We start from the raw sequence: 57,671 nt of genomic DNA, 5'->3' as shown, positions 1-57,671 counted from the left end.
AAAAGCAATTTTTTTTACAACTTCAGGATAGTCTTTCAATACATGCATTGTAACGATTGAACCAGAACTTGAACCTAAGATATAAACAGGTTCGTCGCTTAAATATTTGGCTAATTCAACAATATCTTTTGCATCACGTTTCACACGATAATCATCATCGCCATTTTGAGCGCGCGCAGGAAGTGACTCAGTTAGTTCACTGTGGCCATAGTCACGTCGATCTACAGCAATTACTGTAAATCTATCTTTTAATTGTTCTGCTAATGGTAAAAAAATGTCACCAGTACCGTTTGCACCAGGAACGAGAATGAGAATAGGACCTTGGCCGATTTTATAGTAATTTAATTGGGCACCTTTTAACTCTAATGTATTCATAATTGAATCCTCCTAATTTTAATAAAATAAATAAACAATGTAATCACTAAGTTGTTTATTAGACAAATCTCTTTCATTTATCTGGTATTTATATTCTAAGATTGTAAGTACATTTAAAACTATAACTGTTTCAAACATGTTGAAAAAATTTTTCATTTTTTTACATAATCATCCATGTCTGCATTAATTAAACCACATAAAGATATAACGGCTTATTATCAATAAATTATCATACTAAATGAAAGATTTTCAGAATCTTATAAAGTTATTACCCATCCATTAAAATTTTTGATATTTTCAGAATGTATAAATAGTTTAACTCTAATTTTATTGAACAGATTTAACTCGGTTGTTCATTGCACGTGTAATAACTCAGTTTATACTTTGTAATGTATTATAAGCCTATATGTAAATTTATGAACCCCATTTTTAATAAACAACGTTCAAGAGCGGAAAATAATACGGATGAAGTTACTATTGTTGGAGCTGGGCTTGGTGGACTTGCGCTTGCACGTGTTCTCCAAGTGAATGGGATTTCTGTGACGATTTATGAAAAGGATATGTCTATGCATGCTCGTACCCAAGGTGGACAACTAGATATTCATGAACGTGATGGGCAAATTGCACTTGCAAGAGCTGGACTTACTCATGAATTCGAAGAAATCATGAGTAAAAGGAGCGCTGCTTCAAGAGTAATCGACAACAATGGAAATGTAATTCTTATGGAGTTACAGTTCAAATAGATAATATTAGAAAGTAATGTCTAAATGTAAGTATTATTGTTTCAAAATAATATAGTAAAGAATTTCCATTAACACTTCAAGCTCTATATTACTTCAAAATTAAATTCTGTCTTAATAGGCGTCGTTTAAAATTAATCTTAAAGTTTTGAAAATTGAAGAGAGTGGTAAAGTATAAAGTATTTCTTTTGAAAATTAAAAGGGAGTGTTTATATGACTGTACTGTCAAGTGAAGAACGTATAAAAATATTGTCTGATATTATTGAAATTCAATCAGTAAATGAAAAAGAACTGGATGTCGCACATTACTTAAAAAATTTATTTAGTCAATATGGTATAAAATCAGAAGTTGTTAAGTTAGAAGGAGAGTCTACTCGAGCAAATTTAGTGGCTGAAATTGGTAATGGTAATCCGGTGGTTGGTGTATCAGGGCACATGGATGTCGTAACAACAGGTGACATTAATCTTTGGAATTATAATCCATTCAAGCTAACAGAAGATGACAAAGGACGATTACATGGGCGTGGTTCAGCTGACATGAAGTCCGGACTTGCAGCATTAGCGATTAGTTTAATTGAAATTAAAGAAGCTAATACTTTAAACCAAGGGACAATTCGATTTATGGCCACGGCCGGAGAAGAAGTGACAAGTAATGGCGCAGCTTTATTACATGACAAAGGTTACATGGATGATGTAGAAGCATTACTTATTGCAGAGCCTTCTCAAGATGGCATCGTTTATACACACAAAGGGACAATGGATATACAAGTCATTTCAAGAGGCAAATCGGCACACAGTTCAATGCCAGATTTAGGTTTTAACGCTATTAACCCATTAGTCGACTTTATACATTATTTAAATGCTGAATACGATAAAGTAGATGAAAATAGCAAATTATTAGGAACACCTACGATGAATTCAACTATTATTAGTGGTGGTGATCAAGTAAATTCTATTCCCGCATATGCGGAATCATTATTCAACATGCGTACGATTCCATCTTTTGATAATAAAAAATTTGAAGAACTCTTTAATAATGTAAAAGATAAAGTAGAAAAAGAAAGTAAGGGAGATATTGCCGTAAATCCTTACGTAAATCGTGATCCAGTATATACTACAGGTGACAATAGATTTTTAAAACTATCGAAAGATTTTGGTGATAAATATTTCGATAGAGATTTGGAATTAACATCATCAACTGCAACTACAGACGCTTCCTATTTGATGAAAGATAAAAATGAAAACTTTTCTTTTGTTATGTATGGCCCGGGTGAAACTGGACAAGCACATCAAGTCGATGAATACGTCTATAAAGATACTTATCTAACATTTGTTGATTTATACAGTCAATTACTACTTCAATATTTAAATGAAAAATAAATAACCAATATTTCTCTATCATAAATGATATAATTCATTACATTTATCTGTTTGAACTATATCATTAACTATCGAAAGAGGAAATAAGACACAGTTAAAAGACTTCTTTTAAATAAGGAGTCTTCTAATTGTTCCAAAATCAATCTCTATACTAATAACGAACGTTTTAAAATTTGGTATGAATTACTATATTTTAGTCACTAACTTAGGTTTTTTTAAAAAAAGACGTCTCATTCATCTGTAAAATCATCAAAATTAGTATCCCTTTGAAATCCTAATTTATGAGCTGAATTTATAGAAGCTAAGTTACTTTTATCAGTTCTTATTACAAAAGACAAAGTATTGTCTATTTCATAGTGTAACCAATTTAAAATCTTTACCATAGCCTCGATTGCATATCCATTACCTGTTGCCTTAGGATCCAGTCGATAATATAAATTAAAGTATTCTTTTTTCGCAAATTCCATTTTTTCTGCGCCACCACTACCTATTACATTCTCACTTTCTTTTTCAATAAATATGAAGTATCCATAATTATTACTATTCTAATATTCTCTCCATTCCTTCAACATTTTTTAGTATCATCTACTGTTGTGTGCCTTCTCTTAGGAGTATATTGAGTTGCTAATTTATTAGAATGAATCCTATATAATTCTTCAGAAAACGATAATTGCGGCTTACTCATAATTAACCTTTTACTTTCAAGTATCTTTGCACACACCCTTATTAATTACATTAATAGATATAATTATAGCAAAAAAACACATACATAATATGTATGTGTTTTAATCGTTTCAAAATCAAACAGATAATCACTTTTTCTATAGTACATTAAATATTTGATTGACTATATTTAGCTTTTTTATTATTTAAAATAATATATAGAAAAATTGAAAATATAACTACTAATGAAAGAACTTTATACATGTCAGAATATCCTAAAACCGGAATAATAAATCCGAGCGCATAGGGACCAATTCCATTACCTAAATCCATAAATATCATGAATGTAGATGTTGCTAAACCTACACTCCGAGGGTTGGCATTACTTATAGCAATCGTTTGTGTAATTGAAGAAATATTACCAAAACCAAGACCAATCAGTATTGCAGATAACATCATTATCCAACTATGGTGACTCATACTTAACATTACTAACCCTATAAAAAAGAGGATGAATGCTGGGTACATGATAATATTAGGACCATGTATATCGACAATTTTACCTGTAAATGGTCTGGAAAATAACACTGCCATTGTGTATAGAATAAAGAAAAAACTAGCTGTTTTTACAAGGTCAATCTCAATTGCGTACAAATTAATATATGAAACTATACCTGAAAACGAAAAAGCACTTAAGAATATTATAAATCCGATTGGAAGTGTACGTTTATCTAATAAGTTTCTGAATGATAAGTTCTTACGATTATCATTGTCAGGAACATTTATTAAAAACGAAAATATTAAACTAACAATGCCAAAAAGAAAACTAATATAAAAAATATTCACGAAATTTGAGTTTTGCGTGAGGGAAATACCGATGAATGGTCCTAAGCCTGTAGCTAAAGCAGTACTAACGGCAAAGTAACTAATACCTTCACCTTTACGATGCTCGGGGATCACTAACGCAACGATTGTCCCAACAATCGTTGTGGTTACGCCTATAGAAATACCGTTTAGCAAACGTACAATAATCAAGAAAGTTTCGTCCAATTTTATAAAATACAGTATTGTTGTTAATGCAAAAAACAATATATTTATAACAAACATTTTCTTTGTTATTTTAAAAAAACCAATAAACAGCCTGCCTATGAGCGCGCCTACTATAAAAATTCCGGCGATCAATCCCATCATTTTACTAGATGCATTGTATTCAATCTGTGCGTAGGTTGTTATAGTGGAATTTAATAGAAAGTATACTAAAATTAATAAAAAGTTTATAATTGAATAAATTATAAAATCTTTTGTCCATATTTTATTTTCCATGCTTCCTCCTTTCTGTGAATAAGCAACATAAAACTAAGTTAGTAGACTTGTTCTATTCTGTTCTTTTCATGTTTTAAACGTTAATGAAACTTATGATAGTTTATCAAAAGTATAATAATCACCATCATCTGGTATTAATACTTGCGACTCCATATTTAGTTCAGTTGTAAGTTCCTTTAAACTATCTCTAGATAAATTCCAATGATTTACTGCTTCCATATGAACAACTATAATTTTTGAATTTGGTGCTTCTTTAGAAACTTGATAAATATCATACCCATTCATAATAAGTGAGCTGCCATTATAAAATTGATTATCTCCCCCGTTAACAATTATTATTTCTGGTTTGTAATTATTAATCACTTTTTGTATTTTGCTATACCACACCGTATCTCCAGAAACATATAATTTCTGTTCACTTTCATGTTCAAAAACGACACCACATACGGGGCCCATCGTCTCTATAATTTCTCCCCTACCATGCTCACCAGGCGTTTTAATTAACTTAATACCATTAAAAGTTATATGCTCAGTTAAAACTTCTACATTTTCAAATCCTACATTACGAACTTGATTAGCTTCGTTTTCATTTTGTACGAAAACTTGTATGTCTTTATCTAGAACTTGTTGTGCAACTTCATCAAAATGATCAAGATGTAAATGTGTTAAAATAATTGCATCAATGTTATAAATAATTTCATCAATTGACATTGGAAGGTCAACGATTGTATTTCCCTGTTCTTGTCTAGGTGAATTAGGAAAAGCTTCAAAAGACCCCTTCTCTCCTAGCATTGGATCAATTAAAAATCTATTGTTCGCATATTCTATAACGCTCGTTGCATTTCTGATATGATTTATTTTCATAAAATTACCTCCGATTAAATTTATATACTAATTCTAATCGATGAATAATTTTGATTAAATATAAATTTGAAAAACATTTTGGGCAATTACTAGAAATTTGAAAGTGAGGAAGTAAATTGGATGATTTAGATAAGGTTATAATATCCGAATTAAAAATAAATAGTAAAATATCAATGAAAGATTTAGGAAAAAAACTAAACTTAACTGGCCAGGCTGTAAACAACAGAGTTAAAAAGTTAGAAAATGATAATATTATTACAGGTTATACTATCTCTTTAAATCAAGAGGCTTTAAATTGTAATATTCATGTATTCATAAGCATATATACACATAAAATTTCACATAAACCTTATATTGATTTCATAAATCAAGAAAATATTTTCGTTTTAAATAATTATAAAGTGATAGGTGGTGCTTGTTATTTAATTGAATGTAGATTTCCTGACCAAAGTGATTTGAATCATTTTCTTGAAAGATTAAATAAGCATGCAAATTATGAGGTATTAATGACTATATAAGTATTTTTAAGAATTTATTGTGAAAAAGGTAGATAATAGAAAAAGCATGTCCGCTATTTTTAACTTTAATAGTGAACATGCTTTTCAAAATTCAATTTATTTCTACTTCTAAATATAAGAATAATGAGTAATCTGCGAAATTTTTCATTAAATCTTTAAATGTGTCTTTATTTACATTTCCCTCGCCATTCACCATAACTTCATATACTCCGAAACGATTTTTATATATTAGTTTCGCACTGTTATAACCGTTGCGATTGTAAAAGTTCTTTCTTTTTAATCTTTGAGGGAAATTTGGAGCTGATTCATCTAAAGTTTCTATATTTAATACCAGTTGATTTTGACAATACTCATCTTTGATAAGAGAAAGTATACGACCCCCATAACCTTTTGATTGATGACTTTCATCTACTGCTAAATATAGTATATATGTTAAATTTTCATAAGTGACTAAATACGTAAATCCAACAAATGAATTATTATCATAAACTGCTAATAATTTTCCAAAACCTAAATCAGCTTTATATAAAAGCAAATCAATTGAAAGTCGCTCATCTTTTGGAAATGATTGATAGAATAAGTCTTCTACTTTTTTTAAATCTACTGATCTTTTAGTTATATGATTAAATTGTAAATTCATAAAAATCCCCACTCTATCATGTTAAATGATACATCTACTAGAAAAACTACTACCTCAGCTATGCGGTACTTTCAACGCCCGTTAAGAGAGTATAACAAATGTTTGTTTCTTATTTTTGATCCATAAAATCTGCTACTGTATATACTTCAGCATAGGCAAATTTCAATGCACTTATAAAGGAATAATGAACATCTTTAGCGCTAACTGTATGTTCCTTATAAATTAGTTCGCTTGAGGCACATGCGTCTTCAATTAATGTTACTTTATAACCTAAATCTGCTGCAGCTCTTACTGTAGCATCTACACACATTTGCGTCATCATGCCTACAACTACGACATTATCTATATTTTTCTCTTGAAGTTTTTCTTGTAAGTCAGTGTTTATGAAACTATTTGGTAATTGCTTATTAATAACTGTTTCATTATTTTTAGGTTTCACAGCTTCATAAATCTCTATACCTTCAGTATTAGGTTCAAAGAAACCAAAAGAGTCATCCGGTGCAATGTGCTGAATATGGAAAATATTTTCACTATGATTTGATCTGAAATACTCTAGTACTTTTTGAGCGTTATTTGCCGCATTCTCAGGATTACTTAACGGGAATTTTCCATTCGGAAAGTAATCTTCTTGAATATCTATAACAATTAGTGCTGTATTCATATCTATCACCCTACCTTTTAATTTATAATACAATTATAATAATAACGTATAATAGATTTATTATTGATAAGCTCGTGAAACAACTTAGGTAGCTCACATCGACATTCAAATATTAAAACTTTTATCTGATAATGCACGTATGCAATGGAAAGACATTGGCGAAACGATTCATATGTCTGGGAAAGCTGTTGGCAATCGTATTCGAAGAATGAAAGATGAGAGAATCATTAAAGCTTATACATTACACATAGATGAAAACAAATTGTGTACTGGAATGCTAGTCTTTTTAATTATATATGACATCATTAGAACATGGACGCTTTATAGATTATATAAATTCATCCACTCCTATTCTAGAAGCACATAGAATATCGGGGGACGGTTGCTACCACTTGAAATTCAAAGTAAAAAATAATGAGCAACTCAATGATTTATTACAAAATCTATTAAGTTATGGTAATTATTCATTATATCTTTCTGTTAATAAAATCGAGCATATACAAAGAAAAGATCACAAATATTTATAAAATTAACCGTCAACAAAATACAGGATGGTCTTCAAAAGGAATAGGATGTTGCTTAGATTTCATTTTAATATCATTGATTTAGTAGATATTAAAATGAAATTTTCGTTCGTCAATTGTCATCCATTTATGATTCTTAACCATCTCATCGTTCCTGTTTATTTATAATCCAGCATATAAAGGTTTTTTTTCTAAATCATCTTTCTAGATCCTGCACCTTTCATACTAGGCATATGCCCTGCTGTAATAGTAACTTCATCATCTTTTTTAAATTCACTATCGTCTGTGATCTTCACATCATCTGGATTCTTACTCTCATTTTTATGTTCCATAGGTTCTTCTTGTTTTTGGTTTTTAGGCTCTTTATTTTAATATAAAAGCATTAACTGCTACGATAATCGTACTTAAAGACATTAGTACTGCGCCTACGACAGGTGATAATAGAAAGTGTGGAGATTTCAAGTGGTCTTAAGATATCTGAGGCTATCCCTGAAAAATTAATTATGCAATTACTGTCTATTGTATTAATTGTTATGGGTGATACGCGTGTTTTATATAATTGACGTTTTGTGCATGTTTTAATTTACATAATCCATGGTTATTAGAAGAGATATTAAAAGAGACTTCCTTTTGAAAGGAAGTCTCTTAATCGTTTCAAAATCAAATTTTATCTTAATAAAGATCGTTTGTGGATGTTATTTAAATAATTCGGTTTCTAATTAACTCGACGTTCACGTGCAGAAGTACTATACAAAATTAATTTCATCTAAATTTTGATTATAATTTTCCACTAATTCATTAAGCATCTTCAATATATTTCCATGCAATTCATTAACTTCTTCAAAACTAAATACTTCATCTTGATAATCATAATGCAATAAATAGCCTCCTTCATTATTCTTACTGAAAATTTGAATTATTAAAGGGATGGCAATAGTATCAATTTCAAGTTTTTTTTCTAAAAATTCATTTTCTATAAATGTGGGACTATAACTTGCAGTTTGGAAAGAGATAAGACAATCTAGTATATTACCATTAATATTGAGTTCTGTTACTAAATTGTCAATTGGATACCTTCTATGTTTCAATACATTAAATGATTCTCTCTTTACTTTTTTTATATATTCACTTAATAATAAATCGACATTTGAATCTATGATGAGTGGCAAAGGTTTTGTATAATTGCCGGTTGTAAATTTATCATTTTTATTTATCCTATTATGAATTAATAAACCAAGCTTATTAATTTTATTCACTACTTTTTTATCAATAAGAGCAAACATAATGCCAGCGAATAAATTACTAATACTAACTTTATTATTTAAACAAAAATAATTTATTCTTTCCGTTAATATAGCGTCTAACTGAATAGTACGTCTTTTACAAGACAGATGTTCTAAATGAAGCTTCTCAAATTTTGTTTGGAATTTATCATGTTTCAACTTACCTCTCCAATATAATTCGTCTTTTTCAAATTTTTTAGATTCTAAATATTTTTCTTCATCTTTAATGTTATTAATAAATGATAAGTTAGAAATAGCTTCTATGTCACCATTAGTCAAATACGTTATAAAATAATTTATCGACAATGTCATACTCCAACCATCAGCTATTATGTGGTTTTGTATTGTAAACAATCCCAAATGACCATTAGGCATTTTTAATATATAAAATTTATATAAAATTTCGTCATAAGCAAAGATATTTATATTTGCTTGTTCATTTAACCAAGTATCAAAATTCACTTGATCCTGATAAAAGTCTAAAAAGGGATATGCTGTTTCTTCATATTCTTTAATATATTGTGAATATTCTTCGTTTTTAATTGTTATTTGTATTCTATGGCTATCGTGGTTAAATACTAATTGGTTTATAGCTTGATTTATTTGATCGTAATTAAACTTTGTACCTAATTTCAGTAAACCTGCAATATTATTAATGCTAGAGTTCTTATTAATTATTTCATTTTTCAGAAATTTCGTTTGTGCAATAGATAGTGGATATGTATTCAAGTTGACTTTCTCCTTATTTATATCTTGATATAAGTATAGTGTGTTTTTCTAAAAATATTCTACATCATTAAAAGAAAATTGTTCAACTTTTTCTTCTTTGAGTTTCAAATTATCAAGGTCATTTTTATAATCTCTTATTCCCTAAGAACCATCTTTATTTAAAACTTCTGGGGTAATATCTGCATTTAATTTTTGTACGAAACATCCATTTTATTCCTCCTAAAAAACGCACGAACATCCTTTGATTAAAAGGTCGCTCGTGCGCGGTACCACCTGTATTAATAATATTAACTGTTCTCTCATTGTTTATTAATTTATTAAGAAATACATAAGCGCCCAATTCATAAATAGCTGTGCTAATTTTCATTTGCCATTAGCTTTCTGAAACTATCTTAACTATTTACTAATATCACTTATTATAATAACATAAACTATTTTGATATTAATTGTCAAAAAATTAATAAAATATTTTTTCGACAATTAATATAAAACTAATTTATACTCAGTGAATATATTTTATCTAAGGAACGTTTAAAAGTTTTTAAATAAAATGATTGTTCAATAAACTATTAGTGTAATTACATTTTTACAAAAGCCATTTAATACAAAAAGACACTTCTTTTTAAAAGAAGTGTCTTAAAACAGATTAACACTTTTAGGTTCAGTTGTATTACCCTTTATTTTAGGATTTTCTGCCAATTTAATTTATTAATAAGTACCCATGATAGAATCTTCTACTTTTTCTTTATAAAAGTTTTTAATTTTTAACTTTTCGTCCTCTGCGAAAGATTTAGTATTTAATGCATCTAAATTTTGTTTCACTTGTTTCACATTTCTAAATCCTGGATTAATACAAGATATTTCTTCAGAATCTAAAATCCATCTTAATGCTGCACTTGCCATAGAAGGGCGGCCATCTTTAATCCATGTTAACTGATCAGATAATTCTACACCTTTTTGTAAACCTAGTCCTGAAAATGTTTCACCTACATTAAAAGCTTCGCCATTTTCATTGAATTTACGATGGTCGTCTTCAGCAAATTGAGTTTTGGCTGTAAATTTCCCTGTCAACAATCCACTTGCAAGTGGCACTCTCGTAATAATTCCTACACCTTGTTGGTAAGCTTTAGGAATTAATTCTTCTAACGGTTTTTGGCGGAACATATTAAAAATAATCTGCAAGCTTGCTACATTAGGATATTCTAAACATATTAAACCTTCTTCAACTGACTCAACACTCACGCCATAATTTCTTATGAGACCTTCTTCTTTTAATTGGTCTAATACTTTAAAGACACTGCCATCTTTTAAAATTTCAGTGGCAGGGCAATGGATTTGAAACAAATCTATTGTATCTCTGTTTAAACGACGAAGACTGTCTTCACAGTATGATTTCACTGTTTCATAACTATAATTTTGTGGATCAGCAATATCTCCTTGTCGACAGAATTTTGTTGCAATATAGATTTCATCTTCTTTTTCTGCAGTCGCCTTGGCTAATAATTCTTCACTATGACCATCCCCATAGACATCAGCTGTATCAAAGAAATTCACACCTTGATCAATTGCATATTCTAAAGCACTTAATGCATCTTCATCATTTGTTTCACCCCATGCCCCACCTATTGCCCATGTACCAAAACTAACTTCACTAACCATCATACCTGTATTACCTAACTCACGATATTTCATAAAATATTCCTCCCCTTATAATTAAAAATAGCTCACCATTTCTATTTGTATGCTAAATTTCATTTTTATACACTTCTATGTTTTACACATGTTCTTTACCCTTTATTCGAAAAAATAATAAACATTCACTGTTATTTTATATCCTTGCATAAATTAAGTTATATTGTATTTTTCAAATTATTATACATTTCTTCTGCATAATCATCTAACGCTTCTTTTGACATTTGAAGGCGTTTTTTGGATGAGCCATATCCGATTTCAGTTTTTCCTTGAACTAAACCATCAAAAATTTCATTAATAAAATCAACAGGATCCGCACCAAAAGTATGAATATTTTCCCCGCCTAAATCAGTGTTTACTGCAGGAGGAATAACCTCATAAACACTTGTATTCGTATTCGACAACTGATGTCTTAAACTAATTGTAAATGAATGTACTGCAGCTTTGGTTGCTGAATATATTGGCGCAATTGCCATGGGTGAGAAAGCGAGTCCCGAAGAAACATTAATTATATTTGAATTTGTTGTTTTATCAGAAAAGTATTGACTGAATAATGTTGAAAGTTGGACCGTTGCTTCAAAATTGGATTTTATTTCTGTATTTAAGTTCTCCCAATTCGTTGTAGCATTGGTTTTTAAAATATCAAAGCGATTTTGGATACCAGCATTATTTACGAGTACATTAACATCTGAATAATTTTGAATTACCCAATTATATAAATCCAAGCGTTCTTCAGCACTAGATATATCACATTTTTTCGTAGTTACTTCTGGAAATTGGGCTTTAATACGTTCTAACTTTTCCGTATTACGCCCACAAATAATTATTTTATTATTATTTTCATAGAACTTTTTAGTGAACTGAAGTCCTATACCAGAAGCACCACCAGTAATTAATATTGTGTTATTGTTTATATCCATTGTATACACCCCTCTATATTAGTCTAATAAGTGTAGTCGTTATTTTAGCATCCGTCTATCAATAAAGTTTGTTTAGAAAAACGTGAGAAAATCAACATATTCATTTAGAACGCCTCTTTGAATCTTAGACTAACGTTGATAAAACTACTTTTTTGAAATGCTTTTCATTAAAATAGTCAATGAAAATTTTGAGTTACAATATCTTAATGATGATTTTTTAAAATTTCTTAAATAATAAAATACATATCAAGATTGTTTAATATTCTTGATTATTCTGAATCATACTTTCAAATTCTTCTCTTACTTGTGGTACTGACAAACCTACAATCACTTGTATACTTTTACCACTTTTAACTAATCCATGTGCCATTCTATCTTGTGTGAAGTAGTCATTATCTGAGACTTTATTTTCATCATTAACCGTCAAACGTAAACGTGTAGCACAATTTGTAACATCTTTAATATTTTCCTTGCCACCCAAACCTTGTAAATAATATTGTGCTTTATCTTCAAATTCGTTTCCTTTTTGTATATTTTTATTTCTTTTACTATTTGAGTCTTTTTTACTCTCTTTATAATCATTTTTACTATAAAGTTTAATATTTCCTTCTTTCTTTTCTCTACCAGGAAGTGGTATATCAAACTTTAATATTAAATATCTAAATAATACAAAATAAATACCCGTAAAAATTAGACCAATAATTACTTGAAGAACATAGAGTTGCCAATAATTAGAACCCAATGGGATCCAATTTGTAGCTACAAAATCAATTAATCCCCCGCCAAAGTGTCCAACGATGCCCAGACTATACATTATTGTAGCCATAGTTGCTGTTAAAAATGCATGTAATACAAATAAATATGGTGCAATAAATAAGAATGTAAACTCTAAAGGTTCAGTGATGCCCGCAACCACAGCAGTTAGTGTAGCCGGTATTAGTAATGCAGCTACTTTTTTTCTGTTTTCTTCAGGCGTTGTAAAGTACATCGCTAAAGCGATACCCATAGAACTAAATATTTTTGCATTTCCTTGAAGCATAAATCCATACGGAAATTGTTCTTTTAATGGTTTTGAGCTATTCGCAAATTCACTTACATGTTCAAACCAATATGCTTTTAAGCCTTGGTTCATTACTACTGGTCCCATATCTATTGGCGTCCAAATAAAATGGTGTAATCCTGTAGGTATTAGGACACGTTCTAAGAAATGATATAACCAAACGCCAATGTAACCAGAACCAATAATATAACCTTGTAATGAAGAAATACCATCTTGAATTGTAGGCCAAATAATACAGGTTATAATTGCAGCTACTAACGTCACAAAAAAAGAAATTGCTACAACATAAGTTAAACCTTGAAACACTTCTAACATCTCAGGTAATTTTTTTCCATAATATCTATTATGTATCCATGTAATAATACTAGAAATAATAATAGCACCTAAAATATTTGTGTCTAACGTTTCAATACCTCCAATTTCCTTCAAACCTGTTACATTTTCAACGCCTTTTTCTAAATTCGCGCCGAAGGTATGTGGCCATTCCGTTAATATAATATTAATAAATGTATTAAACATAAAATATCCTATTAAAGCTGCTAATGTCGCATTTGCAGCAGCTTTTTTAGCTAATGAAATAGGTAAACCTACAGCAAAAATTAATTCCATGTGGTCAAATACCGTCCATCCTCCTGCTTCAATTACTGACCATATTTTAAACCAAATTGTTCCTTCTTCAGCAAGACTCCCCATGATAGTGGTATTTAAAAATACAGTGGAAATACCTAATACTATACCAAAAAAGGCAAATGTAAGTACTGGTACAATCATTGCACTTCCAAAACGTTTAATTACATTCATAACAATTCCTCCTTAGATAACTTCATTAATTTAGCTATAGCATTTGCAAAGGATAAATCTCTTCTATTAAAAGTAAGCGCTTACATAATTTGGTGAAAGTCTCTCACTTTTCTTATCTCTAGAGATAATTTAAGTCTTAATTTAAGGCAACTGAATCTCTTTTAATTTCTTTAAATTCTAATTAATAAGTGTGAAGTATATGTACGAAGAAACTAGTATGAAGTTCAATCACACTTTTCATGTGCTACATTTATTATTTAACTACATAAAACACCAATTACTTTTCTTACATAGCTGTCCATCCTCCATCAACTTTTAAAGTTTCACCTGTTACGAAATTTGATAATTGAGAACTTAAATACAGTACAGCACCTGAAATATCACTAGGTGTAGGTAATTCATGAAACAATATACGTTCTAACACATCTTCTTTAAAGTCATGATCTTCAAACATTTTTTTAGTTAAATTTGTTTCTACGAAAGTAGGCGCTACAGCGTTGACATTAATATTATATTTTGCCCATTCTATAGCAAGAGACTTCGTTAATTGGATTACCCCACCCTTACTAGCAGAATAAGGCGCCCTATTAAAATAACCAACAAATCCTACTTGGGAGGCAATATTAACAATTTTCCCCGCTCTTTCTTTAGACATATATTTTCCTACAAATTGTGAAATAAAGAATAGAGATTTAAGGTTAATATCTAACACTTTATCCCAATCATTTTCTTGAATTTCTAAAGCTGGTTTAGTAATATTTACGCCTGCATTATTAACTAAAACATCAATAGTACCATACGCTTGGATTACTTTTTCAATTGTCTTTTCTACTTCATTAATTTTTGTTATATCCAAAGCGTATATACTATGTTTGCCTTCGCTTCTATTTAATATTTCTAATGTTTCGTTCAAAGATATAGAATCCCTTCCTATAACTATCACATTAGCTCCAAGCTGTGATAAATCTTTAGATATTTGTTGACCAATACCTTTATTTCCGCCTGTCACTATGATATTTTTCCCTTTTATATCATCAAAACTTTTTTTCATTAAAAATCTCCTATCTTTACTAAGTATAAATAGTTTTATTTGTAATTTTTAACTCTTAATAGTGCTTGTTTTGCGTGTCCCGCAAAGTTTTCATAACCGCATAATCTCGCTGCATACTCACCCATAGCTGCACTTTGTTCTTTAGATGTAATACGTTGATACGTCACTGTTTTAATAAACTTACCTACCCATAAGCCACCTGTATACCGTGCTGCTTTTTTTGTAGGCAATGTGTGATTCGTACCAATGACTTTATCACCATAAGCTACGTTTGTTTCTGGACCAAGGAATAGCGCGCCATAATTTGTTAAATGATTTAAAAAGTAGTCTGGTTCTTTAGTTAATACTTCAACATGTTCAAAAGCGAGTTTATTCGCTTCTATTCCAGCTTCTATTTCATCTTTTACAATAATCACTTGCCCATAATTTTCCCAAGACTCACTTGCAATATCAGCTGTTGATAACGTTTGTAATTGCTTTTCTATCTCTTTTAAAGCTGCTTCCGCAATTTCTTCAGAAGTAGAAATAATCGCGCCTGGAGATGTTGGTCCATGTTCCCCTTGACCAAGTATATCTGTAGCAATCATTTCAGGTTCTGATGTTTCATCTGCAATCACTAAAGTTTCTGTAGGACCCGCGAGTAGATCGATACCGACTCTCCCAAATAGTTGGCGTTTCGTTTCTGCCACAAAAGCATTCCCTGGCCCGACAATCATGTCTACAGAATCTATCGTTTCTGTACCTATCGCCATACCACCCATTGCTTGAATGCCACCTAGAATATAAATTTCATCGGCACCTGCTTTATACATTGCATATACTGTTGTTTCTGGAATTTTACCGTCTATCGGCGGTGTACAAGCAATAACACGTTTCACCCCTGCAACTTTGGCAGTTAAAATACTCATATGTGCTGATGCAATCATTGGGTATCTACCACCTGGAATATAACATCCAACGTTATCAATCGGTATATTTTTCTGACCTAATATAACACCAGGTGAATTTTCAGTTTCGAAGTCTTGTAAGGAAGCTTTTTGAGCTTCTGCGAAATTTTGAATGTTATTTTGCGCGAATGCGATATCATCTTTTACTTGTTGTGGAACATCATTAACAATTCTTTCAATTTCTTCATCACTTAATTTAAAACTTTCTGGACTCCAATTATCAAATTTCACAGACAAATCACGTAAAGCTCTATCTCCTTCAGATTCAATCTTCTTAATCGTATCACTTACAATTTGACTAACTTTTTCATCATCATCTTTTACTTCATCATCATCTTTTCCTGGTTTTAAAATATAGACCATATAAAAACTCCTTTTATCTAATTTTGTTAGTGGTTGTATTTCTAAATTTAAAATCGCCTTTAATCTTAATACGTTTGTTTTTTATTAGGTTACCTTCTAATAAAATTTGTATCGTTTCGTTAACCATCAAATCTAAAGGTTGTGACCACGTTGTTAATTTATTATTAGGCCAAGATGCCATCTTAATATCATCAAAACCAATTATTTCAATATCATCAGGAACATTGATTTTCATTTCTTTTGTTGCTTCAAGTATCCCAAGTGCAGTTATATCATTTGCCCCAAATATACCATTAGGTGTGTTACCTTCTTTTAAATAATCTAATGTCAGTTGATATGCTGTTTCAAAAGTAAAGTCACCTTCAATAACATCAATCTTTTGTTTCTTTTTTTCAAAAAAGCTATTAAAACCATAAAATCTGTCTCTATTCGTAGATGTGTTATTTTTTCCTGAAACATATAAAATTTTTTCGAAATTTTTATTATAAAAATATTGAGCTATAGCTTGAGAAGCATAGATATTATCACTAGATACTGAATTACACTGTAAATCATCGTCTTCTCTATTGAAAAGTACCACTGGTATGTTTGCATTTTTTAATTTTTTAACCATATCAGAGGATAATAAAGCATCTGTTACTATAATAGCTTCTACATTATACTCCCAAAATTTTGCAATCTCTTCTTGTTGTATTTCTTCGTTTTCAGTATACATAAATAATACGGAGAAACCGTAACCTCTTAATTTTTGGGTAAATAAAGATAGTGCTTCATAATAAAAAGGGTTTTGTTTTTCTTTCATTGCTATCCCAACCAATTTGGATTTATTAGTAATTAACCCTCGAGCCAACGCATTTGGTTTATAGTTGAATTCGTCAGCAATGTCTAAAACTTTCTTTCTTGTTTCAGTAGAAACACCAGATTTAGGATCAAAAGCTCTAGAAACTGTTGATTGCGAAACATGTGCTAATTCAGCAATTTTTTTAGAGGATATTTTTTCACTCATGGCTAGTCCCCTTTCTATAATATATTTTATATCATCATTTTCACTTTATTCTATCCCCAGTTTCAGGATTGAAAAAGTGTATCTTATTTATGTCAAATATAAATTTTATTGTATCTCCAGAATTACTTTGGTTTCTCGAATTAACCTTAGCAACTAACTCATAGTCACCCAAGTTAGTGTGAATAATAGATTCTGATCCAAGTAACTCATTGACTTTTACCTTAGCTTCAAACGTATTGGTAATACCTGATTCTGTATATATCGGTTCGTCTTTAATATGCTCAGGCCTAATACCCATTTTTATATTTTTGTTTTCATAACCTTTTTCTTTAAGTAAACGTATTTGGGAGGGTGTTATGGGAAACTTTTGCTCTTCAATAATAATATGGTCTTCGTTAAAATATGCATCTAAAATGTTCATCGATGGTGATCCAATGAAACCTGCTACAAATATATTTTCCGGTTTATCATATACTTCTTTAGGTGTACCAACTTGCATAATTTTCCCGCGGTTTAAAATAACGATTCTATTAGCCATAGTTAGTGCTTCCGTTTGATCATGTGTTACATATATAGTAGTGGTATTTAAATGTTTATGTAGTCTTATTATTTCAGACCTCATTTGAACTCTTAACTTAGCATCTAAATTCGATAAAGGTTCATCCATTAAAAAAATACTTGCATCTCTCACAATTGCTCTACCTAATGCTACCCTCTGTCTCTGACCACCGGAAAGTCCTTTAGGTTTAATATCTAAATAATTTTCTAAATTTAAAATCTCCGAAGTTTCTAGCACTTTTTCTTTAATATTCTTTTTAGGCGTTTTTCGTAACTTCAAACCGAATGCCATATTATCAAATACTGACATATGTGGGTATAGAGCATAATTTTGGAAGACCATTGCCATATCCCTGTTTTTTGAATCCACATCATTCATTTTTTTATTATCTATATAAAGTTCACCATCACTTATATCTTCTAAACCGGCAATCATCCTCAATATAGTAGATTTTCCACATCCTGATGGGCCAACAAACACTATAAATTCGCTATCCTTAATTTCGAGATTAAAATTGTCGACAATTATATCACCCTTTTTACTATATTGTTTTTTTATATTCGATAAACTTATATGGGGCATATAATTCCTCCTTGAACTAAAAATTTGTATTGATGAAGTCTTCATAAGTTTTAGCAACGTTTAATAAGATATTTTCACTATGATATGGTGCTATTAATTGTATACCTTGAGATATGTTATCTGATACATATCCAGAAGGGATAGTTATAGCTGGATGTCCAGTCAGATTAAAAACAGTTGTATACTTTATCATGACATCTTCAATATCATTATTTAATCCTTTATAATATATGTTATTAGCCTCTATAAGTGGTACTTTAATTGGCATTGTCGGAGTTAGTATTATATCTACTTCTTGAAATATATTATTAAATTCATTTTTTAATTTTAAACTATTCTCTTTAGCAATAAGATAATCAATTGATGAAATACTTTGGCTTTTAGTAAATGTTTCTTTTAAATATTCAGGATATTGTTTTTTATATATGTTTTTTTTATGTTGGACTGTCATTTCAGGAGTACCAATATTTCTTGAAGTTATAATCACGTCATTTTTGTTAAGGAAATTAGTGTCTATAGGGACTAAAGAATAACTCAAATTTTTAAAGTTTGTGTAAACGTCTTCCATCATATCGTTAACTTCAAAATCAATATTTTCAGTAAAATAATCTGCAGGTATACCAATCGTTATTTTTTTTTGTAACTTTGTGGGTACATCATTTAATATATTAAAAATTATTTCTAAATCCTCAACATTTCTACTTAATAAACCTATATGATCCAGTGTTTTAGAAATTGGAGTCATACCAAATAACTTATTTTTATCATAAGTCGGTTTAAGTCCTACAATTCCACAGCACGAGGCTGGTATTCTAGTTGATCCCGATGTATCACTACTTAATGAACAAGGAATCATGTTAGATGCTACTGCTGCTGCTGAACCACTCGAAGATCCTCCAGCAGTAAAACTCTCATTTCTAGGGTTTATCACATCTCCATATATGCTATTTTGTGAAGTAACAGTAGAGGAATATGGGGTTAAATTATTTTTTCCTACTATTAGAAAGCCTTTTTCTTCGAGTGTTTTTACCATTATTGAAGACTTACTAGGAGTAACATTTTTATCGTATAGGTATCCATTAGTTTTAGGATAACCTTCTATATCATAAATATCTTTAATCGAAATAGGGATACCATGGATTTTAGTAGTTGTTTTATGATATTTTTCTATATCTTCCATTGCTTTGTCTTTTGTAATAGTAATGAATGTATTAAATTCGTCATTATGAATAATATTGTTAACATAGTCACATATGATATCTTCAGGCGCTAATGCATTATTATCATAAAGCTTAACTATTTCTTTAACACTGTGCATATTCAACACTTCTCTTCATTTTTTTGTTCAACCACGTTTTTAAGTGAGTCATTAATCAATGTATTAATAACAACTACTACATAATCAATTTCCTGTAATAAATACTTTTTTGCTGAGTTAGCATTATTAGCAACAATGCCTATTTTTTTTCCGCTTTTCTTTATTTCTTCTATTAAATTATCTACATTTCTTTTAAATTTGATATCATCACTACTTAATTGTAAATTATTCGCTAAATCTGTAAGACCTATAAACACAACATCAATTCTTTCAACTTCTAATATTTCTTGTATGTTATTAATTGATTCTAAAGTTTCTATTTGTATATTGATTAATAGCTTTTCATTTGTATAATTCAAGTAATCTTTACCTTTATATAAGCCATATTTCGCTGCTGGAATTGAGTAAGAGACACCTCTATTCCCTTCTGGATTAAAGAGACAGTTTTTCACTACTGATTCTGCTTGCTCTTTATTATTAACCATAGGCACTTGTATGCCTTGCGCACCACTGTCTAACACTTTTTGTATAAAATCTTTATCATTCACTGTTCTTACTATCGGGGTTAAATTTGAAACTTTACAAGCTCTAATTAATTCCACTATATCTGAATTGCTAAAAGCCCCGTGCTCATTGTCTATAACAATAAAATCAAATCCAGAGTAACCAATCATTTCAACTAATGAGGGACAGTTAAGGCTCAAAAAACCTCCTAATACTTTTTCATCACTCAAAAGTTTATTTTTGGTATGATATATTTCCATTTTTTATCCCTCATTTCTTAATGAAGTCATTTAATTTTTTATTAGTGATGTCAGGTTTTTCCAAGGGGGGAAGATGTCCTGATTTCCTTATTAAGCTTAAAGAAGAATCGACTAAATGATCAGCCAAATATTCACTGATATATAAAGGACATATCTCATCTTCTTCTCCTACTAAAATCAAGGTCTCTACCGATATTTCATTTAGAAATTTGCTGTAATCTTTTCTATTCTCTAACGCATTCAATTGATTCAAGTAAGATTCCATACCAATTTCTTCAGACATTTGAACCACTACAGTTTTTAATTCTTCGGTGTAATTTTCATTCGCTAACATCTGAGACAACAAGTGATTTTTAGTTATATCATCAAATTGTTTGTTTTCACACATTTCCCTAAACACGCTCCAACTATCCATTTGCTTGATAGTTGGAAGATACGGTGTAGTATCCATAAGGATTAATTTGATAACTCTTTGAGGTGCTATTCTCGCTATTTCTAAGGAAACGATTCCTCCAAGTGATAAACCTACTAAAAAAAATTTTGATGGCGCTTTAGATAGAATTTCTTGAGCCATTTTTTCAATAGAATTATTGTTTTTTAAATCACCTACAATTGTGTTATATTCCGATTTAAAAAATTCTATTTGTTTTCCCCACAATTTTTCATTACATAGAGTACCAGGCAAGAAAATAATGGTATCTTTATTCAGCCTGCTTTTTTGTATCATAAGTCCCCCATTTTTAATTGTTCAGCCATTTTTTTCTCTAACTCCTCAAAGTTTTCTGGAGGAACCATTTTCCCTTTTTCATTTACAGAGAAGTTGTGCTGCTCTCCCTTTTTAACAACTTTAGGGTCCCATATAGGATCTGGTCTATCAAAAACATCATGTTGTTCTAGTATAGAAAATACCCAGGCATCTTCATCCTCAATATTTTCAAAACCACGGTACATATATGGAGGTAAAGATATCATATCCCATGGCTCTAAAATAACTTCACCTTCTACTTCATCAGCACTATTCCCCCAGTAAAATCGCCATTTACCAGTTAAAACAAAGAATGTTTCTATATATTCATGTGTATGATAAGCAGGACCATTTCCTTTTGGAGCCTTTACCATGCCTATTTGAAATCCATGTGGTTGAGTAATAGCAGGATTATAATTTTCATTTTCACTAGCAGTATCGCCTATTAAAGCATAATTTAATCTATTATGTCCGGGAATAATACTATCAATAAACATTAATGGAATTGCTTTTCCTTTAATCTCATCGAATCGTACCACCCATTCATTTTCAATTTCGCCTTGTGTATAATTAGTTCTTTTCTCATTCATAATAATCTCTCCTTTTTTTAATTTTCAAGTCTTTTATAAGCTGACATTTTATGCCCATGTAAGCCCTCAATATCAGATTGTTTTGTTGAGTGAGCAGCTAATGTAGTTAATCCTGGTTCATTTATCTCTTGAAAAGTCTGAGTTTTCAGATAACTTCCCACCCACAAGCCACCAGTAAACTTACCAGCTTTATTAGTCGGTAATGTATGGTTCGTCCCAGAAACTTTATCAGAAAATACCACTGAACTATTTGCTCCTAAAAATAGAGATCCGTAATTTTTTAGTTCGTTTTCATATTTCCTTAAATTTTTACAATGAACTTGAACATGTTCACCCGCAATTTCGTTTGATAAATGTATAGATGCCTCGTCACTTTCAGTTATTATAATTTCCCCCATGTCTTCCCATGAATGATGAACAGGAGAATCACTTGGAAATCTTTGTATTTGTTTTTCAACCTCTAAAACCACTTCTTCCGCAATACCTTTTGCAGAACTGATTAAAATTGCTCTAGAATTCGGATCATGCTCAGACTGAGCTAAAAGATCAGCAGCACATAATTCTGGATTTGATGTATCATCAGAAATAATAACAACTTCACTAGGTCCTGCTATCATATCTATACCAACATCTCCAAAAACTTGCTTTTTCGCTTCTGCAACGAATCTATTTCCAGGTCCTGCTATCATATTAATTTTGGTTATACTTTCTGTACCATATGCCATTGCAGCAATGGCTTGAGCGCCTCCTACACCATATATTTCTGTAGCACCAGATAACTGTAGGCCATAAACTACTGCTGGGTGTATAGAACCTTTATAATTTGCAGGACTACAAGCGATTATATTAGATACCCCCGCCACTTTAGCTGGTACTACTACCATAGGTCCAGATGATAATAAAGGATATCTTCCGCCGGGAATATAGGCTCCAATACTATCTATAGGAATTATTTTATGTCCCATTCGTATACCTTCACCAAAATTTCCATCCAAAGGATTAATAGTTTCCAATTGAGCTTTCGCAAAATTTTCAATTCGTTTTACGTTTAACTCAATAATTTTTTTAGTTTCAAAATCTAAACTACTTATTAATTTTTCTATTTCTTCATCAGAAAGTTTGAATTGCTCTCTTGATTCACCACTAAATTTGTTTTCATAAAATTTTAAACTTTTGTCTCCTTTATTTTTTATATCGTAAATAATTTTATGCACAGTCTCTACTGTTTTTAAATATAAATCTTCACTGTTTGTTTTCCTATTTTTTAAAATATACATATTTAACGCTCCTTTATTTTATGGCTCCAGCACTCATGCCTTTCACAAACTGTTTTCTTACAATTAACATGAAAATGATAGTTGGTATTGCATATAGCAATCCAGCAGCTGACATTTCATTCCATATAACACCATTTTCGCCAACAAAATATGATAAAGCTACGGGAAGCGTTACGGCTTTTTGGTTAGTTAGTATTAAGGCGAACATAAATTCATTCCACACTATTACAAAACAAAATACCGTAGCTGTAATAATTCCTGGTTTCGCAATAGGTATAATTACATGCCATATAACACCAAATTTGCTAGCTCCATCCATTTCCGCAGCTTCCTCAATACCTTTTGGAACGCCATCAATAAATTCTTTAATTAGCCAAATAGCATAAGGAATCGTCTGTCCTAAATTCACTATAATCAAAGCTATCGGTGTATCTAATATTCCCCAATTTTTAAATATAGTAAAAAAAGGAATGGCATTTATAATCAATGGTATAAATTGTGTGGATAATATCATGAATAAAAGTAAATTTTTTCCAATGATGTCAAATCTAGATAAACTATATGCAGCCAATAAACTAAGTGGCATAGTTATAATTAATGTAAAAAATACAACAATAACACTATTTAGATAATACGCTCCAAATTCATACGATTGTCCTAATATAGTTTTAAAATTTTCTATTGTCGGAGTAAAAATAACCTTTAGAGAAAAGACGTCATTCCCCGATTTAAATGCCGTTAGGATGATCCAAGCTATAGGAAAAAACAAGAAAAACACAATTAATATTATTCCTAATAGTTCGAAAATATTAAAAAGTAATTTTTTACTAGTTATATTCACTTTTTAACCATCTCCTTTTGTTAGAACTTTTGTATAAAGCATTACAAAAGCTATTGTGATGATTGCTAAAATATAACCCAATGCAGATCCATATCCCATTTCAAAGTATTTAAAAGAAGTTTGATAAACTAAAAAGTTTAAAACTGTAGAAGCATCGCCGGGACCTCCCCCAGTCATTGTTACAATAGGATCAAATTGTTTTAATGCAAACATAGTCATCAAAATTGTAGATAATAAAGTAATTGGTTTTAATAATGGTAACGTTATTTTAAAAAAACACTGTATGTTATTAGCACCATCCATTTTTGCTGCCTCATAAGCTTCATTTGGCAAACTAAGAATACCGCTGATAAACATTAAGGTCATAAAAGGTAGCCATATCCAAACTGCAACGGAAATTAGAGATAATAGAGCTGTAAAAGGATTACCTAGCCATATAAAACCATCTAATGGAGGTATGATTGTTCCAATGATTTTACTAAAGACACCATAATCTGGATTTAGCATAAATTTCCAAGAATACCCAACAAGTGCAGGACTTAAAGCAAAAGGTATGATTAAAATTGCTCTAACAAACGTTATATAGGGTTTATCTTTGCTTAAAAGTAACGCTGATAAAATAGCGCCTATAATAGTTATCACTACTGTTAATACTGTAAAAATCAACGTCACAGTTAAACTATTCCAAAAGGTTGGATCTTTAAAAGCCCTCAAATAGTTATCAAAACCAACAAACCCCCCCATAGTTTTATTAAGCGTTAAGTTCCATTCATGTAAACTTATCCATAAAGAATTGAGTAATGGATAAAAAGTAATCAATCCCAAAATTATCAGCGCTGGAATTAATGTTATATATTTAAAGCTTTTTGTTTTCATACAATCACGCCTTATCTATTGTCATAATATCCTTCCGAGTCTAATAATTTTTCAATTTCTTTAGCAGCTCTATCTAAACATTCTTTGACGTTATCTCCGGTAGCCATATTTGAAATTTCTCTACTTAAAATATCTGAAATTTTAGGCCATACTCTTGATATTGGAAGCGTTTTAGAACTTTCAAAACTGTCTCCTGCTATATTAAATAAACCATCACCCTTTTTGTTCAATGCTTTATCTCTAAAATTCTTTTTCTGAGAAATATCGGTAGAAAACTCTTCTTTAGGTACTTTTTCATCAAGGGAATCAGATACAATTTCCTTCTCATTTTCTTCCTTACTAAGCCATTTCATAAATTTCCATGATGCTTCTTTATTTTTAGAATCTTTCATCATACTTATAGGAAAAGTAGACACATTGGAAACTTTTTTTCCATTATTCCAAGAAGGCATCGGAACTACACCGACATTATTTTTAACATCTTTAGCAGAGTCACTAGCATTAAAATCTGAATACACCCACCACCATCCAATCCACATGGCTGACCTTCCTTGCTTAAAATTGGTTCTAGCATCTTGTTCAGCAAATTGTACTGAACCTTTGGGTGCATAACCTTTTTTTAATAAATTAATATATTCATTCGTAGCTTCTACTCCTTGTTTATTGTTAAATATTGGTTTCATATTTCCGTCAAAAATATCTCCATTATTTCCCCAAAGGTAAGTAGCCCACATATAAATATTTTGGCCATTATTTCCTGACTGATAGTAAGGAGCTATTGCTTTCAAATCCGTATTGCCAACAATTTTTTTGCTATTCTTATTAAATTCATCCCATGTTTTTGGTGGAGAGATTCCTAACTTTTTAAAAACATCTTTTCTATAAAAAAGTAATTGAACATTAGATCTTAAAGGGATCCCATATACTTTATCACCATAGGTTGAGAGTTTTACGGCAGATTCTGGAAACCTTTCAAAAAAACTTTTATTAGTATATCCATTAAGTGGTTCCAAAAATGTTTTGATTGAGGGACCCATAATATCTGGATATGTAACAATATCGAACGTAGAGTCCCCGGATATCCCTTCTGTTGTAATCCGATTCAGTAAATTTTCATATGGAACTTTCACAAATTCAACTTTAATCCCTGTTTCTTTTGTGAAAATTTTGCTTCGTTTTTGCCACGCATTAAATTGTCCTATATTCCCTTCTGTAACAGCTATGGTTATTTGATCTTTATTCTTACTATTTTTTTCTTCTACATCACCATTAGCACAAGAAGTGGTAAATAACAGAATAAGAATACAAAGTAAGGAAAAATACTTTTTCATATTATTACCCCTTTTACGAGACACCAGTAAAGTTGCCATCTTCAAAATCTTCTGAATTTTGTCCGGTGTTTTGCTCCTCTTCATTAGAATCTGTGAATACTTGTCTCAATACATCTAAACCATCAAATAACATCCATTCTTCTTCTACTTTTTCAGATCTTACTTTATAGTGGTTTACTCCATTTATTTCAATATTCTTTCCACTAGGTTTACCAAAATAACCAATACCACCATGTATCCCTTGGATTCTCCATCTTACTGCTACATCCCAATTACCTTCTCCATCTCTTTCATTACATGTAACACGATCAATCAACACTTTTCCATTAGGTATTGATGAAAACAAATTAAGAAATGTACCTTGTATTTCACTATGACCAACAACATCAATATTACGAATATAATGTAATACAGAATTTTGTTGATAAAAATCCTTGACCTTGTTCAATGATTTTCTTGACCATATCTGGGCAAATAAATCGAGTATAAAATCACCGATTTCAAATTGGTTGTATTTTTTTCGGTACTTTTCTGGTGGTAATCCTTCTTCAGCGGACTGAGAAATATTAAATTGTAAATTCGGGGACAAGGCTTTTGTTTGTTTAGCGACTCTCTTAGCAATTTCTATTGGATTAAATCCTAATTGTTCAACTAAATGATACGTATCCATAACTAGCCATTCTTCATAAATTTTATTGTTATGTATCAAACAATCTGCTGTAGTTCTAAACATAACTTTCTTACCAGTTGCAGGTCCGTACAAAGTATCCCCTAGATTAGTTCCTACTGATTTACCTCTATGTGAGGTAAAAAAACCTTCTTTATCATTTCCAGACCATATGACACTATATCCTAAACCAGATCTATCTGGGAAAGATTGCAAGGTTTGTAATGTTCCAGAAACAACTTCATTAACACCATGGCTATTTACTAATCCTCTATGAATCTGGACGCCATAACTATATGTGTCATAAATTAAACCTATATCTTTCTCCTTCCAAATTTTTCTAGTTATTTGAACAATATAATCAACTATATTTTTATATTCACCAAATCCATTCATAGATTGCTCTTTCATGTCTTTAGCATCTATATCTAAATAGCTTTCATCATCCATTGAATCAATCATATTCACTGATTTAGCATCTGCATAAAAAACTAGAGAAGACTGTACGTCATTCGGACTACTTTTAGCATTTTTGTAATTATTTTCATTTTTCAAATCTTTATTTTCTGTCATAAATTATACCTCCTAAATTTACCTTTTTTATTCTTTTGCATACGTATTCAAAAGGTTAAACAGAATAATAAAGTAAACGCTTACAATTGTCAAATTAAAATTTAAGAGAATATTTACCCTTAAAGTAAACGTATTTCACTATGGCCTCTTCAAAGTAAATATTAAAGTTAATGAGCATTAAACATTCCTTTGATCTATGAAATAAAAAAAGCTTCACTGCAATATCTGCAGTGAAGCTTTTTAGTTATCTATTAATATCTTGGTACTACGACTCTCCAACCTTGTGGGTCTTCAAGTTTACCACTTTGGATACCAGTGTAATTGTTGTATAAGTCTTGCGTGATTTTACCAGTTTCATTGTTATTAATCACAATTTCAGTTTCGCCATATTTCAATTGACCTACTGGAGAAATAACTGCTGCAGTACCTGTACCAAATACTTCAGTTAACTCACCCTTATTATGTGATTCAATCAATTCATCAATCGATACACGACGCTCTTCTACTTCATAACCTAAATTTCCAGCTAATTCAATGACTGTTTTACGTGTAATACCAGGTAAAATGCTACCGTTTAATTCTGGTGTTATAAGCTTGCCATTTTCTACGAAGAAGATATTCATACTACCTACTTCTTCTACATATTTTTGCTCTACACCATCTAACCAAAGTACTTGGTCGTAACCTTGTGCAGACGCATTTGTCTGTGCTAATAAACTTGCAGCATAGTTACCTGCAACTTTAGCGTGACCTACACCACCACGAACAGCGCGTACATATTCATCTTCTACATATATCTTAGTTGGACTTAATGATTCGCCCCCATAATAAGAACCTGAAGGTGATAAGATGATAAGTAATTGATAAGAATATGAAGGACGTACACCTAATATACCTTCAGTCGCGAAAACATATGGACGTATGTATAATGATTGACCTTCACCCTCTGGTACCCAATCACGTTCGATATCTACTAATTGTTTTAGACCTTCTAATACAACTTCTTCATCAACTTTTGGCATATCTAAACGTGATAATGAATCATTAATACGTTTGAAGTTCTCAGATGGACGGAATAAATCAACTTCGCCATCATGTTTGTATGCTTTCAAGCCTTCAAATACAGCTTGCCCATAATGAAGTACTTGAGCTGCTGGAGAAAGTTCAATTGGACCATAAGGCACAATCTTTAAATCATGCCATCCTTGATCAATATCGTAGTCGAAACTTAACATATAATCTGTGAAGTATTTTCCAAAGCCTAAACCGCTTGGATCCGGTTTTTCTTTAAGTGTTTCTCGTTGTACAAACTCAATTTTTTCTGACATGATTTTTCCTCCTAATGCTATTTCCTTAAGTATTACTTTAAATTATACCAATCCACAGGCCGCTGTTCAATAATTTTCAAACAATTTCAAATATACTAAAATGATCAACTATCAATCTTTAAAAATGTTTTATTATTAAAGTTATCCGTATATCAACAATAATTAGATAATTCTTGATAAATAATGATGAATGCTTTGTTATATTTTTTTGTTTTAAAAAATGGCAGTGATTTGCGCTGACTCCTGCCAAAAAAGTGCTACCCGAAGACTACGGGTAGTTTATTCTCTACACGCTTAAAGGGAGTGGGACAGAAATCTAATGTTTTTAACAAAATTTCATCGTCCCGCCCCAGCAAAGCTGACTTAAAATTGGAATACAAGAGCTGAAGCTCTTCGATAAGAACTACTTGTCCTCATAAATGAAGTAGTAGTTCTTTAAAAGCTTGAGATAAGCACATTTTCATTTCAATCAGCCACCGCCAATATAAAAATTGAGACTGAGACATGTAATTATGTCCCAGCCTGTTTAAGTTGTATTATCTTACTTTTTCTTTATCTTCGATAGCCTTTAACATCGTTTGAGTCATTTTAGTTAAATCATATTGCGGATTAAATCCCCATTCTGCGCGTGCACAGCTAATATCTATACTGTTTGGCCAACTATTAGCGATTGACTGTCTTACTGGATCCACATCATAGTCCAATTGGAATTTTGGATAAATTTCTTGAATCGCTTCTTTCACCATTTCTGGTTCAATACTCATTGCACTTAAATTATATGCATTACGATTAATTAATTTAACGCCGTCCGCTTCCATAAGTTGAATAATGGCATCTATTGCATCTTCCATATACATCATATCCATATATGTGGCTTTATCGATAAAGCTGGTATAACGGCCTTCTATCACAGCTTTAAAATAAATATCTACAGCATAGTCTGTCGTACCACCACCTGGTTCTTTCATATGAGAAATTAAACCAGGGAATCTAACACTGCGTGTATCTACACCAAATTTGTCGAAGTAATACTGACATAATAACTCTCCAGCCACCTTATTTACGCCATACATTGATGTTGGTCGTTGAATAGTAACTTGTGGTGTATTGACTTTAGGTGTTGATGGCCCAAATGCGCCAATCGAACTTGGTGTAAAGAATTGTAATTTGTGTTCACGTGCTGCTTCTAATGCATTCATTAATCCACCCATATTTAAATCCCAAGCAAATAATGGATTCTTTTCAGCAGTCCCTGACAATAATGCTGCCATATGCATCATTGTATCTGGCTTAAACATCTCAACTAACTCAAACACACGCGCTTTATCAGTAACATCTAGTATTTCAAACGGCCCATCTGCAATCGCTGAATCTGTTTCTGGTTGTTTAATATCTGTGGCTAAAACATTATCATTTCCATATAACATTCTACATTTCACTACGAGTTCGGTTCCAATTTGTCCTAAAGCACCTGTAATCATAATTTTTTTCATATTTCTATCTCCCCTTGTACATTACAGAAACTGTAATGTTTTTCTCGTGTGTACACAAACCGTATTTTCAACTAAATTATACAATAAAAGCGCTTAATTGTATACATTGAGTGTACATTTTTTATATATTTTAGTATTTTAGATTTAAAACCGGGCTTATTTTAGTGTCACAAAAGCTCATATCCATTAGAAAAAATGATCTCAAACGTAAAAATCCCCTTACTACCATTAATAGCAAGGGGGCATCACTGCACAAAACTTTTTTCAATATTATTTTAACATCTTAGGCAGTGAAAATATAAGCGTTCTATAGCCTAAATCATCATATTGAGCGTACTGCATAATTGAGTTCTGTACATTAGCTATGCAAACATAGTGTTTAGTATCCTGTTAAAATAGATACCTTAGTCACCTATACATCTTCACAAAATCCAAGTCAATAACAAGTATTTTAATGTATCTCTTTGACAATAACTGATATTATTAACAAATAAATATTCAGTGAAAGGGATGACATAATGACTTATTTAATCATTATTTTATTCGCTGTTTTAATCATGTCATTAGTTTTAAGTTATTTTTGTTTTAGAGAAAGTAAAGCTGAAATTGATCAAGGTAAACAAGCGAAACGTAGTGAAAACGAAAGAATCGGTGTAAAACAGCAGTCACATAAAGTATTAACCTTAGGCATCGTATTAGTTGTTTTCAGTGTACTTGTTTTAGTAGGTGTCATTTGGATTCTAATAGCAATGTAGGTTCATTTATATAAGCTAAATTTTCAAAATATCCAAATATATTTAAAAGACGACCTTTTATTAATAAGATCGTCTTTATTGCATGCAATACATAGCTCTTTTTACTTTTTATTTTCTAGTTTTAATTGCGCTTCAAGATCCTCGTTTTTACTATCAAAATCATATTTTTTAGAATCTAGCGGTTCACCCGTTTCTACAATACTTTTTATGCTTTCCATATGAAATTGCCAACCTGCAAAATCTAAGACAATATGTGGAAATTCAGGTGGTAAATATTCAACAAATGTAAGTTCTGTTTGCTGAACTTTGCTATTTAATTCAAACTTCACAGTACCAATATCCCACGTAAAGCCAATCATTTTATTCTTGATTTTCATTTCTAAATCGTCTTGTTCCTCTAAATGGAAGTACACTTTGCCATTCACTTCTCGCATTTCAAATGACAATTGTGGAAACCATTGCTTTATCCCTTTAGTCGTACTCAGATAATTAAATATTGTTTCCTTATCCGCGTCTATATTTATTTTCAATGTTTGATAAACACCTTGGTCACCCTTTGAATATTGTGTTTCCATATTTATAGTTCCCCTCTCAATTCAAAGATTATCTAGAAAAAAATTAAGTTTGCAATCCTTCATGCTAATTTACCTAGATTTAGTTAACATGTTTTACCCTTTTTCGTTATAAACTATTTCTAATATAAACTGAAATAGCGGTATCGGTGACCATTTAATCATCTAAAACAACGAAATTGATATATCAAACTTCATCTTTAGTCCCTTATTAGACGCATCTTTAACATTTTCAAATTTCTTATTATTTTTAATTTTTCAATTTTTTAGTATAAATATTTGTAAATCTCTCTCTATTTATATACACTTAATAAAATACTGGTGAGAGTATGTATTCTATTTTTAACTTATCCAGTAAAAGAAAGTTAGGTGTATATGGAAAAAGATAAGAAAAAGATGTTGAACAAAATGGTAAAACCTTTCGCAAAAACTAACTACACAAAAAGTACAATACAAATTATAGATACATTACTTCCCCTTATTGCAATTTTAGTTATAAGTGGTCTTTTATATAATGTGCATTGGTCATTAGCAATTATTAGTAGTATATTTGCATCTATATTTTTAATTAGAACATTCATCATTTTTCACGATGCTTGTCACGGATCATATTTAAAAAAACAAAAGCACAATGATTTGCTCGGAAATGTTACTGGTTTTCTTACAATGTTCCCTTACAGAAAATGGCGTAGAGAACATTTAATTCACCATGCTGGTAGTGGTAATTTAGAAAAACGCGGTATCGGTGATATATGGGTTATGACGGTAGAAGAGTATACAGAAGCATCTAAATCCCAACGTTTAACATATAGAATTTATCGTAATCCACTTGTAATGTTTGTATTAGGACCGTTCTTCTTAGTCTTTGTTTCTAATAGATTTAATTCTAAAGATGCTAAAAAGAAAGAACGAATCAATACTTGGTTGAACAACATTTTATTAATAGTTATATATGGCGGTCTAATTTATCTATTGGGCGCAGGTCATTTCTTTGCAGTATTTGCACCAATGATGTTCATTGCTGGCATGCTCGGTATTTGGTTATTTTACATTCAACACACATTTGAAGATTCATACTTTGAAGAATCTTCTGAGTGGGATTATGTAAAAGCAGCAATCGATGGTAGTTCATACTATAAATTACCAAAAGTACTACATTGGGTTACAGGAAACATAGGATATCACCATGTACATCATTTAAATCCTAGAATTCCTAATTACGCTTTAGAGGAAACACATGAAACTGTTACACCTCTACATCATGCAACATCTATTACGCTAATAGAAAGTCTAACATCATTAAAATTCAAATTATATGATGAAAGTCATAAACGTTTTATTACTTTCAAGGAATTTTCACTTAGAAATAAGCAACCATCATAAATTTAAAAAAATATTAAACTAGACCTTTATTCATTGAATAAAGGTCTAGTTTTTTACGACATAAAATAAGTATTATATCACCATATGATTATAAAAGAATATGGACTAATTCCATATGATGAATAAATCTAATTATTTCACTCTATTTTATTGTTTTTTTAAATGATATTTTATTATATTGCCTATATAAAAAAGTTTTATAATACTTACGAAGTAATCTAATTATTTAAACTTTAAAATAGAAGAATGTTAGTTATGAAAAAAGAAAAATTTAGTATCCCGAAATATAAGTTTGGAGCATCATCTGTTCTATTAGGGACTTGTTTAGCAATAAGTATCGGGAATGTGGGAGAAGCACAGGCGTCAGAAACTAACCATTATGAAGCAAGCAATAATTCAAACCAAACAGAACCAGTTGACGATAATGAAATATTAAAAAAGGAAAAGAAAGTAGTTGTTGATAATGAAGTGACATCAAAAGAAAATACTGTTTAACTCAAAATTTTAAATAATAATAGACAATAAAGGAGAAATGCTTGTTAACTCAAACACTTCTCCTTTTCTTAGTTTAAAACTTCAATTTTGTTTAACTTATGCTATATTTAATCTTTTTAATGTCTTCTGGTGTTGTTTGACAACACCCACCAATAATTTGCACACCGCCCATTAGCCACTTCGGAACTTGTTCAATAATTTCATCACTGTTAGCATCATTTTCCCATTTTTTGCTATCTGCATTATAATGAGAACCTCCATTAGGATACAATGCAATTGTCTGACTCAAACTACTTAATCCTTTGTCTAAAGATCTATTGATCCCTTTCACCGAAGAACAATTAATACCAAAAATAGGAATACTGGCTTGCTTATCTTTTATATAATCAATCAACTGCTCAAAATCTGTTCCATCTGATAAATTTCCTGTGTCATCGACAGTTACAGAGATCCAAAATGTTTGTTCCTCTGTATAACTCGGTATAATATTTTCAACAATGGCTTGAATCTCTTCAAAATTAGGCACTGTTTCAAACACAAAATCATTTATTCCTCTTGAAATCAAAGCGTTTATACGTTGTTCATGAAATTTAAAATAGGATTCTCGGCTTATTTTATAATCCCCTGTATATTCAGAGCCATCACTTAAATATGCACCATATGGACCCAAACTACCTACAACCACTTGATTATTATTTGTTGCCTTCATAACTTGCTCTACCGCTACTGTAAAAAGTCCATCAATTTCATCATCCTGCATCCCTATATCTTTAAATGTTTGGTAACTGGCTTGATATGTACTTGTTAAAATAATATCGGCACCCGCATTTGTAAAATCTTGATGTGCTTGCTTTATTTTAGTTGGTTGATGTCTAAGTACTTCACTAGACCATAACGAAGAATTTAAATTACAACCAGCTTGTTCCAATGTAGTTGCTAGTCCACCATCTAAGACAATTGGAGCTTGTGTTTTCACTTTTTCTAACAGTCTCATCTATACTCCTCTTTTCTTATTAAATTTAACAAAGTAATAAATTAACGTAATCGCTGCAAATGGTAGCCCGAAATAAAGTGCAGGTGCTTGATTAGAATCAAAAATCATTCCAACACAAGAAACTAAGCATAATATAAACCCGATAATTGGAATCGATTGATGAACTTTTAAGCTTTGGTCAATTTTTTTAGCGTTAAAATATGCAATACAAATACTCATCCACACGATTACAACTGCTAAACCAGCAATTGAAACTAGAATTACATATAATGAATCTGCTACATACACGCTAGAAAACAACGCCAGTAAGCCACCAATCATACTAAATAATGTTGCATTTACTGGCATATGGTGTTTATTTAGCTTCCCAAACCATTTAGGAAATACACCTTCATTCGATAAACTCCAAATCATTCGGCTCGCTGCATATAATCCTGAATTGGCTGCAGATAACAAAGCTGTTATAATCACTAAATTCATAATATCACCCGCATAAGGGATACCCATTTTCTGAAAAATAACAACAAATGGGCTTTCTAATGACTTACCTTGATAACTTGGTATTAAAATAGAAATAATAACCATTGTACCAATGAAAAAGATAATAAGACGCCATAATGTTGCTCGAATCGCTTTCGGTATTACTTTTTCAGGGTTTTTTGTTTCACCAGCAGCAATACCTATTAACTCAGTACCACTAAATGCATAATTCACAGCTAGCATTGTTAAAAACACAGAACCAATGCCATTAGGAAAAGTAGGATTCGTATACCTATGTGTAATTGTACTTAAACCTTCATAACCATCATAGTGAATAAATCCTATAATTACCAAAAGACCTAAAATTATAAATACGATAATTGCAGTAACTTTTACTAAAGAAAAATAAAATTCAACTTCAGCGTAAAACCGTGTTGATATGACATTAAATAATAAAATCAATATAATTGCAATCGTAGCAAAAATATAAACAGGGGCTCCAGGCATCCATTTCTGCATCAAAATACCCACTGCTGTAAATTCAGAACCTAATGCTACGGTCCAAGTTAACCAATAAAACCATGCTACGATATATCCAACAGATGGATGGATGTAAAGACTTGCATATGTATGAAACCCTCCCGTAACAGGATGTTTGATTGCTAATTGACCTAAACATAGCATAACGAGATAAACTAAAATCGAACCAATTAAATAAGATAGTACCGTTCCAAATGGACCTGCTTGTTGCAAAGTATATCCAGAACTTAAAAATAACCCTGTTCCAATAACACCACCAAAGCTAAGTAACATAAGATGACGTTGTTTCATTGCGCGTTTAAATGATGGCTGTTCCATTAATGTTCTCCTTATCTTCAAGTTCTACTCATTTTAAATATAATTATTCATTCTATTGATTTCTGAAAATTTAGTCAATGCATTTTTCATCAATTCACTATGCTTTCACACATTGACTTTAATGATTATATCGTTTTCAAAGAGAATTTCACCAGATTATTCACTGAATTTTCAAACTTTTGTAAAAATTCAAACTCTAGTATTGATTTTCACTCACATTATCTATAACATTTATATATAAGTAACTATAAATATTAAAAGTAATAGATAGAGGGGAAAAAAATAAATGACAGAACATAATGACTTAGTGAAATCTACCCAAGAAATTACAAAAGAAGCATTACATAAATTAGGCTTTGACGATGGCATGTATGATTTAATCAAAGAACCTTTAAGAATTTTAGAAGTTCGCATACCTGTTCGTATGGATGATGGCACCGTTAAAACATTTACAGGTTACCGTGCGCAACATAATCATTCGGTTGGACCTACTAAAGGTGGCGTACGTTTCCACCCTGATGTAAATAAAGAAGAAGTTAAGGCACTTGCAATGTGGATGACGATGAAATGTGGCATTACAAACTTACCTTTTGGTGGTGGTAAAGGTGGCGTCATCTGTGACCCACGTCAAATGAGTAATCAAGAGCTTGAAAGTTTATCGCGTGGTTTTGTTAGAGCTATATCACAATTCGTAGGTCCTGCGAGTGACATCCCAGCACCTGACGTTTATACTAACCCACAAATCATGTCATGGATGATGGATGAATATAGTAAAATTAATCGCTCAAATGCTTTTGCATTCATCACTGGTAAACCACTCTCTCTAGGTGGTTCAGAAGGTCGTAACCGTGCCACTGCCCTTGGTGCTGTTATAACAATTGAAGAAGCTACTAAACGTAGAAATATCGATATCAAAGGGTCTCGTGTTGCCATTCAAGGATTCGGTAATGCTGGTAGTTTTATCGCCAAAATCTTACATGATATGGGTGCAAAAATTGTAGCTATTTCTGAAAGTTATGGTGCATTACATGATCCAGATGGTTTAGATGTTGACAAGCTTGTAGAGCTTAAAGAAAAGCATGGTCGTGTTACACACTTATTTGATGGTGTTATCCCTAATAAAGAATTATTTGAAGTTGATTGTGATATTCTTATACCGGCTGCATTATCAAATCAAATTACTGAAGAGAACGCACACGACATTAAAGCAAGCATCGTTGCAGAAGCAGCGAACGGTCCTACAACAAAAGAAGCTACACGTATCTTAACAGAACGTGGTGTCTTAATTATACCTGACGTACTTGCAAGTGCTGGTGGTGTAACTGTTTCTTACTTCGAATGGGTTCAAAACAATCAGGGTTATTATTGGTCCGAAGAAGAAATAAACCGCCTACTACGCGAAAAAATGGTAGAAGCATTCAATAAAATCTATGATTTAGCTGAAAGTAGAAAGTTAGATATGCGTTTAGCTGCCTATGTTGTAGGTATCAAACGTACTGCAGAAGCAACACGTTTCCGTGGTTGGGCATAAAATATTTTGCTAAATAATATACTTTTCAAAAGCTGCACCTTGATTGGTGCAGCTTTTTTATATTTACTTCATATTTTCAAATAAATCACTAAATTTTCTGATTTATTTGAAAAATAAAAAAATACTCTATATAATTATTTACAATAAAGGAGAGATATAAATTATGAAAAATAACATTTATGGTAATACACCATGTTTTTTAAATAGTAAAAATTTAAATCAATCAAATACTTTAGATACTGATGTCATTGTATATGGAGTACCTTTTGAAGGTGAAAGTACTTGGGGAGACTACACTGGCGTAGAACTTGGTCCAAAGCAAATTAGACTGTCCTCTGCACGTTACAGTCAATATCTACCTGAGTTAAATCACATAGACATTAGTGAGCATTTATCTATGGGTGATGTTGGTGATGTGCCGTTTGTCGCTCAAGATAACAAAGAAAGCTATGATAACATTACAGATTTCACTAAAAAACTGTGGAAAAGTGAAAAATTTTTAGTTGGTTTTGGTGGCGAACACGGTGTCACTTACCCCATTCTTAAAGCATTAACAGAAACTGGTAAAAAAGTCGGCATCATTCATTTAGATGCTCATTATGACAATATGCCAGATTATGAAGGTGAAGCTTACGCCCGTAATACACCTTTCATGAGGCTGTACGAAACAGAGGGTGTACGTAACGAAAGTATTATTCATACAGGTATTCACGGCCCGAGAAATCATCCAGCAACAGGACGTTACGCTGAAGAAGCCGGGGCGGTGACGATAACCATCAATGATATTCGTGAATCTAATAACATAAAACAGTTTGCCCGTGACATCTATGCTCAAGCAAGTGCCGATGTAGATGTCGTATATTTAACAATATGTAGTGACGTATTAGATTTTGCTTATAATCCAGGTGGACCTGTCGATGGCAATGGTCTAACGTCCTATGAATTATTAACGATGATTCATGAATTTGGTGCACTCGGCCTATGTGGTATAGATTATGTAGAAGTTTATCCTATGAAAGATGCCAATCAAAATTCTGCCCATTTCGTTTCTACAGCAGTATTATACGTACTTGCTGGCCACGTCGCTTATTTAAATAAATTAAAATAATCTGAGGAGTGGTTAAATGTTTAAAAACACGGGTAAGATTTTACGATCGCTTGGCCCAGGGATGATTATCACTGCTTCATTTATTGGCCCTGGTACAGTAACAACCATGACTCAGGGTGGCGCGAGCTTTGGCTATAGTTTACTATGGGCAGTTGCCTTTTCAATCATCGCCACTATCGTGTTGCAAGAAATGATTATCCGTTTATCACTCGTTACACGTGAAGGTTTAGGAGAAGCGATTCAAGATTTATTCTCTAATAAAATCGGTAAGCTTATCATCGTGTGGTTCACACTCATTGCTGTAACCATTGGATGTGCTGCCTATATTAGTGGTGACTTAATTGGAACCTCACTTGGTGCATCTTACTTACTTAATTTACCTGAAAATTGGGTTGCTCCAGTTATCGGTGTCATTATATTACTCATTGGATTATTTGGTAACTATAAATTTTTAGAAAAAGTTATGCTTGTACTTATGGTTATCATGGGCGTTATATTTATCACTACGATGATTGCTATAAAACCGGATGTTATGGGCATTTTAAAAGGTGCCTTTATTCCAACAATACCAGATGGTTCTATTCTTACTGTTATCGCTCTAATCGGTACAACCGTTGTGCCATATAACTTTTTCATTCACTCAACAGCTGTGCATGAACGTTTTAATGGTGTTAAGGAATTGAAATTTGCACGTTGGGATACGATTATTTCAATTACTGTCGGTGGTGTGATTTCAGCAGCAATATTAATTTCAGCAGCAACTTTAATTAAAGGTGAAGAAATAACAAGTGTGATTCAACTTGCTGGGCCGTTAGAACCTATACTAGGCGATGCTGCACCTATAGCGATTAGTATTGGGTTATTCGCTGCAGGTCTGTCATCTGCCATTGCTTCTCCAACTGGTGCCGCTGCAACAATTAGTAGTTTACTCGGTTGGAAAGGTGGCATGCAAAGTAAGAAGTATAAACTTGTCTTTGTTGTGATTATCATTATTGGCATTATTACTTCAGCACTTGGTTTTGAACCACTTCAAGTCTTACTTATTGCTCAAGCGTTAAATGGTATGATATTACCTCTTGTTGCAATACTTATCTTTATTATTATTAATAAGAAAAATTTAATGGGCCGCTTTGTAAATACACTTTGGCTCAATATTATCGGAGGACTCGTTGTCTTAACTGTTTCCTTCTTAGGTATCTACAGTCTAATCGATGCCATAACAAGTTTCATTTCAGCTTAAATGAATATTTAACATAACAAAACCCCAATCCAACGTATCATCTCTGATATAGCTTCGGGGTTTTGTTAATTAAATGTTTAATTCTTTTACATTAATTGTGCAACATCACGCATAATGCTCGCTTTTTTATAACCATGTAGGTCATGTAGTAATTGGTATGCGTCAAATAATTTTTTGTATATTTTCACTTTCTCCGGTTGAGGTTCAACAGTGTATAATACGGATTCTTTCATTGCTTTTACCGCATCACTAAAGTCTAAATGCGCTCCACCACATATTGCACCTAGAATAGCTGCGCCAATTGCTGGTGCATATTCACTATCAATAATTGTTACACGTTTGTTGAGCACATTTGCATAGATATCCATGAGTAATCTATTCTTTTTAGGAATACCACCACAAGCAAATACATGATCTACTTCCATGTTCCATCCTTCATACTGTTGCATAATCATTTTAGTACCAAATGCAGTTGCCTCCATGTATGCACGATAAATTTCTTCATGTCTCGTATGTAATCCCATGCCAAATAAGCAACCTCTCAAATTACTATCACTGAGTACACTTCTATTCCCATTGTGCCAATCTAGTGCAATAAGCCCACTTTCGCCAGGGTATAGTTTAGCGGCCTTCTCATTTAATAATTCAAAAATTGAAATATCGCGTGTCTTCGCCTCTTTCACATCATCATACGGCGCTTGTTGAGCTACATACTCGAATAAGTCTCCTACAGCAGTTTGCCCTGCCTCGTATGCATAAAGATCTGGAATAATGCCCCCTTTAACCGAGCCAGAAATACCTGGCACCTTATGTTGTTCTTTATTAAGCATTAAATGACATGTGCTTGTGCCCATGACCATAGTCATTTCTTTATCTCTTTCTGAACCTATCCCTAATAAACTTGCATGTGCATCTATGATAAACGGACTGACTTGCGTTTCTGGTGAAAGTCCTATTTTTCTTGCCATTATCTGACTAACCTTACCTACAGTTTCACCAATATTAACGACTGGCGCTTCCACTTTCTTTCTTACAATTTCAGATAAATCATTATCTAATTTATCAAACAAATCATAATGGAATCCTGTGTCCGCTTCCCAAAATGATTTAAATCCTAAGCCACAATTTGATCTGATGTTTTGATCAGTAAGTCGATTGACAATCCAATCCCCCGCCTCCATGATATACGCACTCTCTGCTATAACTTCAGGTGCCTTATTGTTAACTTCCATAATCTTAGGTATCATCCACTCACTACTCACATTAAAGCCATAATATCCTAACCAACGATTCTTCTCTTCAAGCGCAGTCTTAAACAATAAATCGGCTTCGGCTTGCGCGCCATGATGCTTCCACAATTTGACGTAAGCGTGTGGATTATCTTCAAACCCTTGCTTATTATGAATGGGTTCCATATTTTCATCCACAAATATCACAGTAGACGATGTGAAATCTATACCCAGACCAACAATTTCGTTTGGAGCAATTTGCGTTTTTGCTAAAATAACTGGAATGCCTTCTTCAATGACTTCCATATAATCATTCGCATTTTGTAATGCGTAACTTTGAGGTAGTTTTTGACCACCAAGTTCTCCTTCTATCGTGCCATGTGTATACGTTTTAATAAATTGCTCTACTATTTCACCATTCTCTGTATTTATAAGAAAAGCTCTACCTGAACCTGTTCCAAAATCTATCCCTATGCTGTAAGCCATACTTTAATCCCCCAAATCTTTCTATACTATAGAAAACGCTTTCTTAAATCATAATTAAGATGCTATAAAAATACAAGGGAGCAGGACAGAAATCAAAATTTGATTTCGTGTTCCCACCCCCATAATACTCACTATCATACTAAAACATTTTAAAACGCTTCAACTTCATTAAACTGAGATAAATAAAGTTGTTTATAATGACCATCTTGTTGCATCAGTACTTCATGACTACCTTCTTCTAAGATTTCACCGTCTTTGATAAAAATAATACGATCTACATCTTTAATCGTTGATAAACGATGCGCAATAATAAGCGATGTTCTATTTTCAGACAGCTTTTTAAATGCCAATTGAATTTTATTTTCTGTTTCTATATCTAACGCGCTTGTAGCTTCATCTAAAATAATAATTGATGGATCTTTTAAAAACATTCTAGCGATGGATATGCGCTGCTTTTGTCCACCAGATAGTTTCGTTCCTCTTTCACCTACGCGTGTATCTAAACCAAATGGTAAGTCTTTAATAAACGTTTCTAATTGCGCATTTCTAACTGCGTCCCATATTGCTGTTTCGTCTGCTTCTAAATGACCATATACAATATTATCTCTTAAAGTACCAGAGAATAGGAATACATCTTGCTGTACGACACCAATTTCTGCACGTAGTGACGCTAACTGAATCGATTTGATGCTTTGCCCATTTATTAAGATATCACCCTCATCTACTTCATAGAATCTTGGCAATAAAGAACTGATTGTCGTTTTACCACTACCACTCGGTCCAACTAATGCAATCTTCTCCCCATGCTGAATATCTAAATTTAGTTTTTTTAGAATTGGTGTTTCACCATATCCAAATGTTACCTCTTTATATTGAACCGTCATAGGATTGCTCGGCATTCCAACTGCATCTGGTGCGTCCTTTATTTCTGGATCAATGCTTAATATTTCTCTAAAGTTTTTAAATCCTGCAATTGCTTTAGGAAAGAGCTCTATAATCATATTAATTTGTTGTAATGGCTTAAATAGTACATTGGTGATCATGATAAATGCAACGATACCACCATAAGATAAATCACCATTCAACACAAAATAACTTCCGACTACTAAAACAATAATTAATGTCAGTTTTTGAGCAATATGACTGATTGTGATATTCCAAGACATATAATTATATGCTTTTAATTTTGTAGCTCTAAAATTATCATTTATATTTCTAAATTTCTTTCGCTCATGTTCTTCATTTGTACAAGCCTGTACAAGTCTTATGCCACCCACATTATCTGCGATTAATTCATTAAAACGTGACACATTTGTAAATAAATTCTTAAATGCACGAGACATTTTTTGGCTGAAAAATATAGCTAAGATAAAAACAATAGGCACCACACAAAACGTTATGAGCGCTAATTTCACATCAATCGCCAACATGATGATAAACGCACCAATAAGCGTCATGATAGATAAAAATACATCTTCTGGACCGTGATGTGCAGCTTCGCCAATATCCATCAAATCATTCGTCAGTCGGCCGATGAGTTTTCCAGATTTTTGATTATCAAAATACTTAAAATTCAATTTCTGAATATGACTATATAAATCATTACGCATATCACGCTCTATATTCGTACCTAACTTATGTCCCCAATATGTCACGATAAATTTTAGTACCGCTTCAATTGCAAATACAAACAATAATACAATTCCAAAAATCACTATGAGATTCCACTGATTTGTAGGTAATAAACGATCAATATATATACTTGTAATAAGTGGAAAAATTAATTCCAACAAACCTACAACAATTGCCGAACCAAAATCTAAGAAAAACAAACCTTTATATGGTTTGTAGTAACTAAAAAATGCTTTCACAACACCCCACCTATTCTATAATGCCGTACTTTACATACTTTTTACACATGCCTTATATTATGGATTAAGAGATACATATTATCAATGTGATTTAACCAATATTTATAACATCTATAAAAATAACCTTTTTAAATATTACAAAGCAAAATAAACTCCTTAATCTAAATTGAATTAAGGAGTTTATTTTTTAAATTTATAACTATTTTACACACCCGAATAAGATGAGAAACCACCATCAACAGGAACAACAATACCTGTAACGAAGCCACTTAATTCTTTATCCATCAGCCAATAAAGTGTGCCTAGAATATCTTCCGGTACACCAAAACGATTCATTGGTGTTTGTGATAGAATTTTTGAAGCACGTTCTGAATAAGAACCATCTTCATTTCTAAGTAAAGCCTTATTTTGAGCTGTTTCAAAGAATCCAGGTGCAATTGCATTCACTCGAATGTGACCTGCAAAATAAGTGCTCAACCATTGCGTAAAGTTACTTACAGATGCTTTTGCGCCACTGTATGCTGGAATCTTAGTCAGTGGTGTAAATGCGTTCATTGATGAAATATTAATGATTGTACCTGCCTCAGATGAGACGACATCTTTACCAAATACTTGCGATGGTAAAAATGTACCTGTGTAATTTAATTTAAATACTTTATCAATACCATCTTCTGTTAAATCAAAGAACGTTTTATCACCATTTTCATCATACATTTCATCATTTGTTGTGGCATTTGGATTATTTCCACCTGCGCCATTAATCAGAATTGTAATTGCGCCAAATGTATCGTTAAATTTTAGTTTCGCTTGCGTTAAAGCATCTTTATCCAACACATTTGCCACTAATGCGACTGTTTGTTTTCTTTCTTTATCAATTTCATCTTGTAATTCAACAATTTTATCTTCAGAACGTCCTAGAATACCTACGTTGGCACCTTTTTCTACAAGCCCTTTGACGAACGTTGACCCGATAACACCTGTTGCGCCGGTGATTACTACATTGACTCCTTCAAATTGTCTTGTCATCATTTGCTCACTCCTTCAATTAAACCATTAATATAAGTTGCGCCTAATGCTCTGTCGAACAATCCGTAACCTGCTTTACCTGTTTCGCCCCAAATCATACGTCCATGATCTGGTCTGATTGTGCCTTTAAAGTTAACATCTTGCAGTGCTTCTACTACAGCTTTCATATCTACTGAGCCATGTTTAGATAAATGACCTGTTTCCAAGAATGAATGTGAATCTAATCGTTTCACGTTACGCATATGCACGAAATGGATATGCTCGCCAAATGTTCTAATCATGCTTGGTAAGTCATTTTCTGCTAGTGAGCCTAAAGATCCTGTACAGAAACAAATACCATTATTTTTACTGCTATTTATAGAGCTTAAACGTTCATAACTCTCTTTATTTTTAATGATACGTGGGATACCAAATATAGGCCATGGTGGATCATCCGGATGTATCGCCAGATCAATATCATGTTCAATTGCAGTTGGTAATACACCATCTAAGAAGTACTTCAAGTTCGACCACAATTGCTCGTCCGATGTTTCACGATAAGACGTAATCAAATGATTCATCTCTTCTCTTGAATAACTTTCGTCCCAACCTGGTAAGTTTAAATCTGTTGTTAATGGATCGATATCTTTTAATTGATCATGCTTATAAATCAATGTATTAGATCCATCTGATAATTCATAGTCTAATTGTGAACGTGTCCAATCAAAGACAGGCATAAAGTTATATGTCACTGTCTTAACACCATTTTCAGCTAAATTCACTAATGATGTCTTATAATTTTCAATCAGTTCGTCACGTTTATCTGTACCTAATTTAATTTCCTCACTTACAGGTAAACTTTCAACAACTTCAAATTTCAATCCTGCCGCTTCGATTGATTGTTTTAATTTTGCAATTCTTTCTTTTGTCCAAACCTCACCTACAGGTACATCATAAATTGCAGAAACGATGTGCTTCATGTCAGGAATTTGTTTGATGTTCTCTAATGTTACTGGATCGTCTTCACCGTACCAACGAAATGATAATTCCATCGTTATACCTCCTTAACGCCTTCTATTTTGAATAAATTCACTGCATTGTTATAGCAAATATCTTTTAACATTTGTTCAATCGTTGCCTCTGATAATGCAATTTCGCCTTTTTCAATTTTATCTCCTAAGAAATTACATAAGATTCTTCTGAAATACTCATGGCGTGTATATGAAATCATGCTACGTGAATCTGTAAGCATACCTACAAATTTAGCTAATAATCCAACGTTGGCATAATCCACTAAGTGCTGTTCCATGCCCTCTTTTGTGTCATTAAACCACCATGCCGCACCTAATTGTACTTTATGTTCACTGTTAGTAAAGTTACCTGCTGTGGCTTGAACCATAAGGTGATCATTACCATTATTAGGATAAATAATGGTATCTGATAATGCATTGTTTTGTTCAAGATGGTCTAGCATCGCATTCAATGTTTTAGCGCTTAGTTGTTCACCTACACTATCGAATCCACTGTCTGTGCCTGCGACTTCCAACATTTTCGAATTATTATTTCTAGTTGGTCCTAAATGGAATTGTACGACCCAATTTAATTGGTTATATACTTTACTAATTTCAGTTAAAATGTAACCCGCTAATTCGTATTGTTGCGTTTCAGAAACTACTTCACCCTTCATCATGGATTCATAAATTGACGTAGCTTCTTCTGTTGTCGTATACATCAACGGTGCTTTTTCAAAACTTTGATCAGAACTTCTTGCCCCTTGTCTATTAAAATAATAGACACGTGCTTTAAGTGCTTCGATATAACTGTTTAAATCATTGATTTTGCAGTCATTTGCTTGGTCAAGCTGACTCATCTTGTCTTTAACCGTTGTTTCACTTAAGAAAATGTAACTATCTGGTCTAAACGTAGGAATCACTTTAAACGTTACTTTTTTATCTTGATTTAACAATTTGTGATATTCCAAATCATCACATGGATCATCCGTTGTACAAACTACAGAGACATTACTTTGTTTAATTAAATTTTGTGGTGTATGTGATGATTTCGCTAATTTACGATTTAATGATTTATATAACTTGTTAACATTCACCTTATCTAAATCTATCTCTTCATTAAAATAGCGTTTTAATTCAAGTGAACACCAGTGATACATTGGGTTAACGATTGAATAAGGTAGCATGTTCATAAATGCTTTGAATTTATCGAAGTCATCAGCATCACCTGTAATTAACCCTTCTTCTATACCGTATGCTCTCATTAAGCGCCATTTGTAATGGTCTCCGGCTAACCACAACTGTGTGATATTTTCATAATTTTTATTTTCATAAATTTCTTTCGGATCTAAGTGACAGTGAAAATCATAAATTGGTAAATCTTTAACCTTTTGATATAACTTTACTGCTGTTTTATTATTTAATAAAAAATTGTCATTAATTAATGCCATGTTATTGCCCCTTTTCTATAATCCTAATAATTTAGGAAGAAATAATGAAATTTGCGGAATGAACGTTACGATTAATAGTAAAATAATGAGTGCGATAAAGTAAGGTACTAAATATTTGAATACAGATTCAACACGAACCCCACCAACACTTGCACCAACAAATAGTGCACTACCAACTGGTGGCGTGATATTACCAATACATAAATTAAATGCAATTAAGATACCAAAGTGAATTGGATCTAAACCTAACACTTCTGAAATTGGTAAGAAGATCGGTGTGAAAATCAATACTGCTGGTGTTATATCCATAAATGTTCCGATGACTAATAAAATCAAGTTAATCATTAGCAGTAAAATGATTGGATTATCTGTCATTGAAAGAATCCCCTTGGAAATGGCTTCAGGTAATCCTGTATAACTCATCACGAGTGAAAATAGCGCAGAAGCTGTAATCAAGAACAGAATCATACCACTAATTTCTGCCGTTTCTTTAATAACATTAGGTATTTGTTTGAGCGTCAGACTTTTGTATATCAACGACAACACTGTAGCGTATAATACTGCTACTGCTGCACCTTCAGTTGCTGTGAATACACCTGACACAATCCCGCCAATGACTACGATGATTAAAAACAGACTTGGCAAAGCATCTAATGTTAAAAATAGTTTATCCTTCCAACTAATGCGTTCAGATACTTTATAACCTTGTTTCTTCGCCATAATATAAGCCACAATCATACACGCAATGCCCCATAGGATACCTGGGATATAACCTGCTATAAATAATGCTGCAATTGATGTGCCACCACTCACAAGTGAATAAACAATTAATAGTGAGCTTGGTGGGATGAGTAAGCCAGCTGGCGCAGATGCAATGTTTGCTGCTGCAGAGTATTCTTTTTTATAACCTTGTTTTTCTTCCATTGGTCCCATGATACGTCCCATCGCTGCTGCTGCTGCAACACTAGATCCTGAAATAGAACCGAATAGCATATTACCTACAATATTCGTATGTGCCAGTGAGCCAGGTAACCTTCCTACTAGCACTTTGGCAAAGTTCACTAATCTAAAAGCAATACCGCCATTATTCATAATGATACCTGCCAAGACGAATAACGGAATGGCAAGCATCGTAAAATCATCAATACCTGTGACCATACGTTGAGCTGCCGTTATAATCGTTACATCGAATGGTAATATCATTAATAACGTTATGATAGAACTCAAAATAATCGCCAATGCGATAGGCAATCCGAATATCAAGAAAGCGAAGAATGTGATGAACAATACTAATCCTGCTGCAAGTGTCATACACGCTCACCTCCATCTTCTTGATTGCCTTCTTTAACTGCTTCAAGTTCTCCTTTATCTAACAAGTTATATATTGCATAAAAAATGATAAAGAGGCCTGAAACAGGAAGTGCACCGTACATTGCTGCCATAGATAAACCTGTTGATGGTGCAATTTGTGACCATGTTAAATTCACAACTTCATAGCCACCCCAAATCATGAGCACGAGTGCTATGATAATGATTATAATATCTGATATCTTTTCCATAGCCAGTTGCATTTTTTCAGGAAATCTTTCTCGAATAAATAAAATAGCTATATGTTGTTTTACGCCAAATACATAACTTGCACTGAGCAAACCAAACCATATTAATAAGAACCTAACGATTTCTTCACTCATTGTACTTGGACTGTTAAAGATAAAGCGTGTCGCAACTTGATAAACCGATAGTATAACCATTACAAAAAGTGCAATACCAGCTAACGTGAGGAGGAGTTTATCGATGATCTTTTTTGCTTTCTTCATAAAGTCGCTCCTCCTTCTCGATTAATTTATAATCATCTTTTGTATCCGGATTCTTTTTAAATTCATCTTGTAGGGGCTTCGAAGCTTTTTTGAAAGAAGTTTTATCTACATTATGGAATTTCACACCCATGTCTTCTTTCGCTTTCTTTTTAGCTTCTTTCACTTCTTTATCCCAAATCACTTCATGTTTCTCAGTAGAATAAGCCGCTGCATCTTTCAACCATTTCTGTTGTTGTTTCGTTAAATCATCATATGTTTCTTTGTTCATTATTAAGATGTCTGGAACAATTGCGTGTTCCGTATAATAATAATTTTTAGCAACTTCACCATGGTTGTTTGTTGTGAGTGAAGTTTCATTATTTTCAGCTGCATCAATCACGCCTGATTGTATCGCTGTATATACTTCACCGTAATCCATTGGTGTTGGTGTGCCACCTAATGACTTAATTAAATCAACACTCGTTTTACTTGGTTGAACTCTTATTTTCAAACCTTTCAAGTCACTATTATCTTCAATTTTTTTATCCTTCGTGTATATATTACGTACGCCCGCGTCATAATATGTAATCCCTAGAAACCCCTTATCTCCAGTAGATTTAAAAAATGCATCTTGTACTTCTTGTTTTTTCATAACATGACGGTAATTCTCTTCTGATTCAAATAGATATGGCATGTTAAACAATGAATATGTTGGAGAAAAACTTTCCAATGCTGCCGATGACACTTTAGTCATTTGTATTGCATTGGTCTGCGTCATTTCAATTGCTTCACGTTCACTACCTAACTGACCATTTGGATAAATGTTAACTTTAAGTTGACCATGAGATGTTTTCTCTAATCTTTCCTTAAAAATCTCAAGTGATTTATGAACCGGATGGCTCGTCGGCTGATTATGTGCTAACATAATTTCTTTTTTCTTCTCTTCCGCATTAATATAAGTATGAGGAAGTGATAAAGCTAACATCCCTGTTATAAAGAATGCGCTTACAAATAGAGTTAAAAATTTTTTCATATGTGACTTACGCCCCTTTTGTTTAAGGTTCTATCGACTCAGTCCCCCGAAATGAGAGGACAAATTATGCACATCACTTTCGTCTACACTTAATGCATCCTCGTTTGTTGTATGTTGTAAGACTGAACATTTCGTCGCAAAATCTATCGTCTCTTCTAATTGCCAATTACGAATCAGTCCATGTAAGACACCAGCCATAAATGCATCACCGGCTCCAATGCGATTCAACACCGTATATGGATAAGCTTGGCCTTCAATATAGTTTTGTTGTGTTAGCATAATACCTTGTAATGTACTTTGCTCAATATCTCTATTGCTGGAAGCCATTATTGGTATCTCATATTGAGATTGAATCGTTTTAGCACATGTCTTCATATCATCATCTTCAGAATTTGTCCCAAGTAAATGTGTTGCATCCTTTTTACCAAAGAAGAGTACGTCAACAAGTGGAAGTACAGACTTAATTACTGGTACAGCTTCTGCTTTAGACCACAAGTTACTTCTGAAATTAATATCAAATACGATTTTAACGCCTTGTTGTTTCAATTTAGATAGTGTATCAACGATGTGTTGTCGTACTACTTTATTAACTGCCAATGTAATACCAGTCAATACAAAGTAATCACCACTTTGTATAGGTAAGTCATCGATGACGTTTGCCCCATGTTCTGCGAAAGTTGAATGTTCTCGATCATAAATGACTTTACCACTTCGGAAGTCAAAGCTTTCTTCCATATAATATGTGCCTATTCTACCGTCTTGCTGTTTCACACATGTTGTACCTACTTGTGTTTGGAACATCTTTTTCATAGCTAAGTTGCCTAGTGCGTGTTGTGGTAATACTGTTAACATTTCAGTAGCATGACCAAATTGAGATAAAGTCACGAGCGCATTTAATTCTGCACCTCCAACATTAACACCAAACGTATTGGCAGCTTTTAATTGTTTATAATCAGGTGGCGTATAGCGCAATAATAATTCTCCAAATCCAAATACCGTCATAGTTATACCTCTCTTTTTAGTTCAGAAATATATTGTACTAAAGCTTCTTTTCCTTGTTGTTGATAAATTTTTGTAATTTCACTACCAATACCTACTGCAAAACTACCAGCGTCTAACCATTCTTTTTGATTATCTTTGCCCACGCCACCAGTTGGAACAATCTCAATTTGTGGTAATGGACCTTTGAAATCTTTGATAGATTTAGGTGAGAACTGTGTTGCTGGGAATAGTTTCAATACTTTACAACCATAGCGTAAAGATCCAACCATTTCTTTAACCGTCATGCAGCCTGGAATATAAGGAACGTCGTACAAGTTAGCGATTTTTGCTGTTTCCTTATCAAAAGATGGACTTACAATAAATTTAGCCCCGTTTAAAATCGCTGTACGTGCTGATACACTATCAAGTACAGTCCCAGCACCAATCAGCGCATCTTCTCTTTTAGATAATTCAGCAATAATTTCTATTGCATTTGGTGTTGTTAACGTCACTTCGATAATATTAAGTCCTTGTTCTATAATTAGATTTGAAATATCTAAAAACGTCTCAGGGTTGTCTGTGCGCATCACTGCAATGTGTTGACCTTCTTGAATATACTTCATCGTATCTCTTGAATTCATCTTTACATCTCCTTATTATTTTCAACTTTTGTGTTAGGTTCCTAAAAATAACAACGTTGTTATTAAGATTCAAAAAAATATTCTAACGCTTATCTCTATGGTATAATTAATTCTAACTTAAATCAATCTATTTCAAGGAGAACTTTTATGGCTGTAACTTTAAAAGATGTTGCCGAAGCCTGTGGTGTCAGTTATTCCACGGTCAGTAAAGCATTGAAAAATTCCCAACTCGTTAAACCAAAAACAAAACAAATGATTCAACAAAAAGCGCTTGAAATGAATTACATACCCAATCATTCGGCTCGAGCACTCGTTTCTAAAAGAAGTGGCACGATTGGATTAATCTGGCCTTCGGTAGATCGTGTTGCCGTAACACATCTGATTTCAGAAATTAATAGAGCCATTAAATCACTCGGTTATGTCATGTTTGTTTCAATCGATGATATCGCGGCTGCTTCAAAGAAATTTGTTGAATTTGGCTGTGATGGTATTGTTATCTTTGATGAAGGTGACAATTCAAACTTACCACCTGAAATTTATAATAACGTGCCGGTGGTCGCGTACGGTGTAGACAGAGATATTCCCTACCCGATTATCAATGTCAATCATGCAAAAGCGATGATTATGGCCATCAATGCCTTATTAGCACAAGGTATCCAAACGATTGATTATATCGGCGATATTAATACAAACGACGCCCGTCAAATTGCCAAAAAAGATGCGATTACTAATTACTGCAAAGCATATAATATTACCTATCGTATTATTGATTCTAATGGATTAAATGCGATAGAGGCAGAAGCATCCGTGAAGCAATATTTGAAAACCCACTCGCTTTCTCCTGGTGTGATTTGCGGAAGTTACGATATTACTGTAGGAACGATCAATGCCATTGGACCTGAGAATCAACCAATGATTTACTCTTACGATAACATTCCACAAATTAAAAAATTAGATTACCCTGTCAATGCTATTGGTGTGCCCACATCTGAAATCGCTCAAAAAATTGTAACTACGTTAGATAAAGTCATTAAAAATGAACCAATCGATCCAACATATCATCTATATCCATCATTACAGAGTAATATTTAATCTATGTAAATTTCATTAAATTAACAAAGCGACCCTAGCTACATTGGACAGTGTAGTCAGGGTCGCACTTGTTTGAGAGATATTTATCTAGAGGGTTATTACTTTTTAATATGACTTCAACTGAAGCATAAGCTTTCTTAAATATATGAAGGAATCTAGCAAGTTATTTTTATAATCTAGTGATGCCATTACAAAGTTGTATTGTGCCTGTCTTGTTGTCTGTTATACAACAAAGCATACACCTATAAACTTTAATAATGACATTACTACTTGCTAAATACCGTTAATATAACGCGCGCTTTATATATTGCTTGCAGGTTACGTGTTACAAAACATCTTGTTTGTACAGAAAAAAGTTAACCAATATTTAGAGTGATAGGGGTTGTTTTCAGTTTTTAAATGGGAGAACTGATGAATTTTATTGGTTTAAACTATATTTTCTAAAACACGCAACGGTGCATCTGTATCTATATTACAAATGCATCACGTGTCTAATCCTACTTTCATCTCTGATTAGTACGTTATGGTTACCATTTTATAAAATTTGAGGACTTCCTTAGTTACCTTCTGCCGTTATGAGCCCTGAGCTGAATTATCGTTTATTATAAAAGTAATCATATATTGATTGTACGTGGATATTCATACATATTGAAAACTCAACTTATAACCATTTTACAATGGTCAGTTAATCTGTACTCATAACCCTCTACAACTTCTATTATATTACGCCTTTATCTATGATTAAAATACATAGTTGGAATGTTTGACATTCCTTATTGGAATACTTTAACTTTAATAATGCTTTTTTATTTCAAATCCTTCAAAAAGTTAATCCATTCATGCGTAACATGATTCATATAACTTTCTTTCTTCCATATAACGCCTAAATTCCACGCTACATCAGCACCACTTATTTCAATGCCGACAACACTATCATTTAAGATATTGACGATACTCTCAGGTAATATACTTACGCCAATACCATCACGAATCATATTTTCTATAAAAGTAATTTGAGACATTTTAGCTACTGTTTTAGGATGAAATCCTACTTTTCTACAGCTTTCTATAATTTGATCTTTCAGGTAATAGTCATCATGAAACATAATAAAACTTTCATCTTTCAAATCGCCTAAATAAATGGATGATTGTTGGGCTAACTTAGAATTTTTATCAACGATAAGTAATAATTTTTCTTTATATAAAGGCACTGCATAGTAGATATCATCATTTACTGGTAAAGTTGTAATGCCGACGTCAATTTCGTCGTTGTTCAAATAAAATTCGACCGCTTTACCACCACCTTCAATGACTTCATATGTCACATTTGGATACTTGGAATGAAACTGATTTAAACTTTCCGTAAATAATCTGACATTCATAATTGCGGATATGCCGATGCGGATATGACCCCTTTCTAAATTCGTGACGTCACCCATTTCTAAAGATAAATCATCCAACACGGCTAACGCTTCAACACACTTATCATAAAAAATCTGGCCTATATCTGTTAGAATAATATGCTTTTTTCTTCGATCAAACAAAGTAATGTCAAATTCATTTTCAATATTTTTAATATTTTTACTAATTGTAGACTGTGCAATATATAAATGTTCTGAAGCTTGTGTCATTCCACCGTTTCTCACAACTTCCACAAAATATTTCATTTGTTTTATTTCCATATTCTGCTCCTCTGAATAGCTCTATCATCATTTTATTCACTTAGCGTAATTGTGCAATTGCTTCTTTAGCAGCATCTGCGATTACTTTATCATCTGGTTGACCATCTTTGTCATCTTGTTTTGTATAAATTGCAAGAATGATTGGTTTTTTATGTTTATTTGGATAGATAAACGCCAAATCATTGCGCGTAGCATATGTTAAGCCCTGACCACTTTTATCTCCAACGATATAGTTGTCTGCTGCACCTGCTTTAATTAAACTATCGCCCGTTTCATTTTCAATCATAACTTGTTTCAGTAAATCTAAATTCCCGTCACTTATTTGGCTACTTGTTAAAAGTGTATTTAATATCTCTGCTGCAGCTCTAGGTGTTGTAGTATCAGCTGTACTATTTGGATTATAGAGATTTAACTCTGGTTCTAATCGTTGCGGATTAGAAATATTGTCACCTAATTGCTTCAACTCGTGTTTAAAGGCTTTAACGCCGCCAATTTCTTTCATTATTTTATTATTAGCCGTATTATCACTTTGTAACATAGATGCTTTGATTAAATCTTTAAGCGTCATTTGTTTGCCTATGTAATTTTCAGTTACAGGTGAATATTCTACAATATCTGCCTCATTAATTGTTATTTTTTTGTTTAAATCTTTTTCTGAATAATTATTTAATAAAACACCGCTCGCGGTGGCTTTAAAAGTAGAAGCAAATGCAAAGCGTTCATTCGCATTGTGGCGAACTTTTTTACCATTCTCAGTATTGATTCCATATACGCCAACTGTCGTATTATTATCTTTTTCTATTTTATCAAATTCATTCGCTGAGACCGTACCATTGCTCAACATGAAAAATAATGCACTAAACACTAAACCCAAAAAAACTTTTTTCATAAATATCAACTCCCCAAAATTTAAACGCTTAAAGCTACTTGCTTACCTTTAATTATAACTTAAAATTAAAATCACATATAGAAAGCCCCTATAATCAACATCAATTATAGGGACTTTGTACTTCAATCTTTTAAGCGATGACTTGAATTTTTAATTATCGTTACTTCAGATTATCTAGTTAATTGCCATTTGTGTCAAATATCCATTGTGGTTAAAGTACGCTGTGTATGAACCATCATTCGTCGCATATTTTAGGAATGTACCATCATCATTACCTAATTTACCATCTTCTATAATTTCATTAGATGCATGTGCTTTTTTAAATGTTGCTTTATTTACTGATTCTGGTTTTGTAAAGAAATGAACTTGAACGACTTCATCGTCACTATTAAGTCCTACAGAAGTATCATAAATATCTTCATAATGATCGACTTTTTTATCAGCTTTTGGATCTACTTTATATCCATCGATTGAGACATTATCATACTTTAATGCTCTTACAAAATTATAATCTTGTGTAAATGATGCATCATAAGTTGTATAACCTTCGTAATTATACCATGGTGTTTCAGCTTTTAAAGCTGCGCTACTTTCAGTGTTGGCGCCACTAGCGCCACCTTCACCATGTCCCCATTTCTGAACTTGTTCTGACTGTGCTTTGACTTCTTGATTATTACTCGTAATATACGCTGCAGAAGAACCTACGACAAGTGTTGATACTATGACTGTTGAAGATAGTAACTTTACTACTTTATTCATAATAAATCACTCCTATTTTGTAATTTCCCTTTTGGCTTAGAATCTAGAAATTATGTGTCTCACAGTAACTTCTATAACCATAAATATATTTCATATTCACATGTAATTTTCATATCAAGCTATTAGCCAATATTCATTTGCATCAATTTTTTATCTTTGTCAAAGTAAGCTGTATATGAACCATCATTCGTCGCATATTTCACAAATGAGCCGTTACCATGCTCACCACCATTAGTGATACCTTCATCAATTATTTTATTAGACGTATGTGCTTTTTTAAACGTTGCTTTAGATACTGAGTCTGGTTTAGTTTCGAAAGAAATCCTAACAACTTCATTATCACTATTCAAATCTACATAAGTATCATAGATATATTCATAATGATCAACTTCTTTATCCGCTTTTGGATCTACTTTATAGCCATCGATTGAGACATTATCATATTTTAATGCACGAACGAAGTTATAATCTTGTGTAAATGATGCATCATATGTTGTATAACCTTCGTAGTTATACCATGGTGTTTCGGCTTTTAAGCCTGCACTACTTTCAGTGTTGGCACCACTAGCTCCACCTTCACCGTGACCCCATTTTTGAACTTGCTCCGCTGCTTGAACGTCTGAACTATTAGTTGTAATATATGCTGCTGAAGAACCTAAGATAAGTGTTGAAACAACGACAGTTGCTGAAAGTAATTTCCCTACTTTACGCATAATAAATCACCCCTCGATTTTTAAATCCCTCTTGGCTAAATTTAATGAACTATTACTTATGCCTTTCAAACTAGCTATCATAACTATCAACATATCCCGTATTAGCAAATTTCACACATGATAACTCATTTATTTCATTCGTACATGATACAATATATGGCCCAAGTACTGAAAATAAGTAATATTACTAAACTCGTAAAGGATATTGAATTTCTATAACCACTCCTCTTTTGAAATAATTTATCATTATAGTGTAATTGTTCACTTTTATCATACACCTAATCCTTTTAATTGCAAGAATATAAGATATTTAATAAATTTACTCTTTTTTTACATTTATATATAAAACCTATTAAACACAATTTAATTCCCCTAAAATATACACTTACTATTAATGCTTATTGCTACACATAAATATTATATTTAGTTATGATTAACGTATGCATAACTAAATTCGAAAGGAAGGTATTTTATGGTACATATTTTGCAAGTTGATTTTCCTTTAGATGGCCCGTTTGACGATGAAATGGCACAACAGTTCGAGGATTTAGCAAAATCAATTAATGACGAGCCAGGTTTTTTATGGAAAATTTGGACTGAAAATGAAACAGCCAAAGAAGCAGGTGGCATTTACGCCTTCGACAGCAAAATGCATGCTGAAAATTACTTGAGTATGCATAGCGAACGTTTGAACGCTATGGGTGTTAATGAAATCAATGCCAAAATATTCACTATAAATGAAGCATTAACACAGATTACACACGGTCGTGTTGAGTAATTTTTTGACATTAAAGTATATAAAAATACCCCAACAATATCATCAACTGAAAATGTGTGCGTATGGTTGGGGTACTTTTGTGTTAATTTCAAAATTTCCTGGGTAATCGCTTTAATACATCTTTGCCATTTCTTCCGTAAATGTTTGGTAAGTTATTTCATTCTTAGATAATCGAGCTACTAACATGTACATTTGTTCATTCTTTGTATAATCTTTGTCGTATAATAAACGATCCACTTCTGTTTCTTCTGGTAATGGACTTTCAACATTGTCCCCTTGTGAAAATGCTCTATAATATCGCATACCTAATAACCGCTGTGACTGTCCATCTATATGAATCTCATCTGGGTTAGCT

The 57,671-nt window shown here is 32.3% G+C and carries 54 protein-coding genes and 3 pseudogenes (2 of these 57 cut by a window edge); 12 read left to right on the top strand and 45 right to left on the bottom strand.

What is annotated here, in order from left to right:
* Positions 1–375 carry the beginning of an alpha/beta hydrolase gene (locus ACA31_RS02355; protein WP_057511780.1) on the bottom strand. The gene continues 459 nt to the left of window position 1, outside the view, so only the first 375 of its 834 coding nucleotides appear in the window; its start codon is at positions 373–375; its stop codon lies off the left edge, out of view.
* Between the two features lie 416 nt (positions 376–791).
* Here ACA31_RS02355 and ACA31_RS02350 point away from each other — a divergent pair, with 416 nt between their 5' ends.
* Both ACA31_RS02350 and ACA31_RS02345 read left to right on the top strand, forming a co-directional pair.
* Positions 792–1,118 carry an NAD(P)-binding protein gene (locus ACA31_RS02350; RefSeq protein WP_082587041.1) on the top strand — a complete coding sequence of 109 codons (327 nt, stop codon included), beginning with the start codon at positions 792–794 and terminating at the stop codon, positions 1,116–1,118.
* A gap of 210 nt (positions 1,119–1,328) precedes the next feature.
* Positions 1,329–2,495, top strand: coding sequence for an ArgE/DapE family deacylase (locus tag ACA31_RS02345; RefSeq protein ID WP_057511778.1), 1,167 nt, complete (start codon positions 1,329–1,331; stop codon positions 2,493–2,495).
* A 230-nt stretch (positions 2,496–2,725) separates the two neighbouring features.
* On the opposite strand, the pseudogene ACA31_RS02340 reads toward ACA31_RS02345, so the two are convergent.
* The 3 genes and pseudogenes from ACA31_RS02340 to ACA31_RS02330 all read right to left on the bottom strand — a co-directional run.
* A pseudogene (locus tag ACA31_RS02340) lies at positions 2,726–3,022 on the bottom strand (GNAT family N-acetyltransferase); the annotation flags it as partial.
* 304 nt (positions 3,023–3,326) lie between these two features.
* Positions 3,327–4,481 carry an MFS transporter gene (locus ACA31_RS02335; RefSeq protein WP_057511776.1) on the bottom strand — a complete coding sequence of 385 codons (1,155 nt, stop codon included), beginning with the start codon at positions 4,479–4,481 and terminating at the stop codon, positions 3,327–3,329.
* A 90-nt stretch (positions 4,482–4,571) separates the two neighbouring features.
* A complete protein-coding gene (locus tag ACA31_RS02330) occupies positions 4,572–5,345 on the bottom strand; it encodes an MBL fold metallo-hydrolase (protein WP_057511775.1) in 774 nt (257 codons plus the stop codon).
* A gap of 116 nt (positions 5,346–5,461) precedes the next feature.
* Between ACA31_RS02330 and ACA31_RS02325 the strand changes: the two genes are divergently transcribed.
* A complete protein-coding gene (locus tag ACA31_RS02325) occupies positions 5,462–5,863 on the top strand; it encodes an Lrp/AsnC family transcriptional regulator (protein WP_082587037.1) in 402 nt (133 codons plus the stop codon).
* Positions 5,864–5,954: 91 nt separating this feature from the next.
* On the opposite strand, the gene ACA31_RS02320 is transcribed toward ACA31_RS02325, so the two are convergent.
* A complete protein-coding gene (locus ACA31_RS02320; protein ID WP_057511774.1) occupies positions 5,955–6,503 on the bottom strand; it encodes a GNAT family N-acetyltransferase in 549 nt (182 codons plus the stop codon).
* Positions 6,504–6,612: 109 nt separating this feature from the next.
* A complete protein-coding gene (locus ACA31_RS02315; RefSeq protein WP_057511773.1) occupies positions 6,613–7,164 on the bottom strand; it encodes a cysteine hydrolase family protein in 552 nt (183 codons plus the stop codon).
* A gap of 139 nt (positions 7,165–7,303) precedes the next feature.
* Here ACA31_RS02315 and ACA31_RS13610 point away from each other — a divergent pair.
* Positions 7,304–7,691, top strand: a pseudogene (locus ACA31_RS13610) (Lrp/AsnC family transcriptional regulator).
* 188 nt (positions 7,692–7,879) lie between these two features.
* Here ACA31_RS13610 and ACA31_RS13220 read toward each other — a convergent pair.
* The 21 genes and pseudogenes from ACA31_RS13220 to ACA31_RS02220 all read right to left on the bottom strand — a co-directional run bounded on the left by ACA31_RS13220 (position 7,880) and on the right by ACA31_RS02220 (position 30,484).
* Positions 7,880–8,020 (bottom strand): hypothetical protein, encoded by a 141-nt coding sequence (locus tag ACA31_RS13220; protein ID WP_156393399.1) that lies wholly within the window; start codon positions 8,018–8,020, stop codon positions 7,880–7,882.
* A gap of 31 nt (positions 8,021–8,051) precedes the next feature.
* A pseudogene (locus tag ACA31_RS13605) lies at positions 8,052–8,135 on the bottom strand (copper-transporting ATPase); the annotation flags it as partial.
* Between the two features lie 299 nt (positions 8,136–8,434).
* Positions 8,435–9,700 carry a condensation domain-containing protein gene (locus ACA31_RS02310; RefSeq protein WP_057511772.1) on the bottom strand — a complete coding sequence of 422 codons (1,266 nt, stop codon included), beginning with the start codon at positions 9,698–9,700 and terminating at the stop codon, positions 8,435–8,437.
* Between the two features lie 708 nt (positions 9,701–10,408).
* Positions 10,409–11,392 carry an aldo/keto reductase gene (locus tag ACA31_RS02305; protein ID WP_057511771.1) on the bottom strand — a complete coding sequence of 328 codons (984 nt, stop codon included), beginning with the start codon at positions 11,390–11,392 and terminating at the stop codon, positions 10,409–10,411.
* A gap of 158 nt (positions 11,393–11,550) precedes the next feature.
* Positions 11,551–12,312 (bottom strand): SDR family oxidoreductase, encoded by a 762-nt coding sequence (locus ACA31_RS02300; RefSeq protein ID WP_057511770.1) that lies wholly within the window; start codon positions 12,310–12,312, stop codon positions 11,551–11,553.
* Between the two features lie 256 nt (positions 12,313–12,568).
* Complete coding sequence (locus tag ACA31_RS02295) at positions 12,569–14,173, bottom strand: alpha-glucoside-specific PTS transporter subunit IIBC (RefSeq protein WP_057511769.1); 1,605 nt, start codon at positions 14,171–14,173, stop codon at positions 12,569–12,571.
* A gap of 286 nt (positions 14,174–14,459) precedes the next feature.
* Entirely contained in the window at positions 14,460–15,224 is a 765-nt protein-coding gene (locus tag ACA31_RS02290) for an SDR family NAD(P)-dependent oxidoreductase (RefSeq protein WP_057511768.1), read from the bottom strand.
* Positions 15,225–15,259: 35 nt separating this feature from the next.
* Complete coding sequence (hisD, locus tag ACA31_RS02285) at positions 15,260–16,534, bottom strand: histidinol dehydrogenase (protein ID WP_057511767.1); 1,275 nt, start codon at positions 16,532–16,534, stop codon at positions 15,260–15,262.
* A gap of 13 nt (positions 16,535–16,547) precedes the next feature.
* Positions 16,548–17,540: a LacI family DNA-binding transcriptional regulator gene (locus ACA31_RS02280; protein ID WP_057511766.1), complete on the bottom strand. Its 993-nt coding sequence runs from the start codon at positions 17,538–17,540 to the stop codon at positions 16,548–16,550.
* Positions 17,541–17,580: 40 nt separating this feature from the next.
* On the bottom strand, positions 17,581–18,681 hold the full coding sequence (locus tag ACA31_RS02275; RefSeq protein ID WP_057511765.1) for an ABC transporter ATP-binding protein: 1,101 nt from the start codon (positions 18,679–18,681) through the stop codon (positions 17,581–17,583).
* A 16-nt stretch (positions 18,682–18,697) separates the two neighbouring features.
* Positions 18,698–19,999 carry an amidase gene (locus ACA31_RS02270; RefSeq protein WP_057511764.1) on the bottom strand — a complete coding sequence of 434 codons (1,302 nt, stop codon included), beginning with the start codon at positions 19,997–19,999 and terminating at the stop codon, positions 18,698–18,700.
* 2 nt (positions 20,000–20,001) lie between these two features.
* Positions 20,002–20,763, bottom strand: coding sequence for an HpcH/HpaI aldolase family protein (locus ACA31_RS02265; protein ID WP_057511763.1), 762 nt, complete (start codon positions 20,761–20,763; stop codon positions 20,002–20,004).
* Between the two features lie 10 nt (positions 20,764–20,773).
* On the bottom strand, positions 20,774–21,490 hold the full coding sequence (locus ACA31_RS02260; protein WP_057511762.1) for an alpha/beta fold hydrolase: 717 nt from the start codon (positions 21,488–21,490) through the stop codon (positions 20,774–20,776).
* Positions 21,487–22,098 (bottom strand): cupin domain-containing protein, encoded by a 612-nt coding sequence (locus ACA31_RS02255; RefSeq protein ID WP_057511761.1) that lies wholly within the window; start codon positions 22,096–22,098, stop codon positions 21,487–21,489. Before ACA31_RS02255 ends, ACA31_RS02260 begins: the two co-directional genes overlap by 4 nt.
* A 17-nt stretch (positions 22,099–22,115) precedes the next feature.
* A complete protein-coding gene (gene hisD / locus ACA31_RS02250; RefSeq protein ID WP_057511760.1) occupies positions 22,116–23,375 on the bottom strand; it encodes a histidinol dehydrogenase in 1,260 nt (419 codons plus the stop codon).
* A 13-nt stretch (positions 23,376–23,388) separates the two neighbouring features.
* Entirely contained in the window at positions 23,389–24,216 is an 828-nt protein-coding gene (locus tag ACA31_RS02245; RefSeq protein WP_057511759.1) for a carbohydrate ABC transporter permease, read from the bottom strand.
* Positions 24,217–24,219: 3 nt separating this feature from the next.
* Positions 24,220–25,092 (bottom strand): carbohydrate ABC transporter permease, encoded by an 873-nt coding sequence (locus tag ACA31_RS02240; protein WP_057511758.1) that lies wholly within the window; start codon positions 25,090–25,092, stop codon positions 24,220–24,222.
* A gap of 11 nt (positions 25,093–25,103) precedes the next feature.
* Positions 25,104–26,423, bottom strand: a complete 1,320-nt coding sequence (locus ACA31_RS02235; RefSeq protein WP_057511757.1) for an ABC transporter substrate-binding protein — start codon at positions 26,421–26,423, stop codon at positions 25,104–25,106.
* 13 nt (positions 26,424–26,436) lie between these two features.
* Positions 26,437–27,663: an ester cyclase gene (locus ACA31_RS02230; RefSeq protein ID WP_057511756.1), complete on the bottom strand. Its 1,227-nt coding sequence runs from the start codon at positions 27,661–27,663 to the stop codon at positions 26,437–26,439.
* Positions 27,664–27,914: 251 nt separating this feature from the next.
* Positions 27,915–28,991, bottom strand: coding sequence for a branched-chain amino acid aminotransferase (locus ACA31_RS02225; RefSeq protein ID WP_057511755.1), 1,077 nt, complete (start codon positions 28,989–28,991; stop codon positions 27,915–27,917).
* Positions 28,992–29,527: 536 nt separating this feature from the next.
* Complete coding sequence (locus tag ACA31_RS02220) at positions 29,528–30,484, bottom strand: NAD-dependent epimerase/dehydratase family protein (RefSeq protein WP_057511754.1); 957 nt, start codon at positions 30,482–30,484, stop codon at positions 29,528–29,530.
* Between the two features lie 518 nt (positions 30,485–31,002).
* Between ACA31_RS02220 and ACA31_RS02215 the strand changes: the two genes are divergently transcribed.
* Positions 31,003–31,239 carry a hypothetical protein gene (locus tag ACA31_RS02215; protein ID WP_057511753.1) on the top strand — a complete coding sequence of 79 codons (237 nt, stop codon included), beginning with the start codon at positions 31,003–31,005 and terminating at the stop codon, positions 31,237–31,239.
* A 101-nt stretch (positions 31,240–31,340) separates the two neighbouring features.
* Here ACA31_RS02215 and ACA31_RS02210 read toward each other — a convergent pair whose 3' ends face one another.
* Positions 31,341–31,814, bottom strand: coding sequence for an SRPBCC domain-containing protein (locus ACA31_RS02210; protein WP_057511752.1), 474 nt, complete (start codon positions 31,812–31,814; stop codon positions 31,341–31,343).
* A gap of 372 nt (positions 31,815–32,186) precedes the next feature.
* Here ACA31_RS02210 and ACA31_RS02205 point away from each other — a divergent pair, with 372 nt between their 5' ends.
* Entirely contained in the window at positions 32,187–33,194 is a 1,008-nt protein-coding gene (locus ACA31_RS02205; RefSeq protein WP_057511751.1) for a fatty acid desaturase, read from the top strand.
* Between the two features lie 255 nt (positions 33,195–33,449).
* Entirely contained in the window at positions 33,450–33,689 is a 240-nt protein-coding gene (locus ACA31_RS02200; RefSeq protein WP_057511750.1) for a YSIRK-type signal peptide-containing protein, read from the top strand.
* Positions 33,690–33,780: 91 nt separating this feature from the next.
* Here ACA31_RS02200 and mmuM read toward each other — a convergent pair whose 3' ends face one another.
* Both mmuM and ACA31_RS02190 read right to left on the bottom strand, forming a co-directional pair.
* On the bottom strand, positions 33,781–34,683 hold the full coding sequence (gene mmuM, locus ACA31_RS02195) for a homocysteine S-methyltransferase (protein WP_057511749.1): 903 nt from the start codon (positions 34,681–34,683) through the stop codon (positions 33,781–33,783).
* A complete protein-coding gene (locus ACA31_RS02190) occupies positions 34,684–36,021 on the bottom strand; it encodes an amino acid permease (protein ID WP_057511748.1) in 1,338 nt (445 codons plus the stop codon). It abuts the gene before it with no gap.
* A 286-nt stretch (positions 36,022–36,307) separates the two neighbouring features.
* Between ACA31_RS02190 and ACA31_RS02185 the strand changes: the two genes are divergently transcribed.
* The 3 genes from ACA31_RS02185 (at position 36,308) to ACA31_RS02175 (ending at position 39,900) form a co-directional block, all read left to right on the top strand.
* Positions 36,308–37,552, top strand: coding sequence for a Glu/Leu/Phe/Val family dehydrogenase (locus tag ACA31_RS02185; protein WP_057511747.1), 1,245 nt, complete (start codon positions 36,308–36,310; stop codon positions 37,550–37,552).
* A gap of 163 nt (positions 37,553–37,715) precedes the next feature.
* Positions 37,716–38,660 carry an agmatinase family protein gene (locus tag ACA31_RS02180; protein WP_057511746.1) on the top strand — a complete coding sequence of 315 codons (945 nt, stop codon included), beginning with the start codon at positions 37,716–37,718 and terminating at the stop codon, positions 38,658–38,660.
* A 16-nt stretch (positions 38,661–38,676) separates the two neighbouring features.
* Positions 38,677–39,900, top strand: coding sequence for an Nramp family divalent metal transporter (locus tag ACA31_RS02175; protein WP_057511745.1), 1,224 nt, complete (start codon positions 38,677–38,679; stop codon positions 39,898–39,900).
* A gap of 86 nt (positions 39,901–39,986) precedes the next feature.
* Here the strand turns inward: ACA31_RS02175 and ACA31_RS02170 are convergent, their stop codons facing one another.
* The 10 genes from ACA31_RS02170 to eda form a co-directional block, all read right to left on the bottom strand.
* Positions 39,987–41,615, bottom strand: a complete 1,629-nt coding sequence (locus tag ACA31_RS02170; protein ID WP_057511744.1) for a ribulokinase — start codon at positions 41,613–41,615, stop codon at positions 39,987–39,989.
* 149 nt (positions 41,616–41,764) lie between these two features.
* Positions 41,765–43,486: an ABC transporter ATP-binding protein gene (locus ACA31_RS02165; RefSeq protein WP_082587034.1), complete on the bottom strand. Its 1,722-nt coding sequence runs from the start codon at positions 43,484–43,486 to the stop codon at positions 41,765–41,767.
* Positions 43,487–43,690: 204 nt separating this feature from the next.
* Positions 43,691–44,512, bottom strand: coding sequence for an SDR family oxidoreductase (locus tag ACA31_RS02160; protein WP_057511809.1), 822 nt, complete (start codon positions 44,510–44,512; stop codon positions 43,691–43,693).
* Positions 44,512–45,543, bottom strand: coding sequence for a mannonate dehydratase (locus tag ACA31_RS02155; protein WP_057511743.1), 1,032 nt, complete (start codon positions 45,541–45,543; stop codon positions 44,512–44,514). The genes ACA31_RS02160 and ACA31_RS02155 overlap by 1 nt, the downstream gene beginning before the upstream one ends.
* Before the next feature lie 2 nt (positions 45,544–45,545).
* Positions 45,546–46,952 carry a glucuronate isomerase gene (uxaC, locus tag ACA31_RS02150; RefSeq protein ID WP_057511742.1) on the bottom strand — a complete coding sequence of 469 codons (1,407 nt, stop codon included), beginning with the start codon at positions 46,950–46,952 and terminating at the stop codon, positions 45,546–45,548.
* Between the two features lie 15 nt (positions 46,953–46,967).
* The gene (locus ACA31_RS02145) at positions 46,968–48,263 is read right to left on the bottom strand and encodes a TRAP transporter large permease (RefSeq protein ID WP_057511741.1); all 1,296 of its coding nucleotides are present in this window, start codon (positions 48,261–48,263) and stop codon (positions 46,968–46,970) included.
* Complete coding sequence (locus ACA31_RS02140; RefSeq protein WP_057511740.1) at positions 48,260–48,769, bottom strand: TRAP transporter small permease; 510 nt, start codon at positions 48,767–48,769, stop codon at positions 48,260–48,262. The genes ACA31_RS02145 and ACA31_RS02140 overlap by 4 nt, the downstream gene beginning before the upstream one ends.
* Positions 48,741–49,781: a TRAP transporter substrate-binding protein gene (locus ACA31_RS02135; RefSeq protein WP_057511739.1), complete on the bottom strand. Its 1,041-nt coding sequence runs from the start codon at positions 49,779–49,781 to the stop codon at positions 48,741–48,743. Before ACA31_RS02135 ends, ACA31_RS02140 begins: the two co-directional genes overlap by 29 nt.
* Positions 49,782–49,811: 30 nt before the next feature.
* Positions 49,812–50,783 carry a sugar kinase gene (locus tag ACA31_RS02130; RefSeq protein WP_057511738.1) on the bottom strand — a complete coding sequence of 324 codons (972 nt, stop codon included), beginning with the start codon at positions 50,781–50,783 and terminating at the stop codon, positions 49,812–49,814.
* Between the two features lie 2 nt (positions 50,784–50,785).
* Positions 50,786–51,403, bottom strand: a complete 618-nt coding sequence (gene eda / locus ACA31_RS02125; protein ID WP_057511737.1) for a bifunctional 4-hydroxy-2-oxoglutarate aldolase/2-dehydro-3-deoxy-phosphogluconate aldolase — start codon at positions 51,401–51,403, stop codon at positions 50,786–50,788.
* 147 nt (positions 51,404–51,550) lie between these two features.
* Between eda and ACA31_RS02120 the strand changes: the two genes are divergently transcribed.
* Positions 51,551–52,495 (top strand): LacI family DNA-binding transcriptional regulator, encoded by a 945-nt coding sequence (locus ACA31_RS02120; RefSeq protein ID WP_057511736.1) that lies wholly within the window; start codon positions 51,551–51,553, stop codon positions 52,493–52,495.
* An 806-nt stretch (positions 52,496–53,301) separates the two neighbouring features.
* Here the strand turns inward: ACA31_RS02120 and cidR are convergent.
* The 4 genes from cidR to isaB (ACA31_RS02100) form a co-directional block, all read right to left on the bottom strand.
* Positions 53,302–54,177: a cidABC operon transcriptional activator CidR gene (gene cidR / locus ACA31_RS02115; RefSeq protein WP_057511735.1), complete on the bottom strand. Its 876-nt coding sequence runs from the start codon at positions 54,175–54,177 to the stop codon at positions 53,302–53,304.
* A gap of 40 nt (positions 54,178–54,217) precedes the next feature.
* Positions 54,218–55,066, bottom strand: coding sequence for a class A beta-lactamase (gene bla / locus ACA31_RS02110; RefSeq protein WP_057511734.1), 849 nt, complete (start codon positions 55,064–55,066; stop codon positions 54,218–54,220).
* A gap of 174 nt (positions 55,067–55,240) precedes the next feature.
* Positions 55,241–55,825, bottom strand: a complete 585-nt coding sequence (gene isaB, locus ACA31_RS02105) for an immunodominant staphylococcal antigen IsaB family protein (RefSeq protein ID WP_057511733.1) — start codon at positions 55,823–55,825, stop codon at positions 55,241–55,243.
* 122 nt (positions 55,826–55,947) lie between these two features.
* On the bottom strand, positions 55,948–56,538 hold the full coding sequence (gene isaB / locus ACA31_RS02100) for an immunodominant staphylococcal antigen IsaB family protein (protein ID WP_057511732.1): 591 nt from the start codon (positions 56,536–56,538) through the stop codon (positions 55,948–55,950).
* A gap of 472 nt (positions 56,539–57,010) precedes the next feature.
* Between isaB (ACA31_RS02100) and ACA31_RS02095 the strand changes: the two genes are divergently transcribed.
* Positions 57,011–57,316 carry a monooxygenase gene (locus ACA31_RS02095; protein WP_057511731.1) on the top strand — a complete coding sequence of 102 codons (306 nt, stop codon included), beginning with the start codon at positions 57,011–57,013 and terminating at the stop codon, positions 57,314–57,316.
* A gap of 111 nt (positions 57,317–57,427) precedes the next feature.
* Here ACA31_RS02095 and ACA31_RS02090 read toward each other — a convergent pair whose 3' ends face one another.
* Positions 57,428–57,671, bottom strand: the end of a protein-coding gene (locus ACA31_RS02090; RefSeq protein WP_057511730.1) for a sialate O-acetylesterase. The gene runs 596 nt beyond the window's last position; the window shows 244 of its 840 coding nt (coding positions 597–840); its start codon lies off the right edge, out of view; it ends in the stop codon at positions 57,428–57,430.

Source organism: Staphylococcus sp. NAM3COL9 (assembly GCF_001431205.1).
Lineage (GTDB): Bacteria > Bacillota > Bacilli > Staphylococcales > Staphylococcaceae > Staphylococcus.
This window is presented reverse-complemented; position numbering and strand designations above follow the sequence as displayed.

Excerpts from the sequence above, each read along its gene's own strand:
- ACA31_RS02350 (WP_082587041.1), top strand. The coding sequence starts at position 792 with ATGAACCCCATTTTTAATAAACAACGTTCAAGAGCGGAAAATAATACG.
- ACA31_RS02345 (WP_057511778.1), top strand. The coding sequence starts at position 1,329 with ATGACTGTACTGTCAAGTGAAGAACGTATAAAAATATTGTCTGATATT.
- ACA31_RS02335 (WP_057511776.1), bottom strand. The coding sequence starts at position 4,481 with ATGGAAAATAAAATATGGACAAAAGATTTTATAATTTATTCAATTATA.
- ACA31_RS02330 (WP_057511775.1), bottom strand. The coding sequence starts at position 5,345 with ATGAAAATAAATCATATCAGAAATGCAACGAGCGTTATAGAATATGCG.
- ACA31_RS02320 (WP_057511774.1), bottom strand. The coding sequence starts at position 6,503 with ATGAATTTACAATTTAATCATATAACTAAAAGATCAGTAGATTTAAAA.
- ACA31_RS02315 (WP_057511773.1), bottom strand. The coding sequence starts at position 7,164 with ATGAATACAGCACTAATTGTTATAGATATTCAAGAAGATTACTTTCCG.
- ACA31_RS13220 (WP_156393399.1), bottom strand. The coding sequence starts at position 8,020 with ATGGAACATAAAAATGAGAGTAAGAATCCAGATGATGTGAAGATCACA.
- ACA31_RS02305 (WP_057511771.1), bottom strand. The coding sequence starts at position 11,392 with ATGAAATATCGTGAGTTAGGTAATACAGGTATGATGGTTAGTGAAGTT.
- ACA31_RS02300 (WP_057511770.1), bottom strand. The coding sequence starts at position 12,312 with ATGGATATAAACAATAACACAATATTAATTACTGGTGGTGCTTCTGGT.
- ACA31_RS02295 (WP_057511769.1), bottom strand. The coding sequence starts at position 14,173 with ATGAATGTAATTAAACGTTTTGGAAGTGCAATGATTGTACCAGTACTT.
- ACA31_RS02290 (WP_057511768.1), bottom strand. The coding sequence starts at position 15,224 with ATGAAAAAAAGTTTTGATGATATAAAAGGGAAAAATATCATAGTGACA.
- hisD (WP_057511767.1), bottom strand. The coding sequence starts at position 16,534 with ATGGTCTATATTTTAAAACCAGGAAAAGATGATGATGAAGTAAAAGAT.
- ACA31_RS02280 (WP_057511766.1), bottom strand. The coding sequence starts at position 17,540 with ATGAGTGAAAAAATATCCTCTAAAAAAATTGCTGAATTAGCACATGTT.
- ACA31_RS02275 (WP_057511765.1), bottom strand. The coding sequence starts at position 18,681 with ATGCCCCATATAAGTTTATCGAATATAAAAAAACAATATAGTAAAAAG.
- ACA31_RS02270 (WP_057511764.1), bottom strand. The coding sequence starts at position 19,999 with ATGCACAGTGTTAAAGAAATAGTTAAGCTTTATGATAATAATGCATTA.
- ACA31_RS02265 (WP_057511763.1), bottom strand. The coding sequence starts at position 20,763 with ATGGAAATATATCATACCAAAAATAAACTTTTGAGTGATGAAAAAGTA.
- ACA31_RS02260 (WP_057511762.1), bottom strand. The coding sequence starts at position 21,490 with ATGATACAAAAAAGCAGGCTGAATAAAGATACCATTATTTTCTTGCCT.
- ACA31_RS02255 (WP_057511761.1), bottom strand. The coding sequence starts at position 22,098 with ATGAATGAGAAAAGAACTAATTATACACAAGGCGAAATTGAAAATGAA.
- hisD (WP_057511760.1), bottom strand. The coding sequence starts at position 23,375 with ATGTATATTTTAAAAAATAGGAAAACAAACAGTGAAGATTTATATTTA.
- ACA31_RS02240 (WP_057511758.1), bottom strand. The coding sequence starts at position 25,092 with ATGAAAACAAAAAGCTTTAAATATATAACATTAATTCCAGCGCTGATA.
- ACA31_RS02235 (WP_057511757.1), bottom strand. The coding sequence starts at position 26,423 with ATGAAAAAGTATTTTTCCTTACTTTGTATTCTTATTCTGTTATTTACC.
- ACA31_RS02230 (WP_057511756.1), bottom strand. The coding sequence starts at position 27,663 with ATGACAGAAAATAAAGATTTGAAAAATGAAAATAATTACAAAAATGCT.
- ACA31_RS02225 (WP_057511755.1), bottom strand. The coding sequence starts at position 28,991 with ATGTCAGAAAAAATTGAGTTTGTACAACGAGAAACACTTAAAGAAAAA.
- ACA31_RS02220 (WP_057511754.1), bottom strand. The coding sequence starts at position 30,484 with ATGAAAAAAATTATGATTACAGGTGCTTTAGGACAAATTGGAACCGAA.
- ACA31_RS02215 (WP_057511753.1), top strand. The coding sequence starts at position 31,003 with ATGACTTATTTAATCATTATTTTATTCGCTGTTTTAATCATGTCATTA.
- ACA31_RS02210 (WP_057511752.1), bottom strand. The coding sequence starts at position 31,814 with ATGGAAACACAATATTCAAAGGGTGACCAAGGTGTTTATCAAACATTG.
- ACA31_RS02205 (WP_057511751.1), top strand. The coding sequence starts at position 32,187 with ATGGAAAAAGATAAGAAAAAGATGTTGAACAAAATGGTAAAACCTTTC.
- ACA31_RS02200 (WP_057511750.1), top strand. The coding sequence starts at position 33,450 with ATGAAAAAAGAAAAATTTAGTATCCCGAAATATAAGTTTGGAGCATCA.
- mmuM (WP_057511749.1), bottom strand. The coding sequence starts at position 34,683 with ATGAGACTGTTAGAAAAAGTGAAAACACAAGCTCCAATTGTCTTAGAT.
- ACA31_RS02190 (WP_057511748.1), bottom strand. The coding sequence starts at position 36,021 with ATGGAACAGCCATCATTTAAACGCGCAATGAAACAACGTCATCTTATG.
- ACA31_RS02185 (WP_057511747.1), top strand. The coding sequence starts at position 36,308 with ATGACAGAACATAATGACTTAGTGAAATCTACCCAAGAAATTACAAAA.
- ACA31_RS02180 (WP_057511746.1), top strand. The coding sequence starts at position 37,716 with ATGAAAAATAACATTTATGGTAATACACCATGTTTTTTAAATAGTAAA.
- ACA31_RS02175 (WP_057511745.1), top strand. The coding sequence starts at position 38,677 with ATGTTTAAAAACACGGGTAAGATTTTACGATCGCTTGGCCCAGGGATG.
- ACA31_RS02170 (WP_057511744.1), bottom strand. The coding sequence starts at position 41,615 with ATGGCTTACAGCATAGGGATAGATTTTGGAACAGGTTCAGGTAGAGCT.
- ACA31_RS02160 (WP_057511809.1), bottom strand. The coding sequence starts at position 44,512 with ATGACAAGACAATTTGAAGGAGTCAATGTAGTAATCACCGGCGCAACA.
- ACA31_RS02155 (WP_057511743.1), bottom strand. The coding sequence starts at position 45,543 with ATGGAATTATCATTTCGTTGGTACGGTGAAGACGATCCAGTAACATTA.
- uxaC (WP_057511742.1), bottom strand. The coding sequence starts at position 46,952 with ATGGCATTAATTAATGACAATTTTTTATTAAATAATAAAACAGCAGTA.
- ACA31_RS02145 (WP_057511741.1), bottom strand. The coding sequence starts at position 48,263 with ATGACACTTGCAGCAGGATTAGTATTGTTCATCACATTCTTCGCTTTC.
- ACA31_RS02140 (WP_057511740.1), bottom strand. The coding sequence starts at position 48,769 with ATGAAGAAAGCAAAAAAGATCATCGATAAACTCCTCCTCACGTTAGCT.
- ACA31_RS02135 (WP_057511739.1), bottom strand. The coding sequence starts at position 49,781 with ATGAAAAAATTTTTAACTCTATTTGTAAGCGCATTCTTTATAACAGGG.
- ACA31_RS02130 (WP_057511738.1), bottom strand. The coding sequence starts at position 50,783 with ATGACGGTATTTGGATTTGGAGAATTATTATTGCGCTATACGCCACCT.
- eda (WP_057511737.1), bottom strand. The coding sequence starts at position 51,403 with ATGAATTCAAGAGATACGATGAAGTATATTCAAGAAGGTCAACACATT.
- ACA31_RS02120 (WP_057511736.1), top strand. The coding sequence starts at position 51,551 with ATGGCTGTAACTTTAAAAGATGTTGCCGAAGCCTGTGGTGTCAGTTAT.
- cidR (WP_057511735.1), bottom strand. The coding sequence starts at position 54,177 with ATGGAAATAAAACAAATGAAATATTTTGTGGAAGTTGTGAGAAACGGT.
- bla (WP_057511734.1), bottom strand. The coding sequence starts at position 55,066 with ATGAAAAAAGTTTTTTTGGGTTTAGTGTTTAGTGCATTATTTTTCATG.
- isaB (WP_057511733.1), bottom strand. The coding sequence starts at position 55,825 with ATGAATAAAGTAGTAAAGTTACTATCTTCAACAGTCATAGTATCAACA.
- isaB (WP_057511732.1), bottom strand. The coding sequence starts at position 56,538 with ATGCGTAAAGTAGGGAAATTACTTTCAGCAACTGTCGTTGTTTCAACA.
- ACA31_RS02095 (WP_057511731.1), top strand. The coding sequence starts at position 57,011 with ATGGTACATATTTTGCAAGTTGATTTTCCTTTAGATGGCCCGTTTGAC.